Origin of the sequence: Pedobacter miscanthi (genome assembly GCF_032678605.1) — a bacterium.
In the GTDB taxonomy this organism is placed as follows: domain Bacteria; phylum Bacteroidota; class Bacteroidia; order Sphingobacteriales; family Sphingobacteriaceae; genus Pedobacter; species Pedobacter miscanthi_A.
Window position 1 is genome coordinate 1 of record NZ_JAVTSU010000002.1, and the last position, 57,671, is coordinate 57,671.

Sequence of the window (57,671 nt, forward strand, 5' to 3'; positions counted from 1 at the left end):
AAACTTTACCCTGAGTTTTTGCTTTTTTGGCTGCTTCCGGATACTTAATTTCATGGCTTATATATTGATAAAATTTAGAAATACCTCCAGGGTATTCTGGTGCCTTTTCTAAAGAGGTAAAATCATAAACCTTGTCGGTGTTGTTTTGTGCCTGTGCCGAATTAACGAACATGGCAATGCCCATTAGGGCTAAAAACATTAGCTTTCTCATTGTTTTTTTATTAAGTGAAATTGATTATTTAGTTTTTCTTTGGCGAGGCCTTTGCTTTTTTAGTGGTGATGATAATTACACCGTTTTTACCTTTTTCGCCATATTTGGATACTCCGGCAGCATCTTTTATAACATCGATGCTTTGGATGCGTTTTTTATCAAGTTTTTCAGTCCCGGTAGCTTCTTCTCCATCAATAATATACAAGGGGGCTTTTCCACCGTCTTTTAGCTTGATGCCGTTTTTGGTAATAGTGAAGTTAGAATTACCATCTTTTATTGCCGGGCTTAAGGGGCGGGCACTAATGCCAATTACTTTCTCTTTTAAGGGTGATTTGTCAATCTTTTTCGGAGCAGTTATAAAACTTTTTGCTCCCAGCGGGTTTCTTTTAGTTGTAATCTCTATTACGCCGGCTAAACCTTCCGTGCCATATTTTGCCATGGCCAGGCTATCTTTTAAAACAGTCATAGACTCAATATTTTCCTGACCGATCAAATCTAAAGAGGAGATGCCCCTTGTGTATTGTTTATTCCCGTCTATCACTACCAAAGGTTCATTGCCTGAAGCTGGTACACCTCTAAGCGTAATTTTGCTGGCTTTAATGCTGTCCGCCTTTTGGGCAAAACCAGCTAAACTAATACTCATGATGAGCGTAAACGTGAATAATGTTTTCATATCGGTTAGAATTTTCTTTTAAAATCTAAAAAATTAGTGTTTTTGTCAACAGACAGCTCTTTGGTATCAAGGTTTCTGAAAAGACTGTGTTTTGGTTTACTCGTAATAATAATTGCACCGGCTTTAGCTCTTGGGCCGTAAAGGTTTACCGCTGTCTGATCTTTTATAACTGAAATAGATTCTATGTTATTCGCGTTTATGGTGCTGAGCTGGCGGTTATCTGGCAATTTAACTCCATCTAAAATAATAAGTGCATCCAGGTTCGCACCTTCTTTAAATATCACCCGGTTTGCGGGTATACTTGTGGTTTTAGTTTCTTTAGCAGGTTCATTATTTAGTGTAAAATTAACATTGATGTTGTATTTTACCCTTACAGGAGTGCCATTTGCGCTTCCGGGATTCCATTTTGGTGATTCTTTTATCACCCTAACAGCTTCTTCGTCTGTTCCGCTGCCTAAACCCCTCGTAATTTGCACATCGGTTAACGAACCATCTTTCTCGACAATAAAACTTAAAAATACTTTGCCTTGTACATTGTTTTCCTGGGCCAGTTTTGGGTATTTGATACTACCGCTGAGGTATTTGTAAAATCTAATAATTCCTCCGGGGTACTCCGGCTGTTTATCGATAGATACAAAATCGTAAACTTTTTTATCAACATTTTCAGTTGGCTTTACATTACTATCCGATTCACTTGTTTTAGGAAGATAAGATGTAATATTAATCTTATTTAAGTTTAAATAGCCTGGTGTTTTTGGTAAGAGCCTGTTTTTAAATTCTTCCGACGATTCAGGAATATTGAAGCCAACTGTTAAAGCGTATTTGCCATCTGCTATGGTTTTAAATCCTTTATAAGCTAACAGCGCTTTCATTACTTCTTCATCGCAACCTTCCCCAAGTTCTACGTTTGAGATAATATTGGTAATCCTGCCGCCCTTCAGATTAAACTTTATCTGTGTGTTGCCCTGCACCTCATTATTGTTTGCACTGGCAGGATATTTAATATTTTTTGATAAAAACTGGTAAAACCCTTTCCAGTCTGCCGCCGTTTTGCCATCAACGGATGCTTTGGGTGCTACCATCTCCGTAGGCTCTTCTGTAACGATAGCCTGTACCATTTCGATTGGTTTTTCTAAAGGGATTCGATCAGAAATGGATATTAATTTTTCGTTTTTGCGGACTGTTGCTGATGAAAATACTATCAGCAAAGCAAAAAGAGGGATAAAAATTCCATACTTCATAATAGCGGTCTTTTTAGACCGCTCTTTATGAAGCATGTAAATTCTTTTTTTGATCAGCGATTTTTCAAGGAAACCATTGGTTAAACTATTTGGTGAAATGCCAAACGATTTACTTAATAACAACATGGCGTATTCTGCCTTGTCTCCCTGAAATTCAGCCGCCAGCTCGTCGGCTAAAAATTCATGGATATTTTTAATTGTTTTTTTATAAAAGTAAATCACCGGATTTAACCAGGTTATAATGCCTATGATTTCGAAGAAAAGTACATCCACGGTGTGCCATTGTTTGATGTGGGCTTCTTCGTGAATGTCAATTACATCCATTTGTGGTAATTCGCGATCAATTATTTTCTTTCCAAAAAAGGCAAATGCTGAGCCTGCTTTGTTTGACGAAATGAGTTTTTTAACCATTAAAAGGTTAAACACCAACCTACCCAGGAAAAACAAAATACCCCCGCAATAAATGTATACAAATGCGCTGGTCCAGTTAAAACCGGTACTGCGTTCTGTTACTATTGTGGCTTGTGCCAATACGGCTTCCCAGTTAACCGATGTATACACTTGCTGTGCTGCCTTCTGTTCAGTTAGCCACTCCAGGCGGATAAATGGTATACATAACGACAAAACACCTGCAGATATAAGATAAATGCGGTTCAGTGTGAAATAGGTCTCCTTATCAAGCAGTAGCTTGTAGAAGCAGTAAAAAACAATTAAGTATATATGTACCTGTAATAAGTAGTGGGCAAAACTCATTTTGGCTGATGTTTAATTTTATTGATCATCTTTAAAATTTCGTCAACATCGCTTAAATCAAGCTTCTCTTCCTTAACAAAGAAAGAAAACATGCTCTCTACTGAATTTTCGAAATAATTACCTAAAAGCTTTTCAGTTGCATGGCGCTTATATTCTTCCCTGCTCACTAAGGGGTGATACTGATGTGCTTTGCCAAAGGCCTCGTGGCCTATAAAGCCTTTTGTTTCCAAAATTCTGATGATCGTTGATACCGTGTTGTAGGCTGGTTTGGGGAGCGGGAGCTCATCAATTACTTCTTTGACGAATGCTTTTTCCAATTGCCATAAAACCTGCATAATCTGCTCTTCAGCTTTGGTTAAATCTTTAATTTCCATAATAGTTAATAATAATAAGGATTATAGCAAATTTCTTTGCCTTAGTTAAAGTTAAAACTAATTTGTTAGTTATCCAAATTTTATTTGAAAATTATTTCACAACTTAATATTGCTGTTTTTTAGAAGGGCAGGTAAATGTTTTGGAGGGGATTTTTGTAGCTGTTTATTGTTGTTGCCTGCTGTAATTGAGGCTTTTGTGGTTTTATTGCGGTTAGTTGTTAGATCGTAATCAGGTTGTTTTTGATGCCGTATACCACTAAACCGGTGCGTGACTTAATATTTAATTTGGCAAAAAGAGATTCCCTATAGTTGTCAACCGTGCGCGGACTAACATTCATAAGGTCGGCAATTTCTTTATAAGTAAGTTCTGTGCTGCAGTATTGCAAAAAGGTGAGTTCCCTGCCAGAGAATACCGGTTTAGCATCTGTGTCTTTTAAAGCCACCAAAAGCCGGCCCGATACCAATTCGTTTACAAAAAATCCTTTATCTACAATTACTTTAATTGCAGTTAAGAGATCGGATGGGGTTGACTCTTTTAGCATATAGCCACCAGCACCTGCTTTAAGCATACCAATAATTGCCTTTTCATCTTCAAGCATACTCAATGCAAGGATATGGACGTTTGGATAATTGGTTTTAACCCATTTGGTAGCCGCATAACCATCCATAATGGGCATGTTGATATCCATTAAAACCAGCTGAACGTTGGGATTCCGGTTAATTTTTGCCTGGAGATCTACGCCATTAACCGCTTCGAATAAAATTTGAATTTCGTCAAACTCTTCTAACAAACTTGCTAATCCCGAACGGAAGAGTGTGTGGTCATCTACAATGGCTATGGCAATACTTTGGTTCTGCATAAATTAAGGGTAGGGGATTTCAATGGCAATTGATGTACCTTTGCCTGGGGCCGAATTTAACGCTAATTTTCCATTGATCATCTCGATTCTTTTATAAATAGAGTTAAGTCCCATGCCCGATTTTTTAGCTTTAATTTCATCCGGGTTAAAACCTACACCATTTTCCGTAACCTTTAAATGCAAGGCATTATTTTCAAGGTACGAATCAATCTGTATATGGGTAGCCTGTGCATGTTTAATTACATTATTGATGATCTCCTGTAATAAACGGAGAATAATCAGGTCTTTATCAGGCGATACCAATTCTAAATCAAGCAACATATTATTGCTTTGCAAATCGTAGGTGCCTGCTTTGTTAAGCCAGTTGATTTCCTGATCAATGGCATGCCCGATACCATTTTCTACCAGTTGCTCGCCGTGTAAAAGTTTGGCCAGTTCCCTCAGCTCTTTGATGGATTTATTAACCAGCGAAAGGGAATTTTCTATTTTTCTTTTTGCTTTTTCGGCATCGTTTAAATTTACTGAATTTAACGTAAGTGTGGTTAAACTGAGTAATTGTCCAACATTATCATGCAGTTCGGTAGCAATGCTTTGCATGGTTTGGTCTTGTACTTCTACACGTGTTTGCAGGATTTCGGATTCGAACCTTTGTTGCATATTCTGCTTTTCGAGAAAATGGTTCTTTTTATGCCTGTTGTAAGATCTGATATAAATTAACAGAAATATTGGCATCAGTAGAAAAACGAATGATGCCAATAGTATTAAGGACATGTTTTCCGTTGTCGAGCTCTGCATATAAATGAATAGGCCCAAAAGCCATATAAAAAAAGGTTTAATGTTGTATAGATGATAAGGCGCGTATTATATTTTCCTAAAAACTTTTGTTGAATAATATCGTCAAAGAAATTGGCTAATGTACTGCCAAAATAAAATATTAAAGTGCCTCCAACCCACCAAAATGCAGGATGAAATTTTAAATCAATAAAATTTTCATCTTTCAGGAGCAAAAGGAAATACAATAATCCGTAAATAACAAAAATTACCGACATCACACTCACCGTTAAAACATTATATACATTTATGCCAAACGTAATGGTGTATACAATATATATGAGCATAATTGCAGCATAAGTTGCCAGCAGCCAGTATTTTATATTGGCATATTGTTTTATAAAGGTGTAAAGGCCATATGTAATAAAGGAAAATTCGAATATAGTGTAGATGTTATAGATGAATAAGTTGGTATGATAGGTTATTGCAAAATACCGTCCAATCACTTCAGTTAGCATCACCAACACGATATACCACATGGTGATCCGCCAAAATATTGCTTTATCTCTGGCTAAAAAATACAAAGCAAAAAAAAGACACAGTAGCTCAATATATGAGCTACCGGTTGGTAAAATAAATTTTAAGGCTTTATTAAGTATATCAAAATGTATGGTGTTTTCGCCTGCCATTTAGCTATATTATAACATTAATCTACTGTCATCATCACATACCTGTGGACAAAGTTGTGCCCTGTTTTCTGGGTCGGTAGGTTCTGAGCCACCGTAACCATGCCCATTACCATGGCCATTACCATGATCGTGCCCATGCCCATGACTATAACCTTTATCTACAAAATAATCGGTTCGTGGTTTGCCATCTACTAATTTGGTAATAACAAGAAGTAACGTATCCATTTCTGCATAAGTTGATGGAATTTTATCGCCATAACCAAGTTTATTAATCTGGTTAATGATATCGTCCGTGTATCGTCCAAAATAAATCCTAATACCATCGCCGCCTAATGTCGTCATGTTTTTTGTTAAAGAGATAATCTGATCTGCAGGAAACCAGGCTGCTTCAGTATACGTGCCCTTTTCTGCATTTTGGCTTTTACGGAAAGCCGCTGTCATTTGGCTAGCAATGCTAACGGGAATGGAATTGTTGGTAGCTTCTTTAGCTAAATCTTGAGTCATAAATATGTTTGGGTTTAAATTAAATATTAATAATCATCGAACTGATCTTGTGGTAATTTGAATTGAGCTTCCTTTTTGAAAATTTATGTGGTTTGTTTTTGTTCAAAACAGGTGGGATTGAGAGTTTTAAGATGATCTTGTAATGGGTAATAAAATTATTAAAAAAAATTAAACTTTTATCCTCATTACTTTTATTATAGATAATACCGTAAAAATACCTTTTTATTTAAGGTGTTTTGCGGCATCGGCGAATTAAGGCATAGCACTACTTTTGGTATACAGTAACAGATCAAAAATTTATGTTGTGAAATATAAAGTCAATCTATCCTTTAAAGAACAACTATTTTAGACTTATTTGAAAATGAGTCTATTTAATGACGAAGCCGATTAATCTTATAAGTTAAAAAATTTAAATTCTTTCAAAAATGATAAACAATATCCTACTGCAGGAAAATCATAGTTCGATCAGCGAAAGGGAGGTTGAGATTGTACATCTGTTATCAATGGGTTACAACAGCAAAGAAATTGGCGAGATGCTTTTTATCAGCGAACATACGGTTAATACACACCGTAGAAATATGGTGAGGAAACTCGATTTGAAAAATTCTTACCAATTAATTGTGTGGGCCTTTAAAGAAAGAATATTATCCTTTTAAGGATTTAAAGATACATTATAACCTCTCATTCTAAACAACAAAGCCTGCTATTTGATTTCTAAAGTCAAATCAGCAGGCTTTTGTATTTCGTTATTTTTGATTTTGCTACTTCTATCTTATTTTATACTCTTTTTAGTTACAATAAAATAGCCGATAATGAAAAGAATGGCAGCATAAATTAAACTTGTCCATATTTCCTGTGTAAAAATAGGAAAATCCATCGGATCGCCCGTTTTTCTTACTTTGGTAATCCTTAAAGCTAAAGTTGGCAGGGAATAAGGAATTAAATAAGCATATTTCCATCCTACATTTGCAGTGATAATGCCCATAATGGTACCTACAAAACCAATGCCCATAGGTTTAAGAAAATCGCCCCAGAGCAAGCTTAAAATAAACTGGAGGGATAAGATGCCTAATGATGACAGGAATAATTTAGTATAAGAGTTGATTAGGATGGATGAGGGATTGTATTGGTTAAAATTATATTGAGGTACTAAAACCTGGAGTAAGTAACCAAAAGCATAAGTGAGGGTGGCAAATAATAATAAGCAGATCAGTATTAAAAACACTGCATACAAGTATTTTGCGGCATAAATAGAGAATTTATTCAAAGGCTGTGCAAACAGCATTTTCCAGGTATCGTTTTTATGCTCGATATTATTGACTGAAAAAGCCATAAATATGACGTAAAAAGGCATCACCAGTAAACCCATTACACCAAGCGCTGCACCGCTATAATGCCCCCACAATATCATTGGAGGATAATGGTTCGCAATGATTTTTTCAGAACCGGAATAAAATCCAAAGGTGATTAACCCGCATATAATAACGGGTAATAATATGGCCGCCCAAAATGCTAATGTTTTCCGCGATTTATAAAATTCTGATTTTAGAGAGATATATAGCGTATACATGTTAGTTGGTTTTGGTAATATCGAGGAATAAATTTTCGAGGTCCTTTTTTTGTTGGTAAAGGCTACTCACGGTAAAGCCATTTTGAATGAGAAGTGTATTTAATTCGCCGCTATTTTGAGTTGAAGTAAATGGAATAGTAATTTTTTTGCCGGTTTGGGTGATGATTTCATAACCAGCTTTTGCGATAAATGCACTTGCGTTTTCGATATGATTAACTTCAATTTCGAGCATGGGTTTACTTAAAAGGTGAAGTTCATCTATAGTACCCTGAAATAGCAACTCACCTTTATTAATGATACCTACGTGTGTAGCGGTTCTTTCTATTTCTGCCAGTAAATGGCTCGATACCAGTATGGTTTTTTGGTGTTTGGTGGCCAGTTCGATCATCAGGTTGCGTACCTCGATAATTCCGTTCGGGTCAAGCCCGTTGGTGGGCTCATCCAAAAGTAATAGCTCGGGATCTGAGATCAGTGCCTGTGCAATACCCAGGCGTTGTTTCATTCCCAGAGAATATTTGCTTGCTTTTTTGTTAGCTGCATCTGTTAGGCCTACCAAGGCCAGCATTTCATCAGCTTTATTTTTTTTTATGCCGAGCAGGATGCAACGGTTAATTAGGTTTTCTTTGCCTGTTAAATGGCCATAAATAGCAGGTTGTTCTACCAAGGCGCCTACACGCTTAAGAATGGCAATACGGTTGCTGTTTATTTCTTTGCCGAATATAAAAACCTGGTCTGATGGCGATTTCAGCAGGTTAAGCAAAATTTTTATAGTAGTTGTTTTTCCGGCACCATTTGGACCTAAAAAGCCATAAATACTTCCTTTTGGTACTTGTAGGGATAAATTTTTTACTATGGTTTGGTTCCCAAAATTAAAATTTAAACCTACAGTTTCGATAGCGTAATTGCTCATCGCTATTATTTAAAAATAGCTGTAGCCTGTTTTACGATAGCACCTGAGCTTTTAGCAGGTTTAACCACTATTTCTGCATCATTTTGATTGGTGCTTGCTGTAAGTGTTAAAATGATCATCATAAATACTGGTAATAATAAAAGTAAAAATGGAGATGTGTTTCCTAACTTTTTCATGATGGTTTGTTTTATTTGAGCGGCTGCGAAAATACCATCAGCCATTACTGCTTGATTTTTTAAGTTGATTGCTGATGTAGTTTTCATATTGTTTTCGTTTTGATGATTCAAAGAAACTGAAGAAAAACTTCCTGCTAAAATCTATTATACCAAGTGTTCAAGATTCTAGATCAACAGACAATTTTGGCGTTGGTCGATAAAAAATGCCCATTGGGCCGTTGGTAGAAAAAAAATGCCCGTTGGTAGATTGTGTAAGTAAATCGGTAAAACTTTATTTATTTTGTGGCTTATATGATATGCGTTAGTTAAACGTATATCAGCATCATTACTATTTAATACATTTCGAATGAAACAAAGCAAGGGGCCGTTAATATTACATGCTATTTTTTGGTCAATTATATTAATGATTATAGTTGGGGGGAGTATATTCGACACCACCAAGCATACGATGAAAGATTATTGTATCAGTTATTTGGTGTATGGCGTAATCAATATTTCTATTTTTTACATTAATTATATCTTCTTAATTCCTGAACTGATTAAGAAGAGAAAGAAATATTTTATCTATGTATTGGCCTTTTTATTATTAATTGCGGTATCTGTTGTTGCTAAAACGGCAATAGCGGTATTGTATCCTGATGATGTGTTAACTACGGTAAGCGCAAAAGGAAAGCGCATGGAAATACCTGTTCATAATTTTGTGATCATGGTTACTTTTCTGTCAGGTTTTTTCTTAATCTGCAGCTGTATCATTAAATTCACCATTGATTGGTTTGCAAGTGAAAGAATCCAGCGCAATCTGGAAAGCGAACGCCGCGAAATGGAACTTCAGTTTTTAAAATCGCAGTTAAACCCACATTTTCTTTTCAACTCGCTTAACAATATCTACTCGCTGGCTTATCAGAAATCGGATAAAACCGCCGATGCGATTATGAAGCTTTCGGAAATTATGCGGTATATGATTTATGAGAGCAATACGCCAACGGTAGCACTAAGCAAAGAAGTCGATTATTTAACCAGTTATATCGAATTGCAAAAAATAAGGTTTAAAGATGGAGCTTATATTGAGCTTACTTTAAACGGCGAAATCGATAATCAAAAAATTGTTCCATTAATGCTGATTTCGTTTGTAGAAAATGCATTTAAACATGGTGTGGTAACTGATCCGGCCGAACCGGTAAAAATCAATATCATTGCCAATCAGAAAATTCTGCATTTTAGTGTTATCAATAAAAAGAACCAGCAGAATAAAGATGCACAGGGCGGTGTAGGTTTAACCAATGTAGAACGAAGATTACAATTGGTTTATCCCGACAGATATAAATTAAATGTTGTAAATTCGGCTACCCATTATACCTGCGAACTGATGATTGATATATAATCCGGTAATTAAACCCAACCGGATATAAGAAAATCATATATTAAAATAGATTAACCAAAATGAACTTAAACTGTATTGTTGTTGATGATGAGCCTTTAGCGCTTGATATTTTACAGGATTATATATCAAAAGTACCTTTTTTAACCATGGTTAAAAGGTGCGAAAACCCGATTGAAGCTTTGCAGATTGTTCAAGGTGGAGGAATTGATCTTGTGTTTTTAGATATTCAGATGCCTGAACTTACCGGCATCCAGTTTTTGAAAATTGCCGGTAATAAATGCCATTATATTTTAACTACCGCTTATCCGCAATATGCTTTAGAAAGTTACGACCTGAATGTTTCTGATTATTTATTAAAGCCAATTGCTTTCGATCGTTTTTATAAAGCGGTAGAAAAAGTGCATAATCAGGTAAAACCAGCTGAAGCCCCGGCAAGTGTGGCGCAACCCATTATAACGCCTGCTCCATTTTCTGCTCCAGCAAACCCTGTACAGGACTATATTTTTGTAAAAACAGAGCACAAGATCCAAAAAATCTATTTACACGATATTTTATTCATTGAGGGGTTAAAAGATTATATCTCTATTTTTACCAAAGATGAGCGCGTAATTACGCTTCAAAGCATGAAAAAAATGGAAGAGGCACTGCCCCAAAGTCAGTTTATCAGGGTGCACAAATCTTATATTGTTGCAGTTGATAAAATTGAAAGTATCGAGCGTAGCCGGATTACGATTAACCAGAAAATTATCCCTGTAGGCGATACTTATCGCGATGAATTTTTCAGGGTGATCGGGAATAAGAACATCTAGGTGTGATGTAAGACGGAAAATGGATGATGGGCGGTTGGCGCCAGGCGTATAGCGTTTGGAATCGATTAACCGATTTAAACAATTAACCAGTTAACCTTATAAGGTAGCTGGTTGTTCCATCGGCTGACCTAAAACTTTCCTGATTTCATTTTCTACTTCTAGTGTGATATCGTTTGGTGTTTTTAATCCCGGTTCTATCGGTTTTAAAACCGTCCATTTTAGGGCATTGCCTGTAGTTAATGGAAACTTGCCGAAGCGCACAATTTTCCACGAATTTTCTATCGCCACGGGAACAACCAGGGCATTGGGTACCGCTTTTAAAATGGTGGCAATACCACCAAACTGAAATGTTTTCAACTGTCCGTCTTTTGCCCTTGTTCCCTCCGGAAAGATAACGGTACTCCAGTTATTGTCTTTCATCCTCCGGCCAAGTTTAATAATTTCGGAAATGGCCTGTTTGTTATCTTTTCGGTTGATATTGGCTCCTCCGCCTAAACGCAGGTTGATGGATATAGACGGAATGCCTTTGGTAAGCTCGATTTTGGAGATAAATTTTGCGCTGTGTTTTCTCAAAAACCAGATTAAAGAAGGAATATCGTACATGCTCTGGTGATTGGCCGCAAAAATTATCGGTCTGTCGGTTGGCAGATCATATTCGTTTTTAAAGCTGGTGGAATTAAATAGAAAAATCTGACAATAGGTGAGGAAAAAATTAAGGATATCGACCGAAACTTTATGTGCTTTATACCCGAAAAACTTATAACAGATCCATTGTATGGGATGGAATATGCAAAGGGATAATCCGAAGAAAATATAAAAAACAGGGGTTAAAATATATCCAAAAAGCTTGCTCATCTGGTTGATTTAAGAGATGGCAAAGATAATAATAAATTATTCTGGTTTGATTGCGTCCTATTACAATTCTCCATTCAACATCATTAGCTTGGTTTTGAGGATGGCTGCTACACTCATCGAATCGGTAATCTGCCCATTTAAAACCATTTGGTAAGCCTCATCAAATGGTAATTTTTTAATCACCAGTTCTTCTGTTTCTTCAGGCATGGCAATGCCTTCAATTAAACGGGTAGCTATATAAATGATGCTTAGCTCATCGCTTACCGAATTAGAAAGGTGCATCCTTTGGATTTCTTGCCAATTTCTGGCGCTCATTCCGGTTTCTTCCAATAATTCTCTGCGCGCACTTTCTAAAGGTGCTTCGTGAAACGGACCACCACCTTCTGGTATTTCCCAGCTATAAGCATTAAGCGGATAACGGAACTGACCGACCAGCCAGGTATTGTAATTTTCATCCAGAGGAAGGATGCCAATAGCCAGGTTTTTAAAATGTACGGTACCATAAATCCCTTTTCCACCCGATGGGTTAATCACCTGATGCTCGGTTAGGCGGATCCAGTTGTTGTCGTATTTTACGTCACTCTCCAGTGTTTTCCAGGGGTTCATCTCTTCCATGGTGCAAGATAAACAATAAGATTTTATATGAAAAAGAATAAGAAATTGTATAACAAACGCCAATAAAAAAGGTGCTTAGTTTTTGCTAAGCACCTTGATTTAAATTTTAGAATGATCCTTCATCAGGACGGCTCTCCTGCTGGTCGTCTTTTTTCTTTTTACTGGTTCCGGTGAAGGTGGTTTTTCCGAAGCGGTAAGAGAAGGTCAGGCTACCCATGGTTCCCTGCATCTGGCGTTGAAAATCAACTATAGTAAAGTTGTCTTCGGTTGTCATGCTCCATCTTCTGGTGTTAAACACATCCCTAACATTGAAGCTTAACGATGCCTTTTTGTTCGGGAAATCATATTTGGCTCCTCCATCAATACCGTACATGGCATTACGTTTGCCCTGCGCCATTACCTCTGGTGCCCTGTAATCGCCGCGTACCTGTAACGATACATTTTTAACTACCGTTAAATTTCCTGTTAAATTGGCATTCCAGCTAAAACCGCTGCTTGTTGGAATATTAAATCTATCATCGCCGGCAAATTTGGCCTGATATAAGTTTACGTTAGTGGTAAAGTTTAAAGCTTTGATCAGATCGAAACGACCAATTAGTTCCACACCACTGTTAATTTGGTTTGATAAGTTTTGAGGTGTTGAAGTAATGATTCCATTAACGGGCTTACTTCTTACCCTTTGGATTACATCGTTGGTTTGGCGGAAATACAAACTTGAAGTTAAGGTTACTTTTTTCCAGTATTTGCTATAACCCAATTCAAAAGAGTGCACATCTTCCGGTAATAAATTAGGGTTACCACCTCTATAGTTCAAAGGATCTGAAACATCTAAAAACGGGTTGGTATCCCATGGACGTGGACGGTTTACCCGGCGGGTATAACTCAATTGGAGTTGATTATCGCCTTTCAGTTTCTGTGTTAAGAAAACGCTTGGGTATAATCTTTTGTAATGGATATTTCCTTCGGCCGTAGTTAATACATTATTGGTATAACCTTCCAAATGCGTATCTAAACGGGCATCTTCGGCCCTTAAACCCAATTGGTAACCAAAATCCTTAATCTGGTTCTGGTAGTTGAAATAAAGCGCATGGACCTGATCTTTACTGTCGAAACCATTGATCAGTTTATTGTTGCTGATATAAATGTTTGTATTGGTAGGGATAGAATCCGCATATTGATCGTTGTTACCTAAACGGATCTGGCTGCGATAACCCACTTCAATTTTACCAGCTTTACCAACAGGAAGTGCATAATCGGTTTGGATGTTGTAGTTGGTATTGTTACCGGTATTAAATACACGTTGTAAACTTAAGGTTTCATCAATTGCTGTACCATTGCGGTTGGTGGTATTGGTGCTGTAATACTGATCGTTATTGTTTGTTCCGTACGAATAACCAAAGTTAAAAGTTAATTCTTCTTTTGGTTTCTTGAATTTTTGTACATAATCCAAATTTGCATCATAGCTATTGCCAAAACCATCAGTAGTATTGGTTCTGTTACTTAACAAAACAGGAGCATGGTTTATGTTTAGCTGTCTGATATCCAGCAGATCGTTACGCTCGTTTTCCCTGGAGTTGAAACCACCCGATAAGCTGATTACACTTTTTGGAGCGATATAATAATCGATACCCGCTTTGGCATTATGTCCCTTATCTAAAGATTTTGAAACCGTATTCTGATTGGCAAACCTTGTTACGAGTGTGTCAGGTTTATAAAAGATATCCTGAAAACCACCACCAATACGGTTACCATAACGGTAGCTGTAATTTCCATAAATATTAACCTTGCTGTTCTGGAAGCTTAAATTGGTATTGGCATTGTAGTTATCGCGGTTACCCGCAGTTACAGCAGCAGAGCCATTAAAGCCTAATTTGGTGTTTTTCTTTAATACAATATTGATAATCCCCGACTGACCTTCTGCATCGTATTTTGCAGATGGGTTGGTAATTACCTCAACACTTTCGATAGAACTGGCGGGGATAGACTGTAAAATCTGCGCCACGTTACCGCCTGCAATTAAAGAAGGTTTGCCATCTATTAATACTTTTACGCCGGTTGATCCGCGAAGGCTCACATTACCGTCCATATCGGTAGAAACTGATGGTACGTTTTGCAACAAATCTCCTGCAGAGCCACCCTCGCTGATTACACTCTGATCTACCGCAAAAATCTTTTTATCAATGCCCATTTGCATGCCTTGTTTTTGGCCCGTTACGGTAATTTCGCTCAATACGTTACCTTTTGCAGCGTTCATTTTTATGTCGCCAAAGTTTAGAGTGCCCGTAGAAGCTGTAATGGTAACGTTATCCCTTACCATGGTTTGATAACCTACAAAGCTGATTTTGAAGGTAAAAGTTCCGGTAGGGAGTTCTGTCATCACAAATGCACCATTTACATCTGTTTGAACGATCTTGGCATTTTTTGCTGTCGCCTTATTAATTAAAACAGCAGTGGCAAAAGGAATGGTTTCTTGTGTTTTGGCATCTTTTAGTACACCGGTAATTTTTGCTTTTCCTCCGGTTTGTGCAAGGAGGTTAAACGATAAAGTAAGCAGTAAGAGGGTAATCTGTATTGTTTTGTATTGAAAAAGTCTCATTAAAAAATAAAATTTGTGTGTTTTTATAAAGGGAGACAAAGTAACGGCAAGTAAGTTTAATAAAGTGGCCGTAACTATTTTATTACAGCCATTTTAGCGTAATATTTTTGTGGGTTAATCTGCAGTTCACAGTTAATAATTGGTCGTTTTCTGTTTTGCCAAAAACAAGGGTAGAATATTACAATTGAACAATCTGCAAAATGTTACTTTTGTTTATTATGAATAAGATATTAATTGTTGATGATTTGCACCCTGCATTTAAAGAGCAGGCCATAGCCATGGGTTACCAGGTTGATGATGAACCCCAAATTACCCGTCAGCAAACTTTAGATAAAATAAAAGAATATACCGGTATTGCCGTAAGGACTAAATTCAGGATTGATGCCGAAATTTTTGCTGCGGCACCAAATTTAAAGTTTGTAGCCAGGGCAGGAGCAGGTTTGGATAATATTGATGATAAAATTGCTTTTGAAAGAAATATCGAGCTGATGAATGCTCCCGAGGGCAATTGCGATGCGGTTGGCGAACATGCCACAGGTTTGCTTTTATCGTTGATGAACAACTTCCGCAGGGCCGATATCGAAATCAGGAATGGCATTTGGGATAGAGAAGGAAACCGTGGTTACGAACTGAAAGGCAAGAAAGTTGGTATTATTGGCTACGGTTTTATGGGGCAAAGTTTTGCGAAAAAACTTGCAGGTTTCGAAGTGGATGTAATGGCTTACGATAAATATAAAACCAGCTTTAGCGATGCCTTTGCCCGTGAGGTAAGTATGGAAGAGATTGTAAAATACAGCGATGTACTCAGTTTGCATATCCCTTTAACTGCCGAAACGAAACAAATGGTGGATGATGAATATTTCTTTCATTTTAAAAAGCCTATTTTCTTTATCAATACCGCCAGGGGAGAAATTGTAAATACACCTGCTGTGCTAAACGCCATAAAAAGCGGAAAAATTTTAGGTGCGGGACTTGATGTTTTGCAAACTGAAAAATTCCCGGCATTGGGAGAGCAACCTTGGTATAATGAATTAAAGCAGAATGATCAGGTAATTTTAACCCCTCATGTTGGCGGTTGGACCTTTGATTCGTACCGTAAAATTTCTGAAGTTTTGGCTGAGAAACTTCGTGGACTTAGTTTCTAGTTTAATAAAAACGCTTGCGCTCGTTTCCAAACGAGTGCATAAATGCTAAACGATTCTATCGTTTGTAAACGATAAATTATTCAACGCTCGTTAGAAACGAGCGTTAGCTTAAGTAATTTTATTTTCTTAAATTGGCAATACAATCTAACCAATTTTATCATGCCGAAAGATCATTTATATTCTACTACAGTTACCTGGACCGGTAATAAAGGTTCGGGTACGATGGATTACCGTTCGTACGACCGCGATTATGTTATTTCAGTAAAAGGCAAGGCCGATATTTCCGGCTCATCAGATTCTGCCTTTCTGGGCGATAAATCTAAATATAACCCCGAAGACCTTTTGCTGGCATCAATTTCCAGTTGCCACATGCTTTGGTATTTGCACTTATGCTCTAAAAATGAAATCGTAGTAATCGATTATAAAGATGAAGCGGTAGGTACAATGGAAGAATTGGCTGATGGAAGTGGTAGATTTAAAGAAGTTACCCTTCATCCACAGGTTTTAATTGCCGATAAGGCGCATTACGAACTTGCAGCATCGCTACATCACGAGGCCAATAAAATGTGTTTTATTGCCAATTCGTTAAACTTCCCGGTTAAACACGAGCCGGTTCTCAGTTATTAGTTTACAGTTCTTCATTAACAGTTTTCAGTTAACAGTTATATAAAACTGTCAACTGAAAATTGCAAAAGCCAATTATTTCGCTTCCCAGGTATTATCCTTTGGAGTAGCATCCATAAAAATGCCATTATCCAAATTGATCGATTTGAATTTTTTAGTGGAATTAACGGTTATGCTCACTTCTTTCTGGTTTGCTTTCCAAACTACCGGGGTTTGATGGATAGTTTCTGTTTTTCCATCAGTATAAGTAACCACCACATCAAATGGAATGGCAAAACCGCCAACATTTTTAACCATTACTGCCGATTTTCCTTTTGCAGGTGTAACTTTGGTAATGGCCAAATCAAGATAATTATTGGTGAAGAACCAGTTCTGGAAAAACCAGTTTAAGTTTTGTCCAGCGCCTGCGTTCATTGAGTTAAAATAATCCCATGGAATTGGATGTTTACCATTCCAGTTACTCATATAGGTATGTAAAGCTTTTTTGAACAACTCATCGCCAAGCATATCTTTTAAGGCCAGGTAAGATAATGACGCTTTTCCGTACGAGTTGTTTCCATAACCTGCTCCTGATACCTGATCAGACATCGAAATTACCGGCTGATCTTCTTCAGTAGATTTATCGTTAATGTACTGATTTACCCTAAAACTTTTGTAAAACTTATCGGCGGCTTCTTTACCATGCTCTGCAATACCAATTAAATATTCGAATGTAGTGGCCCAACCTTCATCCATGTAAGCATAGCGGGTTTCGTTAATGCCCATATAAAATGGGAAATAAGTGTGTGCTACTTCATGATCCTGAACCAACTGTGCAAAAATAGGATCGCCAAATTCCGAATCGTTCACCATCATTGGATATTCCATATCAGCAAAACCCTGAAAAGCAATGGTTTTTACATAAGGATATGGAATGCCGGGCCAGTTGTTCGAAAACCAGTCTAAAGCATTCAGGTTATATTTAACCGAGTTCACAAAATCTTTGCCGCTTGTTGGGTTGTAAGCAGCCTGAGCGCTCGATCGGCGATTGGTTTTTTTATCTACAATAACACTGGCACCATCCCAAACATAATGGTTGCTTAAAGCGAAAGTAACATCAGTGATGTGGTTTACTGCAAATTTCCAGGTATTCCAGTCTTTTTGCTGGGTTACTTTACCATCTTTCATTTCCTGTTCGGTAGCAATGTGGATTACCTCATCGCCATTGTATGATTTTTTTAAGCGGGTAGCAATTTCTGGCTGTAATACCTCATCAGGATTCAGGAAATCGCCTGTTGCATAAACCACATAATTTTTCGGTGCTTTGATCGAGAATTCGTAATCGTTAAAATCGTTGTAAAACTCGGCTCTATCGGTATGTGGAATGCGGTCCCAACCGTTATAATCATCATAAACGGAGATGCGCGGATAACTATAAGCCACAAAGAAAGCGTTTGGATCAATCTGCCCTTCACGGCCGCTTTCTTTTGATAAAGGATAATCCCATTCTATTTTAACGGTAATTTTTGATTTTGGGGCCAATGGTTTCTTCATTTTTACATTGCCAACCGTTCCCCAGTTTTTACTGTCTACCTTGTAAGTTTCACCATCAATAGAAAAAGAAGTGATGTTTAACCCGGTGCTTAAAAAATCTTCACTTACAGCGCCATTTCTTGGAGAAGTTGGTTTATGCAGGTTGTTTACAAAGCGGATAGCGAGGGTTTTTAAGGTATCAGCGCTATTGTTGCTGTATAAAATTTCTTCCTTACCGCTTACCACTTTGGTTTCTGCATCAACTTTAATATCCATGTTGTACTTGCCGTGGTTCTGCCAGTAATTAGGGCCGGGCTTTCCATTCATCGAACGTGTGCCCTTAGTGTATGCCGCTTTAATGTTCCGTGGCATATAAAGCTCCTGTGCCGAAGCCATATACCCACCCAAACCAATAAGCAGGGCAATAGAGAATAACTTTTTCATTTTTTTTACGAATAATTTAAGCTAAAATAGGACTAATGATTGAATTAGAAAATGATTGAATGGGAGAATGATAGATTTTTGAATGGGTATATGATTGAATGTTACGTTTTTGGTGCATGTTGCATATAAATATAAACTGATTGATGTAAAAAAGAGATCCGGAAATCTAAAAATCTATTAAATCTTAATCTTTTATTTGCTTTTGTAATTTCCACATTTTATCTTCGTTATAATTGAAGCAAGACTATGTAGCAAACCAACTATATAGTCTTGTTTGTTTTTTATAGTGTTTGAATAAAAATTAATAGAGCAATGACAGAGGTAACATACTACACCCAAGAGGGGTTAGATAAATTGAAAGAGGAAGTACATTATCTAACCACCACCGGTCGTCAGCTTATATCTAAAGCAATTGCAGAAGCAAGGGATAAAGGTGATTTATCGGAGAATGCAGAATACGATGCCGCAAAAGAGGCGCAGGGTTTGCATGAAGCAAAAATATCGAAATTAAAGAATACGCTGGCGAATGCACGTTTAATTGATGAGTCGAAAATGGATTTATCGAAAGTATTGGCATTATCCATCGTAAAAATAAAAAATGTTAAAAACGGCGCTACCATGACTTACCAGTTGGTGGCAGAAACGGAAGCAGATTTAAAAACCGGAAAAATTTCGGTTAAATCGCCAATTGCGCAAGGTTTATTGGGTAAATCGGTAGGCGAGTTTGCTGAAATTGAAGTACCTGCAGGTAAAATGCAGTTTGAAGTTTTAGAGATTTCGAGATAAGGTTAAAGGTGGAGGTGTAAGGCTTAGGCCTATCCTCCGCTATAAAAACCCTAAACAGCACACCCTAAACCATATACCTCAAATGACTATCTTTTCAAAAATCGTTGCGGGCGAAATTCCGGCACATGTTGTAGCCGAAACAGTAGAATATTTAGCTTTTTTAGATGTTCAGCCATTAACTGCGGGCCATGTTTTAGTGATTCCTAAAATTGAAACCGACTATATCTTTGATATGGATGAAGATTTATATGTTGGTTTGTGGATGTTTGCTAAAATTGTAGCTAAAGGATTAAAAGTGGCTTTCCCTTGTAAAAAAGTAGGGGTTTCGGTAATTGGATTAGAGGTTCCACATGCACATATTCATTTAATACCGATGAATAATGTAAGTGATATGAACTTTAGCAAAGAGAAATTAAAGCCAACAACTGAAGAATTGGCTGAGGCTGCCGAGAAAATTAAAGAGGCTTTATTAGCTGTATAAAAAAGGCCGGCTGATAAACACCAGCCGACCATTCTACCCGCCTAACCCTAATGTTTTATTGCGCCGGAGCAACAGTTGCGTTCAGCTGTAATACAGGCCAAACTGATCCCGGCGTTTTTCCAACTAAGAAACCTTGATTATCACCTCTATTCACATCAGGAACATAATAGTATAAAGGCCATCCTTTATAGGTTAATTGTTTTTTACTAATGGTGGCTACCGTAATAACGCCGATATCGGTTTTGGTTACAGCAGAAGGTAAATTAAGCACTTCTGATTCGTAAACAGGCCAGATTCCTTCCTGCGCAGTACCTTTTGTATAAGTATTTACGCCATTTTTATCTGGTGCAAAAGCATATAAAGTACGGCCTTTATTATCGGTTAGGTAAACGGTTTTACCATCACCTACGGTATAAGTACCGGTGAAATTTGTGCTTACTCCAGCTACTTTTCCCGTCAGTTGTGCATTGGCTAACATTAACGAATAATCAGGCTTGGCTACAAACCAGATTCCTCCCACACCATCACCTTTAGTATCACCTTTGTTAACATCGCCGGCAAAATAATAAAGTGGGTAACCGCGGTAAGTGTTTTGTTTACGTCCATCGGCTCTGGTAACCTCGCCAACTTCGGCTTTGTTCAATTTTAAATCTGTACTGGCATCTGCAGAGTAATAAAGCGGCCAGGTAGTTTCGCAACCATTTATGCAGGTTGGGGTACCAGCAGCATCAGATGAAAAGAAGTATAACGTTTTGCCATCTTTATCCGTTAGTACCGATCCAAATTTTGCATCAGTTGCCAGTTGGATTCCCTTGTTATTATTTACAACAGGTGGCGTGCTAGGATCATCTGAACTATTTTTCTTGCAGGCAGTAAATACTATAGCTATACAGGCAATAGCCAATAGATTCTTTTTTAAGTAGATTAGCATAAGATTTTTGTTTTTAGTTTTAACTTTAATAAAAATTGATATGCCGCTATTACGCCGCCAAGTTGTAAATGGTTGCTTGTGGAATGGAGATTTTTTTGACCAAAACGAACAAAATAAAATATTTTTAAAAAATAATTTTTTCAGGCAACCTTTTGTTATCCCTTGCCGTAATGTGTGTTGAAAGGAGAATTTGTGACCGCTAACCGCGATAGTGAAGAAACTATACAAAAGTATATTCAGGGCTGCATTAGAAATGAAAGGGATAGTCAGAAAGCCCTATATAAACATTTCTATAGCTTTGCTATGGGTATTTGTTTGCGCTATGCAAACGATCGGTTAGATGCTGCAGGGATACTGAACGATGGCTTTTTTAAAGCCTTTAAAAATATAACCAAATATGAAACTACCAAGGCTTTTATGCCCTGGCTGGGCCGGATTATAACCAATACCGCTATTGATTATTACCGGGCCAATTTAAAATTTACCGACCATGTAGATATCCAGGAGCAGGAAAATATTGCTCAGATAGGTTCGGTGTATGATAAACTGGCCTACAATGATCTTTTGGCATTGGTGCAAACGTTAAGCCCCGCCTACCGAACAGTTTTCAACCTTTTTGCTATTGATGGCTATAGTCATGAAGAAATTGCCGAAATGCTGGGAATATCCATCGGAACTTCAAAGTCGAACCTATTTAAGGCGCGGCAAAAACTACAGGAAATGCTAAAAGCTACTGATGCGAAAACTTACCAGGTAAGGACTTCTGGCGTAGATAAAAACCTTTTACAGATAAGGTTAAACACAAACATGCAATGAAAGAGGGAAAAGATATAGATAAATTATTTAAGGATGGATTGGAGAACCCCGATCTGCCTTTTAATGATTTAGATTGGGATAATCTGGAGGAAAGATTGCATCCGGCACCAAAAAGAAGGGTGATACCTTTATTTTGGTATGCTGCTGCAGCCGGAATTGCTGCAATGCTGGTGATCGTGTTTTTATGGGTGAAACCGAACAACAATATCGAAGCTATAGTGATTAAAACTGATAAAGGAAATCAAAACCCTAATAATACGCCACCAAATAATACAGAAAAATCAACCGGGATAACTACGGAGAAAATTGCGCCTAAAATAAATATTGATTCAAATTCGTTAGCTGTAACTCAAAAAAGTAATGATGCAGCAGGAAAAGCCCCTCAAAAAAATGCTGTTGGGGTTAATGTAGAAGTTGGTGAAAATGCCATTGAAACCGCTGGCAATAATACCAATATGCTGGCCAATGTAGCATTTAAACCAGCATTGGGTTCTGAAATTAATCCGGTTCAGTTTAAAGATGAAAACTTAACAGCCAGTGTTGCAACGGGTAAAACCGAACGCTTTAAGCCACCGGTTGTAAAACAAAAATCGAGATTGGTGCTGAGTATTTTAGCCGCACCGGATTTAACAAGTGTTCAAAAATCGGGTACGAGTAATTTAAGCGGTGGCTTTGGGGTAGAAGCGACTTATATTTTAACCAAAAGGCTAAGTATAACCACCGGAGCATCGTACGCCAAGAAAATTTATGATTCGGATTTTAGTTTGTACAGGCCGAATAGCAGTTATGTTTTTAAAGTAGCGCCATCAAATATCCATGCCAATTGTGATGTAATCGATATTCCTTTAAATGTAAACTTTAAGGTTTTTGGAAATAACAGAAACGCAATTTCGGTGAGTACCGGGCTTTCGAGTTATATTATGTTAAAGGAAAAATACAGCTATAGTTACGATGGTGCTTACCAAGGTCCGCAGGGTTGGGAAGTTAAAGGCCAAAACCAACATTATTTAGGTATAGCTAATGTTGGGGTAGAATTTCAGCATAAAATAAATAACAATTTAAGCATTAGCGCCAAACCTTTTATGAAAATCCCATTAACCGATATTGGTTACGGCAATTCAAAATTATCATCAACAGGTGTGGCAGTTTCGGTAAATATGAATTTGTTTAAGAGAAACTAAAATTATGCGTTAAGCATTTCATTTATTCTTCTTTCTGCTTCCGCTTTGGTTATCCCTGAATAATAATCTTTAACAAAAGGATGGTCGAAATCTTCATGCGGAATAATTTCCGGTCTGTAACCTCCTGTTCTGGTATTCACATTTGTAGGGATGCTTTTTTCAAAATTGTAGTCTGGAAGCCAATTCGATAGCCAGCCAAAATACCCTGCTTCATGGTTTTTATTATCGTAGTTTTTTGAATAGTCGTCGAAATTTTTTTCACTTAACGATACCCAAAGGCCGTATTCTAAATCTTCGCAATGATCGTTAACTTTTTGGGTTAGTGTACAACGGATAAATCTCTCTTTTCCATCAGGGTAATCGATAGTACAGAAATCAGCACTAAGATAGCCGATTGTAGATTTTTCATCTTCCGACAAATTATTATAATAAGAAGGCGAATTATAGGTTAATGCGGGCCATTCTTCATGAATTTCGCCGCAAGAGCTACATTTATATCCCAAAATTTAGATTTTAACTGTTTTAAAAGAATTAATGTTTAATATTTTTGATCGGATCTGGCAGTGGCACAAAATCGGTTTCGCCAGGTACAGGTTTAAAGCTTTGTTCAATCCACTTTTGTTTTGCTTTCTCAATCAGTTCTTTCTCAGATGCCACGAAATTCCAATAAATAAACCGCTCTTCAGGAAAAGGTTCGCCGCCGAAAATATAAACGCTTGTATTTTCGTGCATGGTAAACTCGCAGAGTTTAGCATCATTGGCAATTAAAATTTGCCGTGGCTCGAAAATATGTCCGTCGCTTTCAATCGCTCCTTCTAAAATGTAAAGGGCACTCTCTCCGAAAAGGTCATCGCCGATATTTATTTTTTGACGTTTGGTACTTTTTAACTCTAAGAAATACAGCGGACTATACACGGGAACGGGTGATTTACGACCAAATGCTTCACCAGCAATTAATTTAATGGCAATACCATCTTGTTCCCATGCAGGAATGTCGGTACCTTCTACATGAAAAAATTCAGGCTCCATTTGTTCCAATGCTTTAGGCAAAGCCACCCAAATCTGTAAACCATGCAACATTTTATCGCTGTGGCGCAGGTATTCGGGGGTTCTTTCTGAGTGTACAATGCCGCTCCCGGATGTCATCCAGTTTACTTGCCCGGGTTTAATTACCACATCCGATCCCAAACTATCTTTATGTGTAACTTCTCCTTCAAATAAAAAAGTTAAAGTAGAAAGCCCGATGTGTGGATGGGGTGGAACATCGAGATTTTCATGATCACTCATGGCAGCCGGCCCCATGTGGTCGATAAAAGAAAAAGGACCAACCATACGTTTCTCTCTGAAAGGCAAAAGCCTGCCAACCATAAAATTGCCAATATTTGCGGGCCTTTCTTCGATAATCAATTTAATGTTCGACATGCGATGTTCAATTTTTGTGAGGTGAATTTAAGGAAAAAGGGTGGAATTTAGATTGAAATTTTATTCATCACGTCATCTCTCCACTCCGCGATGCACTCCGCTCGAAATGACGCCATGGGAAGGGACGGTAAAGGCTTAAGGTTGGTCGGGATTTAAATCCCGACCTTTGAACTGTGGATTTATAATCCACTCATAAGGATTACAAATCCTAAGCCCCTTAAGACGGGGTTGCAAATCCCGACTAGCGCAACGGGAAGGATTGCTTCGTCGGCTGAAAAAGCCTTCTCGCAATGACGGATTAGGTTGATGAGCAATTAATTCTGTAATTTCTGTGTTTTCGTGGCAAAAAAAGCCGTCAGTTGTAACACCTAAAAGCAAAAAAGCACCCCTTTCGAGATGCTTTTAAACTTAAAAAGAAAAAGAGGGTAAAATTATACCAGTTGCATTAAAGCTTCTTTACTAAAGCCTTTTAATTCTTCTGTACGGTTATGTTTAATTTTTTCTACCCAGTTCGGGTCTGCTAAAAGCGGACGGCCAACAGCTACTAAATCGAAATCGCCACGGTCCATTCTGCGTACCAGTTCATCTAACGAGCTAGGTTGTGAGCTTTGACCGGCAAAAGCACCAAAGAAATCGCCATCTAAACCAACTGAACCTACTGAAATAGTTGCTTTTCCGGTGATTTTTTTAGCCCAACCCGCAAAGTTCAGATCAGAACCTTCAAATTCAGGTTCCCAGAAACGGCGTTGCGAGCAGTGGAAAATATCAATTCCGGCATCGGCTAATGGTGTTAACCACTGTTCCATTTCCTGCTCATTTTTTGCGAGTTTAAAATCGTAAGCAGCAGGTTTAAACTGTGATAAACGGATAATCACAGCGAAATCTTCACCTACCCTTTTACGTACTTCCTTAATTACTTCAACACCGAAACGAGTACGTTCGGCCAAAGTTTTACCGCCATAAATATCGGTACGGTTGTTCGTTCCGTCCCAGAAAAACTGATCGATTAAATATTGGTGCGCACCGTGTATTTCAACCGTATCAAAACCCAGCGCTTTGGCATCTGCAGCAGCTTGTCCAAACGCAGCGATAGTATCGGCAATGGCAGCATCCGTCATGGCTACGCCGTTTTCGAAACCTGGTTTCTGTAAGCTAGATGGACCTTCGAAAGGTGTGCCAGGCAACCAGCCTGATGCGTGGTTCTCCATTACACCCTGGTGCCAGATCTGTGGGCCCATTTGTCCGCCGGCCTGATGAACGCTTTTAATTACATTTTCCCAGCCCGCTAACGCTTCAGTACCATAAAAATGTGGAATATTGGGATCTGCTGATGAAGATGGACGGTTAATTACGGTGCCTTCTGATAGGATTAATCCTACTTCACCTGCGGCTCTTTTGCTATAGTAGCTGGCTACATCGGCAGTTGGCACACCATTGGGCGAGAAAGACCTCGTCATCGGAGCCATAACAATCCTATTTTTTGTATGTAATGTTTTAAGGCTAAAAGGCCTGAATAAACTATCTGTGTTCATATTATTTTGAAATTTATAATGCTGTATTGATGATCTCGCTTAATTTTTCCACACCTTCTTTATTGCGTTTGTAATAAGTCCATTGCCCGATACGGGTAGAACTGATTAAATCGGCACGTTGAAGGATAGAAAGGTATTCTGAAATGGTACTTTGTGATAAGCCACTTTTAATCTGAATTTGCCCTACGCAAACGCCAACAGTTTCAAAATCAGCACCTGCAGGTTGCTCGGGGAAGTGAGCCGCAGGCTCTTTTAGCCAGCCTAAAATCTGTAAACGCGTTTTATTAGAAAGTGCCTTAAATATTTCTACCTGATCCATGACACAAAGGTATATCGGAATTTCCCGATATACCAATTAAAGCATTAAACTTTACAATTGTATGTAGAATCTGTTTTTATGCGTTGCTAAAACGTTTAAAGCTCAGGGCTATATTAAAATAATGTTAGGATTTACGATAAACAATTTCTTACATTCGTATTAATCATTCTAACCAGGTGTCTGCATATAAATCATTAACCGATCTCGAACTTTTCGTCCTGATGCAGGAAGGGAATAAGTATGCGTTTGAAGAAATATACGAACGCTTTAATGGGTTGTTGTATATCTACGCCTGTAAAATGGTGCCTGATAAGGAAGATGCGAGAGATATTGTACAGGAAATTTTCGTTTACCTGTGGAGTAATCCTGACATTAAAATCAAATCGCAGCTGTCAGCTTATTTGTACACCGCAGTGAGGTATAAAATCTTCGATTGGCTGGATAAAAACAAATCACGGACTAACTATCTGCAATCTTTAGAAAATTTTGCCGACCAGGGCGATTATGTGACGGATAACTATATCCGTGAACGCGAATTTGCTTCATTGATTGAAAAAGAAGTAGCGCTATTACCGCCAAAAATGCGTGTGATTTTCGAAATGAGCCGTAGGCAACACCTTACCCAAAAGGAAATTGCAGATATTTTGCATTTATCAGATAAAACGGTAAAAAAACAAATGAGCAATGCGCTAAAGGTTTTAAGGCTAAAACTCACTTCATTTCTGCTACTGGCCATAATTTTAATGATCCGTTGATTTTTATTCTAACCCAAAAATTATAAATTGATTGATTTGGGCGTTACCCAATCCCGATGAAAAATCGGGAAAGAGGTCGGGCTTTTCAGGGCTGCGCTTCGCTCCGGTACCGATGAAAGATTGGTACTGAACCCTTACAATCCCTAACGCAAAACCCACCGTTTCAAATTAAATCATAAACCTTCTAGGTTTGAAAGCTACCCTCTGTTGAATAAACCTGATAGAACGGAAAGCCCGGAGCGAAGTATGAGTGAGGACTTGGAGGGATAGCAGGACAGGTGTCAGCCATTAACACTAAACCATTCATTTACAAAATAATATTGACCACCTTAGCGCACCTAAGTGGTAATAATTTTATCGTTTTTAAAAAAAAATAAAAATATTTTCCTTTCATCTACTACCTGGGCTTTGGTTAACCTACATATATTTAATTAACCAAATATCTTGAAGCAATGAATAAAGCCGAAGTTGAAAAACTTTTAGAACGATACAGAAATGGATTGTGTACTGAAGATGAAAAAACTTTAGTAGAATCGTGGCATTTATCTGCACTGCGCACTAAGACATCGGATTTAGATCACGCCGAGTTAACTGATGCTAAAAATCAGATCTGGAGTGCAATTGAAGAAGAAACCGAACTTAAATCGACCCGAAAACAATTGCTTTGGCCGAAACTGGCTGCCGCGGCAGTGGTACTTTTCTTTATTGGTTTTGTGATCAGTAACCAGCTTAAAAAACAGCTGCCCGATCAGCAACAAACCAGCAAAACGACAGAAAAAATTATTAAACCCGGGGGGAACAAAGCAACTTTAACCCTCGCTGATGGTTCTAAAATATCGCTTACAGATGCTACCAATGGCATAATTGCTAAACAGGCAGGGATCAACATCACTAAAACGAGTAAAGGCGAACTGATTTATACTGTAGCTACTCAATCGGCATCGAACCATAGAAAAGATGTTTTTAACACAATCGAAACGCCACGCGGCGGGCAGTACCAGATCAACCTTCCTGATGGGACCAAAGTTTGGCTAAACGCCGAATCTGCTTTAAAATATCCGGCGGCTTTTAATGAGGAAGAAAGAAAAGTAGAGCTGAAAGGCGAAGCTTATTTCGAAGTAGCCAAATTAACCGACAAAAACGGCATGAGGGTTCCGTTTAAAGTGAAAAGCGACATTGGTGCGGGCAGGAGCCAGGAGGTTGAAGTATTGGGTACGCATTTTAATATTAATGCCTATAACAACGAACCCAGCAATAAAACAACCTTGCTTGAAGGTAGCGTAAGGATTAAAAACCTGCAATCGAATATTTCGCAATTGTTAAAACCAGGCCAGCAGTCGATCATCAATTCTTCATCGCCGTTGGTAAAGGTAGAAACGATAGATGCAGAGGAAGCCGTAACCTGGAAAGATGGCTATTTCAGCTTTAATGAAGAAAATTTAGAAACCATTATGAATAAAATTGCCCGTTGGTATAATGTAGAAATAGATTACCGCGGCAACAAAATCAATAAAACTTTTGGTGGGCGCATTTCGCGTTTCAATAGTGTAAATGAGGTGCTGGATATGCTGCAAACCACCGGGGCAGTACACTTTAAAATAGAAGAGAGGAGGATCTTAGTGATGCCATAACCTATACTTTTTCATCAGAAGATGATGATTTATTAGCATAGGCCTGAAAAAACCGGAAGCGCGGCAACGCTCCCGGCCATATTTAAGGCTTTATTCTAATCGTAAAATTGTGAGATACAACTATTCTAAACCTAATAACCAAATATATGAATTTTTATACTGAATGGTTGCCCAAACCAAAGGGGCGCCTGTTTAAAATTTTGTTGATTATGAAATTGACTTTTGTCTTACTAATCACTACATTTTTACAGCTCAGTTACGGAGCTGCAAATGCACAAAACGTAACATTATCAGAAAAAAACACCACGCTCCTCAAGGTTTTTCGCAAGCTGAACAAAAGTGTGGGTTACAGTTTTTTATATGATTTGGATCTTTTAAAAGAAGCCAAACCGGTAACCATTGATATTCGCAATACCGATATTAAAGAAGCACTGAAACGCATTTTCAGCGATCAGCCTTTAGGTTATACCATCAAAAACAACACCATCATTATTCACCGTAAATCGGCAGAGGGTACCCCGTTAATGATCCGCTCTTTTGTTGATATCAGCGGCAAAATAGTTGACGAGAAAGGCACACCAATGGCTGGTGCAAGTGTAAAAGTGAAAGGAACCAACCAGGGAGCGGTAACCGACGAAACAGGCGCTTTTGTTTTAAAAGATGTAACAGAGGGTGCCACACTGGTAATTTCTTACATCGGTTACGAAAATAAAGAGGTAACAGCCGCCAATGGTTTAACGATAAAATTAGAACCGCAGGCAGGTTTATTGGCTGATGCAGTGGTGATTGGTTATGGTACACAAAAGAAAAGTGTGGTAACCGGTGCAATTGCTTCGGTTAAAGCCAGTGATTTAAAAGATATGCCTGTCATCAGGATTGAACAATCGTTACAGGGAAGGGCCTCGGGCGTAATGGTAATGACCAGCTCTGGTCAACCCGGTGATGGTGGTACCATCAGGATCAGGGGTACAGCAAATATTAATAACGCCAATCCTTTGTTTGTGGTTGATGGTGTGGTGATTGAAGGCGGCATCGAATATTTAAACCAATCGGATATCGAATCTATCGAGGTATTAAAAGATGCGGCTTCTGCAGCCATTTACGGTACGCGTGCAGCCAATGGGGTTATTCTTGTCTCAACCAAAAAAGGGGCAAATACAGGCCGCGTAAGGTTAGAGTATAATAATTATATCGGTACGCAGGCACCTTCTACCAAACTTAAACTTTTAAATGCCACACAATACGCAACCATTTATAACGAATCGCAATTGGCAGATGGTGTATCGGCTGTACGTTTCCCAAACCCTGCGCAATATGGCGAAGGGACTGACTGGCAGGCTGCTGTGTTCAATAACAGCGCAATGATCCAGAACCACGATTTAAACATGAGTGGCGGTAACGATAAATCTATTTATTATGGTTCGTTCAGTTACCTCGATCAGGATGGTATAGTGGCCACTTCTAACTCGAAATTTAAAAGATTTACAGCCAGGTTTAATTTCGAGCATAAAATAACCAAGAATATTAAATTTGGTAACTCCATTGGTTATACACGTATAAATTCGATAGGGGTAAGTACCAATACCGAATATGGTTCGCCTTTAAGCAGGGCCATTAACATGGATCCGATAACACCGGTTGTAGAAACCGATCCGGCTAAATACGGTTTGCCTAAATACCTCGGTAATCCGGTGGTAAGAAATGAAGCAGGCTTTCCTTATGGTATTTCCGACTATGCTCAATCTGAAGTTTTAAATCCGGTTGCAGCTTTACAGGTTGCCCAGGGAAATAACTGGAGCGATAAAGTGGTTGGAAATGTATTTGCAGAAGTAGAATTTATAAAAGGACTAAAAGCAAGGACTACGGGAGGCGTAGACCTGGCTTTTTGGGGTGGACAAACCTTTCGTCCGATTTATTACTTAAACTCCATCAATCTATCAACCTTAACCGCTTATACCAGAGATAGCAACCGGGGTTTACTTTGGTCGTTAGAAAATACGTTAAGTTACGACAGAACATTTGGTAAACATGCCATTACTGCTTTGTTAGGTTACTCTTCGCAAAAAAATAAGGGCGAAACTTTAGGTGGAATTAAAGAAGGTATCCCTGTTGATAACCTAAAAGATGCTTCGATGCAGTTTCCTGTAGCAAGAACTAGTTCTGATGTGTATGGTTCAGAATATTTAAATACCCTTACCTCAATTTTCGGGCGGATTATTTACAATTATGATGAAAAATACCTGTTTACGGGTATTATCCGCAGAGATGGTTCATCCCGCTTCGGACCAAACAACAAATATGGTTATTTTCCATCAGCATCTATTGGATGGGTAGCTTCCAGAGAAAATTTCTGGCCTAAAAATGATATTGTTACCTTTTTAAAATTCAGGGGATCGTATGGCGTAAATGGTAACGACCGTATTCCTGATTTTAGCTATCTGGCTACAGTAAGTGGTGGCCGAAACTATTCCTTAGGTACCAGTGCCGGTCAGGCTTTAGTAAATGGTGTTAGCCCGAATGCACTTTCTAATCCTGATTTGAAATGGGAAGAAACCTCATCATTTGATCTAGGTTTTGATGCCACCTTATTTGAAGGCATTACTTTGGGAACCAGCTATTTTAATAAAAAAACTTATGGAATGTTGTTGCCTCAGGTGGTACCATCGTATGTTGGTAATACCGGGCCTTACGCCAATACTGCAGATTTATACAACAGGGGTTTCGAAATTGAATTGGGATGGAACAAAAAAGTTGGCGAAGTAAGTTTCCATGTTGCCGGTAATGCCTCATTTATCAAAAATCAGGTAACCTTATTAGGTGCCGATAAAGATTATATCCCGAACAGGCAAACCATTACCCCACAGGCGTTAGAAGTAACCCGTGTGGCTATAGGCCAATCAGTTGATTCGTTTTTTGGTTACCAGACGGCAGGTCTTTTTCAAAATCAGGCAGAAATTAACAATTATAAAAACGGTGCCGGAACGTTGATCCAGCCTAATGCAAAACCGGGTGATATTAAATTTTTAGACCTTAATGGCGATGGGGTGATCAGCGATGCCGATCGTACTTTTTTAGGCCGGTCCAACCCTAATTTTACCTATGGTATTACCGTTTCTGCAAAGTATAAAGGTTTTGATATCTCCCTTTTCGGACAAGGTGTTTCAGGTAACATGATTTTTAACGGATTAAGAAGGTTCGATTTAACGCCATCTAACTACACCACCAACATTTTAAACCGTTGGACAGGTGAGGGAACCAGCAACACCATTCCGCGTGCAACCTTACAGGATGACAATAAAAATTATAGCCGCGTATCGAGTTTATTCCTGGAAAGTGGTGCCTATTTCCGTTTAAAAAACATTCAATTGGGTTATACCTTGCCAAAAAACCTGATCAGCAAGATCGGATTGGATAACCTGAAGTTTTATGTAATGAGCAATAACCTGTTTACACTAACCAAATACACGGGTTACGATCCGGAAATTGGCGGGAGCAGCTTAGGTGTTGATCGTGGCTTTTATCCACAGGCCAGGTCATTTTTTGTAGGTGTAAATGTTGGATTTTAATAATAACGCTATGAAAATTAGACATATAAAATATTCGATTGCCATTTTGGTAATGATGCAATTAAGCATTTCTTGTAAAAAAGATTTTTTAGAGTTAACCCCGAGGGGAACTGCAACTGAAGAAAATTTCTACCGTAACGAAACCGAAGTTTATCAAGGCTTAATTGCCGTATATGATGTAATGCAATGGGGTACAACTGGCGGTTATACCATGAAACAGCCACTTTTAAGTGCGGCATCTGATGATTGTTTTGCAGGTGGAAGTAATGCTTCCGATCAGCCAGGATGGGTGGCTTACGATAATTTTAACATGGATTCGAGATTGGGCCCACAGGTGGGCTTATGGAGTAAAAACTTCACCGGGATTAACCGTGCCAATATTATTTTAGAGAAAATTGGAAAAGCAACAACCTTAAGTGCAGGTTTTAAAGCAAGGGTTACTGCCGAAGCTAAGTTTTTAAGGGCTTACTTCTATTTCGACCTGGTGAGGTTTTTTGGCAACGTTCCATTAATTACTGCTATTATTCCAACTGCTGAATTATATACGCAAACACAATCTGCACCAGCAGCAATATATGCCCAGGTAGAAAGAGATCTGCGCGATGCCTACCCTTCGTTGCCCACAACTGTTGCTACAAGTGAAAAAGGCCGTATTTCGATGGGTGCTGCAAAAGCATTGCTGGCAAAGGTTCTGCTATATCAAAACGATAATACCAAGCTTCAGGAAGCCGCAACTTTATTTAACGATATTAACAAGGTTGGTAATGCCTATGGTTATTCTTTATTGCCAAATTACGCCGATATTTTCAGGCCGGATAATAAATTCAATGCCGAGGTAATTCTTGAAATTCCACACTCTAATTTAGCTGCCTGGGGCGATTGGGGCTGGGTAAACGGTGGTGAGGGTAATGTAGCTACGCAGTTTGTTGGCATGGATGGCTACAATGGCGATACTTACTCCGCTGGCTGGGGCTTCTGTCCGGTAACGCTTAGCCTGGTAAATGTAATGAAAACCGACCCACGTTTTGCCACCTCGGTTATAGATGGCGCTGCACTACAAGTTACCGGCGCAACCTATAACAAAAGATACCAGAACACCGATTATTTCATCAAAAAATACGCGCCTTTAAAAGCTTACCGCTCTAATAGTGGTGTCGCCGAATTAAACTGGCCGATTGACGAAATTGAAATGCGTTTAGCCGATACCTATTTAATGGAAGCCGAGGCTTTGGTAAGGTTAAACAGCGACCCAACCCGTGCCCTGGAATTGCTTACAGCCGTTAGGGCAAGAGTAGGTTTAACACCTGTTCCGGCAACTCTTGATAATATCTTCAACGAGCGCAGGTTAGAACTGGCTTTCGAAGGCCATCGTTTCTTCGATCTGGTGCGTAGCGGCAGGGCAGTTACTGTTTTAGGGCCGGTGGGCTATAAAGCTGGTAAAAGTGAATTTATACCCATCCCGCAACAGGAAATCGACCTTACAAAAGGGGTAATTAAACAAAATCCAGGCTATAATTAATTAAGATATCATGAAATTAAATTATATCATTAAACAAACAGCCGGGTTTATGACCTTGCTGCTTTTGCTGAGCTTTAGTGCCTGCAAAAAAGGAAATACAGATAAAGACCTGGGTGTTGCACCTACGGCAGATCAGGTTAAATTTACCGTAACACCTGGTGCAACCAATGCCAATATCGTTACTCTGGTAAACCAATCGCCGGGTTTTAAAGCCCTTTGGGATTTCGGTAATGGTGCAACCGGAGATGGTAATACCGTAACAGCTGCTTATCCACTTGCAGGAACCTATACCGTAAAATTGACCATTGTTACCGATGGTGGCTCGGTTTCGAGTACCAAATCAGTCGTTATCGCCACTACAAACCCCGCTATGTTAACCGATCCTGCTTTTACCACTTTATCTGGCGGCTTATCAAATGCCACAGGTTTTACCTGGGTAATCGATCAGAAAACACCCGGGCATTTAGGTGTTGGTCCTATTACCTCTCAAACACCAGATTGGTACCAGGCCGGGCCGGATGAGAAAAGTGGTTTGGGTTTTTACGATGATGAGATGACTTTTAATATGAATGCCCTGAAATATACCTACGATAATAAAGGGACTACTTTTGCCAACGCAGCGAATGCGCCTGGAATCGGTGGACCGGCGGGCTCAAACGATCCGATGGTAAATTATACCCCGCCAACCAATTTAACCTGGCTGGTTACCGAAATAAATGGTGCTAAATACATCACCATTTCTGGTGGAGGTTTTATTGGTTATTATCTCGGCGTTTCTCAGTATCAGATCTTATCTTTAAATGATAATGAAATGTGGTTACGCTGTTTAGATAAAGCCAATAGTGGTAATGCCTGGTACTTAAGATTAATTAAAAAAGGGTATGTACGTCCGGTAGTACAAAAGCCTATACAGGCAGCAAACCTAACTGATGATTTTCAAGGGACTTCTAATTTCACCTGGGCTACCGAAAATATTACTTTTACAAGCCCTTATGATAACCCAGCAAAATTTCCGGTAAATACTTCTACCAAAGTAGGTTATTATGAGAAAATAACCGGCGAAGGTGGTCAGTATGGAAACCTGAATGTAACCTTACCATATCGTTTTGATCTTGCTGCGAAAAATAAAATCCGCATAAAGGTTTTTATCCCAGGTGGAAATGATTTTACAACCTTGCAGCCAAAAGTTTCAGTTAAGCTGCAAAATTCTCTGTTGGGTGGCAATGCTTATACTACGCAGATTGAGGTTTTTAAAACCATTGCGGCTACCGATTACAATAAGTGGATACAGTTGGAATTCGATTATTCGGGCTCATCTGCCCAAACGTTATATGATAAAATTGTGGTTCAGTTGGGTGGCGAAGGTCATCCGGCACCGGGCATATTTTACATTGATGATTTTGAGTTTAAGTAAAGCTTGATTTTAACAGGGCAGTTTGCAAAGCGCAAACTGCCTTATTTTAAAAAATTTATATGATGAGACATTCAGTAAAGCATTTTAAAAGTGTGGTTTTTGCATTTGCCATTAGCGCACTTGCATTGAGTTCCTGTTCAAAGGGAGGTGGTGATGGATTAGTTTATGTGCCGCCAGTAGTGGGGCCAGCTGTTGATAAAGGCTGGGCCTTTGAAACCACGCCAACCTGGGCTGATGAATTTACCAATACCGGTGCACCACTTTCCGGCAATTGGGATTACGATACCGGAGGCAGTGGCTGGGGGAACAAAGAGCTGGAATATTACACCAACACCACCAATAATGCCAGTGTTGCCGGCGGAATATTAACCATTACAGCAAAAAAAGAGAATATGGGCGGTATGGCTTATACCTCATCCCGTATGGTAACCCGCAATAAACTCGATGCTTTATACGGCCGTTTCGAAATTAAGGCAAAATTACCAACAGGTAAAGGCACCTGGCCCGCCATCTGGATGTTGCCAACTGATCGTTTTTATGGCGACTGGCCTAAATCAGGTGAAATTGATATTATGGAGCATGTGGGCTACGATCAGGATATGGTGCATTTTACTACCCATAGTGAGGCGTATTATTTCAAAATTAATACCCAAAAAACCATTACCAAAAAAATTGATGGAGCAAGTACAGCCTTTCACTTGTACCGCGTAGATTGGACCCCTTATGCCATCCGTGGTTATTACGACGATGTAAAGGTGTTTGAATTTGCTAATGAAGGAACAGGTTATAAAGTATGGCCTTTTGATAAACGTTTTCACCTGTTGTTAAATGTTGCAGTAGGTGGCGATTGGGGCGGTGCACAGGGCATTGATCCCAATATCTGGCCGCAAAAAATGGAAGTAGATTATGTTCGTTATTATAAAATGATCGATAAATAAGATATGTTAGTTTGATTGTGATTTGCTGAGGATTCAGCGGATTTTCAGTGGTCTGTGTTTTCACAGGCCACTTTTTTTTTGTGGTATCTCCGCGGTTTGTGTCCCCAGGAACCACCAAAAGATTCTTCAATGCATTCAGAATGACAAGTTAATTCATGGCAGGGTATCTCTCTGCACTTCCCGTAGCCTGTGTCCTCACAGGCCACTTTTTTGTAGGCTTTGAAGATTTTTTTAGCCACGGATGCACTGAAAAACACGGAAAATCCCTGTCAATATTAAGTTAATCTTGCGTTCTTCAATCTGTAATAACTTCTCCCGTGGTTTGTGTCCTCATGAACCACCTGAAATTGTCTTTAATAATTTGTATTTAGGGAAGTGACACTGAAAATCCCTGACGATTTTGAGATAATTTCGTTCCTTAAAAGATTCTTCACTGCATTCAGAGTGGGCCATAAAAAAAACGGGGATCGATCATACCGACCTATCCCCGTCATCTAAATTAACGCTCTCATATATATAAACAACCAAAAAGGCGATTTATTATATTCGGTGTAAAATATTTTTTATTTTTTTTCTGTAGCCTTTTTTGCCACAGTTTTTGTTTTCTTTTCAACCGCTGGAGTTTCTTCTGTAACCGCTGCTTTTTTCTTGGCTGGTGCTTTTGTCTTCTTTACTTCAGCAACTGGCTCTTCAGCTACTTCCGCTTTCTTTTTTGCAGGTGCTTTGGCTTTTTTAACCTCCGCAGGAGCTTCTTCGGTTACAGTTTCTTTTTTCTTGGCCGGTGCCTTTGCTTTTTTAATTTCAACCGCAGGTGCTTCAACTACAACTTCTTCCTTAACCTCTACTGCTTTAGGAGCATGTTCTTGTTGCAGGTAATTGGCTAAAACCTGTTTTAAATATACCTCTGGTTTCGGCATATTAATGATTGTTCCAGGTTCTTTATCCTGAGATTGTTTAATATAAGCCGATTTTATCTTGCCCCAATCTTTAGAATAAAGTCTGATGAACATCTCTACAAATTGTTCGTCTGTATATTTTTTAGGCAACCTACCCAGCACTGCCTGAATTTTTTCTTCTTTTCTATGTAATACCGCCATCGATTTTATTTTGCACAAAGATAACCGAATTTTATCATTATCAGTTTATTGCTTTTTTTAGCAATACCCAAGCCTGATTAAGCACTCATCGCCTCTGCAATCGGCTCAGTCCTTCTATTTTTTACTAATCTTTCCCGATGTTTTAATCCCCACTCCCTTAACTCCTTGATTACTTTATCCAACGATTCGCTGTAAGGCGTTAATTCGTAGGTTACCGTAACAGGAGTAGTAGAAAATACCTTACGAACAACAAATTCGTTCAACTCCAGATCCTTCAGCTCTTTTGATAAAATTTTTGGTGTAATTTCTCCAAGTGATTTCTGAATTTCGTTAAAACGCTGCGGCCCTTCCTGTAAGGAAATAATTAAAGGAAGTTTCCATTTACCATTTAATACATAAAGTGCATCTTTTACCGCATTTAAGCTTGATGTACAAGCTTCTTTGTTACGGTGTTCTTTTGCTGGTCCCATAATACAAAGTTATATGCTTTCGTAAAGGATATCGCTATCCTTTGGGATACTAGTATCTTTTTGATAGTAAGATTACATATTTATTGAATATTCTGCAATGTAGCTTCAGATTCTTCACTATGTTTAGGGCCATAAGGCATATAAATCGATTTAGCTGTGTTTGCAACAAATTAATTGATGAAATTGTCACATTGGTATTTTTATCTTAATTTGGATGATGATGCGCACATTTACCAAATATTCAAGCCTTCTTTTAATCGGATCGATTAGTGTTTTAACCGCTTTTACTGATAACCCTAAGCCTAAAAAAGCAGTAGATAAACGGCCAAATATTATTGTCATCCTGGCTGACGATCTTGGTTTTTCTGATATCGGTTGTTATGGTGGAGAAATTAAAACACCCAATATCGATTACCTGGCCAGCCAGGGCGTACGTTTTAAAAACTTTTATAATACTTCCCGCTGTTGCCCCAGCCGGGCAGCATTATTAACGGGGCTTTACAATCATAATGCCGGTATTGGCGAAATGACCACTGATAGAGGAGTGGAAGGTTATCGTGGTGCCATCTCCAAAAATGCAGTAACACTGGCCGAAGTTTTAAAAAACGCAGGCTACAGTACCGCAATGTCGGGTAAATGGCATGTTTCCAATACTATCGAACAGCCTGCACCACAGGCGCAACTTGATTGGCTGAACCATAAAACATCTTTCCCTTTATTTTCTCCAATCGATCAATATCCAACCAACAGGGGTTTCGACAAATTCTTCGGTACGCTCTGGGGAGTAGTCGATTTTTTTGACCCTTTTAGTCTGGTAAGTGGTACCACACCCATTAAAGATGTGCCCAAAGATTATTACCATACCGACGCCATTAACGATACTGCTACTACTTACATCCGCGAATTTAGCAAAGGCGATAAACCTTTCTTTCTGTATGTAGCCGAAAATGCACCACATTGGCCATTGCAGGCAAAACCGGAAGATATTGCAAAATATAAGGATACTTATAAAGTTGGTTGGGATGCCATCCGCGAGGCAAGATATAAAAGGATGGTGGCCATGGGATTGATTGACCCTAAGACAGCTCCGTTATCTCCAAGAAAATCGACTGAAAAATGGGAAAATAATCCAACCAAAGCCTTTGATGAAATGGCAATGGCAGTGCATGCCGCCATGATTGATCGGATGGACCAGGGAATTGGCCGCATGATCAAAACGTTAAAAGAAACCAATCAATTGGATAATACACTGATCATTTTTTTAAGTGATAACGGGGCCAGTCCGGAAGATGCCATGCGTTACGGACCGGGTTTCGACCGGCCAAGTGAAACAAGATCGGGTGAAAAAATTGCTTATCCAATCTATAAAAGGGTAATGCCAGGACCGCAAACGAGCTATACTTCTATCGGTCCGATTTGGGCAAATGTAGCAAATACGCCATATCAACTGGCAAAAGCAGAATCTTACGAAGGTGGTGTGCATACCCCGATGATTGCCTTCTGGCCAAAAGGAATAACCGCTAAAAAAGGAAGTTATACCGATCAGGTGGGGCATGTAATGGATTTTATGACCACTTTTGTTGAACTTGCCAATGCGAAATACCCTGGCAATTATAAAGGACATACCATTAAGCCGATGCAAGGCTTGAGCCTGGTGCCCGCATTAAAAGGAAAAGTTGCTATTGGTCACCAAACATTATTTAATGAACACTTTAACGCACGTTATGTGCGTAGCGGTGATTGGAAAATGGTCAATCTTGCTAACGATTCTACCTGGCACCTTTACAATATTAAAAAGGATAAAACAGAGTTGAACGATATCGCAGTTCAACATCCTGACAAGGTGAAAGAGCTGGCTGCAAAATGGCAGGAATGGGCAAAGGAAAACCATGTGCTGCCTAAACGATAAAATTTCGGTCGGTGAGATACCGACCGATAGAGTTAATGGTATTTATTTAGAATTGTCGTCATTCTCGCGCATGCGGGAATCTTAATGCTATTTGCAACTCCTGCCACGGTATTAAGATCGCTGCTGAAACTACCTGGCTGACAAAGCGTCAATAATCTTATCTACCTCATCAACCTCCCCCAATCTCGGGAAAATACGTTTTATACTATGTTCATGTGCATCAGCATTGGTATCTGCTATGGCATCCTCAGCAAAAGTGATGTTATAGCCATATTCACTTGCGGCCCTGGCCGTACCCTCTACACCAACACTGGTAGAAATACCTGCCAGTACAATCCCCGTAATACCTCTTTTTTTCAGTTCGATATCAAGGTTAGGGTTTGTAAAAGCATTCCATGTGTGTTTGGTGATGAAAATATCGCTTTCGATGGTTTTAATTTCTGGTGCGATTTCGAACCATTCATCAGGAAAGCTGGTAAATTTTGCATTCGCATCAGTGCGTAAAGTGTTAAGCAGGGATTTGGTCGGATCAACATTTACCACCACAACTGGCAGGTTTGCTTTGTGGAAAGCTGACACCAATGCCGCTGCCTTTTCCAAAATTTCGTTAACAGGTTTTGCGATTGGAAATTGCATAATTCCTTTTTGAAGATCGATTAAAACTAAAGCTGTTTTTTTATCTAATGAAGTAACCATTTTATATTGATTTAAATTATACTTTTTCTAATTCGAGCTGGTTAATTTCTGGTTTGATGCTGGTATTTTTAATTTCATCTTTCCGGAGTTTGCGGTATAAAAATGCGCCGATAATCAGGGCAATAGCACCTTCCAGTAAAACAGTGTCTGGTGTGCCAATCCATTGCGAAATTCCACCAACAAGTAATCCGCCCAATGGCTGCATCCCGAAAAATGCCATGGCATAAAAACTGATTACCCGGCCACGCATGGATGGATCAACAGTGGTTTGGATCAGGGTGTTGCTAATGGTAATCTGCGACATCATGCCGAAGCCTGATATGGTAGCGAAAACCAATGCGATTGGATAATAAGTGCTGTGTGAAAATAAAATCAGGCCTAATCCGAAAATCAAAGTATTAATGGCGAGGATTTTTCTGAGATTTCTTCCAGGTTTTAACGAAGCCAGAAAAATGGCGCCAGAAAAAGCCCCTAAGCCAATCACACTATCAATTACCCCAAAAGTTGATGCAGTACCTTTAAAAATATCTTTGGCATAAACCGGAATCAATGTGCTAAAAGGTAAAACCGTCAGGCTAATTAAAGCCAGCATCATTAAAATAATGCTGATAGAAGGCGTTTTCCTGATGTAAGCAAAACCTTCCTTTAATTCTTCTATTACATTTTTGGTGCTGGGTTTTGCAATATATTTTGGCAGTTTCATCATCAGTAAAGAGCCGATAACGGCGATAAAACTCACCGCGTTTAGTCCAAAACAGATATCATCTCCAAATTTTTCTAAAGCCAGTCCCGCTAAACCAGGTCCGATTAACCTCGATAAATTTACCATCGATGAATTTAGTGCCAGTGCATTCGGTAAATCAGCCTTATCATCAACCATTTCGTACACCAGCGATTGCCTGGCCGGCACATCAAAGGCATTAATCAATCCGAGCAAGGCACTTAACGCAATAATTTCCCACACCGAATAATGCCTGAAAAAAATCAATAATGTCAATAACACGGCCTGTATCATTGAGGCGATTTGGGTAAGCAATAATAATTTGTACCTGTTATACCGGTCGGAAGCCACTCCGCCCAAAAAAGAAAAAATAAATGAAGGGAACAGGCTGGCAAAAAGGGTTAAACCCAGCATAAATTTCGAATGGGTTTCCGAATAAATTACCCAGCTTACCGCGGTTTTTTGCATCCAGGTGCCAATCAGGGAAATGGATTGTCCGCCGAAATATAACCGGTAATTACGGCTTTTAAAGGCATTAAATGTGCTGATTTTCATTTTTATAGCTTTAAAATTCAACCAGTTTAGCTAAAGGACCAATGGCTGCCTTTAAAATTTCCTGTTCCTGCGCATTACAAGCCTCGCCAATAGCTTTGCTTAACCATTCATCACGCTCGTTTCGCACCTGTTGGATCATCTCTTTACCTAAGGCAGAAATAGAAAGATATACTTTACGTTTATCCGTATCTGACGGGGTTTTATCAATCAAACCGAGTGTATTTAAGTGGGTAATTACCTGACCCATGGATTGCGGTGTTATTTTTTCAATCACAGCAAGTTCTGCCGCGAGCAGACTTTGGCTTTCAAGAGAAATCAAAACTGCTCGTTCTGTTTGCGATAATGGGGTGTCGAGTGGTGAAAGTTTTCGCATTTTCCTCACTAACCGGGTTAAAATCGGGCGGAGCTGTATCGCGATATCGTGACTGTTTTGTGAATTCATTTTGTAAGTAAAACTTATAAGTTTACCTTACAAATGTAGTGCTAATTTTATAGATTCACTTTTTTTTTTTAGATAATCGACCCCACCTTTACAAATCAATTACTTTTTCCAGCCCTTCTGCATCTTCTTATAGGCTTTTTTGCTGATTTTTGATTTCTTTTTTGATCGGGATTTCCCTTTTTTCTTACGTGCATTGATGTTGTTTACCAATGAGTTTTTAACTCCTAGTTTATTTTTCTTCCCTTTCTTTTTATCCTTTTTCTTTTTGCCTTTTTTCTGAGTCTTTGCCATAATGTTACTTAATTGATTACCATGATTTAACATCAAATCAACTAAAAAGGTTCCCGCAAAAATATTTGAGCTTTTTAACAAAGTAAATTGAGCTTTTTAGCAAAGCTTCTCCTTGAGAATCAATTTACCTTTGATTTATTAAATGATAGAAAAAATGAAAAAAGTTTGGTTTATAACAGGCAGCTCCCGGGGTTTGGGACGTAGCCTAACAGCACAGGTGTTGGCAAAAGGCGATTTAGTTGCGGCAACCGCAAGAAATATCGAAGCCTTAAAAGATTTTGTAGAAAAATATCCTGACCAGGTTTTACCTATTATGCTGGATGTTACCGATTACGATCAGGTGAACTTAGCGGTTGAGGCCGCAATTGAACATTTTGGTAAAATAGATGTGCTGGTAAATAACGCTGGTTTTGGAATTATTGGTGCTGCCGAAGCTTTTACAGAAAAGCAGGTACGCAGCCAGCTGGAAACCAATTTATATGCACCAATAGAAATTACGCGTGCCATATTGCCATTTATGCGTAAACAGCGTTCAGGTAGGATTTTGCAGATCAGTTCGGTTGGTGGCCGTGTGGGTAATGCTGGCTTAAGCATGTATCAGGCCGCTAAATTTGGTTTGGGCGGTTTTACCGAAGCACTGGCCAAAGAAGTAGTAGATTTAGGTATTTATGTTACCAGCGTTGAGCCGGGTGGTTTCCGTACCGATTGGGCTGGCGATTCAATGAGTTTCGCAACCACAGTAGAAGGTTATGAAAACTCAGTGGAAAAACGTGCTGAATTTTTCAAAAGTGGCAACTTTGTGCCAATGGGCGATCCGGAAAAAGCTGCAAAAGCCATGATCGATCTGGTAGAAAGTCCTGAACCACCGGTACACCTCGTTTTGGGAAGTGAAGCCATTGGTCTCCTTAAACAGGCCGATGCGGCGAGAACGGCCGAAATGGAAAAATGGATGGAGGTAAGTTTATCCACCGATCATGATGAGGCAGAGAATTTCTTAGCCACTGATCTGGGAAAATCTTTTATCAAGAAATAAGTTTTAGCCCAGATTGACACTGAGTATTTATTAGAACATTTCTTTCGCTCGTTTTGTCATCCTTGAGGGATAATTTATGGTATAAAAATCAATATTAGCGATGGATTTACGTAGAAATGGTGCTAAGACCTAGCTGGATGGAAACGCATATCTTTCATAATGTACTCATTTTTAGATTATTATAAAATAACGTCAATAGTAGAGGTTAGCATTTTTCAAATACATCGGAGGTTTAATGACAATACGTATAATCGTCATTGCCAGCTCGACTGGCAATCGTAATGCCTTAGTCGGGATTGCAGGTTGCATTAAGATTCCCGCCTGCGCGGGAATGACGGACGATTTTTTAAATCTGTCATTGATAGCGGAGTGCAATGCAGTCAGGAAATCTACAAAGATCTATCCATATTTGGCGGTACGTCATTCCCAACTCGATTGGGGATCTTAATGCCATCACTAGCGCTTATTTGCATTAGGATCCCCGTCTGCACGGGGATGACGATGTCTCACTATAAAACCTTAAATTTGATCAACATGCCAAATCAAGTTAAACGTCCAAATATTATGTTTTCCTGTTACGCCCAGAAAAGCAGTGAGGGCGAACAGTTTATTCCCAGCCATTCATTAGGACTGGTAATTACGGGGACATCAGAGATTTTTATCAGTGGAGAAAAATTTACATTTTCGGATGGCGATTTCAGGTTTTTTAGGCGTAACCAACTGGCGCGTTATACCAAATATCCGCCACCTGGAGGAGAGTTTAAATCCATCAGCATCAATATTGATCAGGAGATTTTGCATAGCATCAGCAGTGAATACAATTTGCAAATGGAAAAGCCTAACCACGATCTTAAAGGTTTGGCCCTTGAAGCCAATGGCTTGTTAAAAAACTATATCGATTCGCTATGGCCATACCTTGATGGAAATCATGAATCTAACCAGGCTTTGATTGATTTAAAAGTTAAAGAAGCTGTAATCATTTTATTGCAAACCAACCCAATATTAAAAGATGTGCTTTTTGATTTCTCCGAACCCGGAAAAATCGATTTGGAAGCCTATATGAATGCCAATTACAAATTTAACGTAGATATTAACCGCTTTGCTTATTTAACCGGAAGAAGTTTAGCTACGTTTAAAAGAGATTTTGAAAAGATTTTTAACCTGTCTCCTAATCGTTGGTTACAGAAAAAACGGTTAAACGACGCCTATTACCTCATTACCGAAAAAGGCTGGAAATCATCAGATGTGTACCTCGAAGTTGGCTTTAAAGACCTTTCGCATTTTTCATTTGCTTTTAAAAAGGCTTTCGGTATGGCGCCATCGAGGGTAAGTATTTAATAAAGAGTCCCGCTTAGGCGGAACTCTTTAAAATCTAAAATCCGGTGTAAGTTTTAATATAATCCTAATTCAGCTAGTGCGGCAAATTGAAGTCCATCGTAGGCCGAATTGGCGATTATTTTAAAATATCTTAGCGATTTAGGCGAACCAAAGCTAAAATATTGTGCGCCGTTTGTATTTGCAGCCACATAATTATTTACAGAAGTAAAATTGATACCGTCTGTACTGGTTAACACTTCAAAATTTTTCACTGATCTTGATAGGCCACTTCGTTGTGTTAAGCTTAATCCGTTTGCAGTTTTAAGCGATCCGAGATCGATCACCACATTATGGGGATAGCTGGTTGCAGGACTGCTCCATCTCGAGTGCCAGTAGGTTGATGCGTTGCCATCAATTAATTTACTGGCCCTGCCATTTACTGTACCTTCGCCGCTGGTTTCTTCCGAGCTGAAAGATGCGATGGTCCAGCCGGTTTTGCTTAATTCGTTTTGGGAGCTAAAAGTTAAAACAGGTACTCCGCCTGCAAAAGTATAGGTATATATGGTTTCCGTTACATTTCCATTTTCGTGTACCAGTTTTACCTTTAACTCATAAGCCATGCCATCTGATTTATACTGCAAATCTGAAATGGGCATTACAACATAAAAACTATCCAGACCGATCGATTTAGACTCCCAGGTAATGGCATTATAATCGTGGTTTACACCAGTACCTTCGTTATTTACATTCGGATCATTATAATAAACAATACTATTTACCTTAACGCTTGTAGTGTATTTACCAGATACGGTTATAGAGCTGTTTGTAGGCGAATAACTGGCGTGTATTTTATTAATACCGGCAGTAACCGAGCCATAATAGGTTTTATTGTCGTTGTTAAAAATCTGGTTTACATTTAAAATTGCCGCATCGGTAGCCGTTAAAAATGTAGGCGATTTACTAAGTGTATAATTTCCTGCATTCATTAAGGCCATGCCCAATGTAGCATTTTCTGAAACTTTTTGAGAATTATGAGGTAGGTTTAAGCCATGTCCCAGCTCATGTATCATGCCGCCAAACCAGGTGGTAAAGAGGTTACCTGCAGCATCTGTTTTGCCCATGTTTTGAATATCCATGCCCTCATAATCAAGCGCATAACACCATTTCCCGGATCCGTAAAATGGCCCTCCGCTTGGTGTTCCATTGGTCTGAAAACTATAACGGGGAATAATGATCAGGCTATGCTCGCTGGTTTTTTCGGTAGGGTGAGCAGCGAAATAAGCATTAATTTCACTGGCTACGGCACCACTTCCGCCAGAGTAAGGATAGCTGCTTTTTGGCAAAGCCCCCCTGATCAGAATAATTTTTACGCCTCCTGTAGCGGTATCGGGCAGTAAGCCAAAGGTTTTAGGTCCATAACCGTTACGTTGCATCTCGTCTTTGTACCAGTTCTGGCCCCAAAGCATTAAATCACTTAATCTTTTTCTATAACCAGCTAATGTATCCAGATCATTAGGTACAAAATAGATGAGGTTAAGGTTATGCATTTGTGTAACCAGATTCGGGTTTACCAGTGATGATTTGTTTTTTAATGAAGGTAAATTTTCCTGATTTTCAACGATCTGATTTTTCCGGCAGGCGGAACTCAATCCTGCAAGTAATATGCAGGCATAAAGGATGATTTTTTTCATAGTTTTTAGAGGTTTAGGTTGTTTAATATGGGTTAGATATTAAAAGGTTAGGTATGAAATAGGATTTTAGATTTCAGGAGGGAAACAAATGAATGTTTGTGGGCAGGATGAATGCAAAATGAGAACATTAATGCTTTTTTGTAAAAGTGAAACCATAAATGCTTGGTTTTGATTTGTTTAATTGTAAAATGAATATAAACAGAATCAATAGGCGGTCGTGGAAGAAACTCCACGCAAACGTTTGATGAGTTTTTTTAAAACAGCTTATAAAAGAAGTGTAAAGTGCACTGTTTCAGCTTATAAATATATGCTGGTTTCGAAATGCCGATTTTTTTTAGGTAAAACCAGGCCATTTTGGTTTTGAAGCAGGAGTAAAATAGAAAAAAAGTACTTGTATAATTAAAAAGACAAACGTTTGTGCGAACTTTTATTGATTTGTAAGATGAATAAATTGAATTTAGTGGAGGAGAATCTATTTGCACTTTGAAGTGGCATATTGCAGGTATCCGGCATAAAGTGGCTTGGTAACCATTCTTTTTAATGCCCTAACGTGTGCATCCTCCAGGTTAGTGCCTTCGCTCCTCAGTTTCATAAATTTCAAACCGGATTGAAGCGGAAGGCAGTCGCCTTTTTCAGCGATTTCTTTGGTTTTAAGCAATGAATATTCAAATGCTGCTTTTTCGCTGTTTTCAGGGTTCCAATCGGTTTGTTTGGTGGTAACGTAGTAATGCAGGTGACCAACTTCATGATAAAGTACCACAATCAGGCGATTATCGTCGAAATTTGGTTTTGGCGTTTGTATAAATTCGACGTTGATGGTGATTTCTCCTTTTGGCGATGCAAATGCTGGTCCAGTGCCTTGCTGCTGAATAAACCTGATTTTTTTTATCAGCTGATCATTTGCCTTGATGGATTGAAATTCCCGGTAAAACTTTGGGAAACGTTGTTTAGCCTGTTCGATAATATGATAGCCGGCGCTATCTGCAATGGCTTCGCGCTGTGCAAATACAGAAAAGGAAATCATTATTGTGGAAATGAGAAGAAAAATCTGTTTCATCTCTTAATGACTTGTTTATGTATAAATGGTTTAAGCCCTGAGGGAAAAGGAGTAAAACGCGTTTTTTTTGGAAAGCAGAAACCCTGCTTATCAGTTAATGCAGTCCTGCTTTCCTTACAGCTTTAATGGTACTGCCAAATCGGTAAGAGAACTGCATCAGCTTTCATGCAATCAGGTTTATTTGGCAGAGGCAGAGCAAAACAACCGCTTAAACCTAAGCCCGATTGTACGGATGCCGTTTTTATCGGAATATTTTCTTCTTCTTGAATTTTAAAAACGGCAGGAGGGAAGGCGGGGCTACAGGCCGCCATGTGCTCTTAGCTTTCACTTCCTAAAAAATAATCGTGTTTTTTTGGAAAGCAGAAACACTGCTTATCGGTTAATGCAGTCCTGCTTTGCTTACAGCTTTAATGGTACTGCCAAATCGGTAAGAGAACTGCTCAGCTTTCATACGATCAGTTTTTTTGATAGAGACCGTGCAAAACAACCCGCTGAAACCTAAGCCTGATTGTACGGATGCCGTTTTTATAGGAATATTTTCTTTTTCTTGAATTTTAAAAACAGCAGGAGGGAAAGCGGGGCTACAGGCCGCCATGTGCACTTAACCTTCACTTCCTAAAAAATAATCGTGTTTTTTTGGAAAGCAGAAACCCTGCTTATCGGTTAATGCAGTCCTGCTTCCCTTATAGCTTTAATGGTACTGCCAAATCGGTAAGAAAACTGCATCAGCTTTCATGCAATCAGGTTTATTTGGCAGAGGCAGTGCAAAACAACCCGCTGAAACCTAGCGTGATGTTCATTAAGTTAAGGGTTTTTAACCACAGATAAAAGGGTCTCACACAAATAAAATCCGTGCTTACCTGTGTACATCTGTGGTTAAATTATATTTACTTTTTGAAAAACGGAACTAAAGTGAAATATTGTATTGATTAAACTTTTTTAGGAGGAAGATCGAATGCAATCGCCTCATGCTCAAAATGGCCATTGTGTGCGCCATCGCAAAAAGGTTTGTTTTTTGATAAACCACAACGGCAGATCGAAAGCACTTCTCTGCCCTGTAAGCCATAAATATTTCCGTTTCTATCTACAATTTCGAAATCGCCCTCAATTTTAACAGAGCCGTTATTGTTAATGGTAAGTTTTGTTTTAGACATGTTTTGTTTGTTATGCCGCAAAAATAAGGCTTAAAACCCGCAATTTTTTTACTGATTTCTATTTAGAAACATTCTCCTTTGAGCTTATACAGCCTCTTTTTTAATTACATAGGCTATCATATCAGTCCTGATTTCGAAACCCAGTTTATGATAAAGTTTAATGGCACCTTCATTATCATTTCTTACATGCAGAAAAGGGATTTCGTTGCGGAGCAATATCCGCTTAATCTGTTCCTGCAAAATCTTAAAGGAATAGCCTTTTCCTAAATGATTGGGGTGGGTACAAACAGCACTTACTTCGCGATAGGGGCTTGGGAAAAAGCGGTGTCCGGCCATAGAGGCCAGTTTTCCATCAACAAATATACCTGTGTAATTCGTGAGTTCGATGGTTTTAGGTAAAAATGGCCCCGGTTTGGTTAATTCCACAAGATCGATCATTTCGGCAACGTGCTCCAGATCGAGGTTTGTGAGTTCGGCTCCACCGGTATCAGGTATTGTTGTACTCCGAAAAACAAACTGGAACATATTGATGTGGGTTAATAATTTCCATTGTTCAGGAATCTCAACAGGAGTTTTAGCAAAAAATACGAACAAACTCTCTGGTGGACTGATCTGGTAAAGGGTATCTAAATTTTCCTTCGAATTATCTTTTAAGCCGGCAAAGGCAGTAATGTCTTCAAAATAATATTTTGCTTCATCAGCCCCTTTTGCTATGTGGTTATGACCAGATGTTAGGGCATAATAAATCGGATTATCCAGTACGTGTTCCATGCAGCAAAGATATTAAAAGCTAAATCAGGCGGGGGTAATTTTTGTACAAATCAAGCTAACCAAATATTGATTGCCGATTCAAAAAAACCTCCACCAAATGCACAGTAATCCCAATCGTTTTGTCGCTTACATCCGGATTAAGGTTTTCGCCGATCATGGCACCATGTAAACCAGGCAAAATCACCAGCTGCGAATCTGCAATCAATCTCGACATTTTTACCACATGTTCCGGCCTGATCACATCACGGTCGGCAACCATTAGAAGTGCTGCAGATTTAATTCCGCGGAGATCATCATCGCTTAAATCGACAAAATCAAGCATACGCTGTTTGTCTTTTTCGAACATGGTTTGCATTGCGTTTTGATCAGGGTTTACCTCGAGGAAGGAAGTTTTAAGTGCTGCAGGCATATGATCGATGGTAGCATCGCCAAAACCATTATAAAAGCCTTCTATTAAACCTTCCCGCTGATAATTGGCCGAAATGACAATGATTTTATTTACTACCTCAGGGTAATGGGCTGCGATATTTAAAGTGGTGGTGCCGCCATTGCTGAAACCTAAAAAATTAGCCTTTGTTATTTTGAGTTGATTTAAAAGACTGGTTACATCTTGTGCATCCTGTGCAAAAGATTCGGGCTGATTTCGGTCGCTGGTACGCCCATGCGCCTGAAGTTCAACTGCAATCACCTTACCGGTTAGCTGAGGAATGAACCTGCCAAAGGTAGATTGTATGGTAGAACCGCCGCCGTGGATTAATACCAGCGGAATTTCTCCTTCACCATAAACTTCATAATACATATTAATGCCATTTACCTGCTCGTAGCCAGCTTTTTTATCAATTTCCATTGGTTTTGATTTTATTGTTGTTAAACAAAGCTAAACAAGTTGACTGAAAATAATGGACTCATAACAGACAATATTATGGGTGATTTGAGCCAGTTTAAATCATCATTTTCTTAATCTTTTCGCTTCCCTGATGTAAGCATCCAGAAATTGATCAATCCCTGATGCGGTATAACCCAATAACCTCGAGTTTTCGCCAAGCTCAGAAGATGCGATGGTTGTTTTCTCCCTAATCTGCGTCATGCAATACATATTAATCGCCTGTTGCATAGGCAGGGTGATGTATTGTTTTGCTTCGGCAATTTTGCCACTTAAAACAATCAGTTCCGGGTTAAATAATTGGATCAGCATCGATATTCCTTTCCCCATATAAGTGCCTACATTTGATAATAACTGGATGGCATACTGATCGCCTTTATTGGCTGCTTTAATAATTACAGCCGGTTCAATCCTTTCCAGTTCCTCCTTGCTGAGTTGATTAAGCATCGAGTTTTTGCCTGATAAGATCCCTTCTTTAGCCATTTCTGAAAGCGCATTACCAGAGGCAACGGTTTCTAAACAGCCATGTTTACCACAATAACAAAGCGCGCCATTTTCAACAAACGGGATGTGGCCCAGTTCGCCCGAAAAACCACAATTGCCCTGCCTCAGCTTGCCATCCATAATAATGCCCAGGCCAACGCCCCAATCCATCAACAGTACCAGTACATTTTTCTTGCCTTTGGCCATTCCATGTGTAAATTCAGCCATTGATGATCCGTTTACATCGTTTTGGATCACCACCGGTAAATTTAATATTTTTTCAAACGCAGCAGTTAAAGAAATATTTTTTCCATCACTTAAAAAATAGCTGTAGTTTTCGCCCTGCTCCGCATCAATTAAACCCGGCATACCTACACTGCAGCCAATTAACTGCTTGTTATTAAGTCCTGAAGATTTTAAGAACTCCTGTAAATGCGTATTTAAAATATGGAAAAAATCTGTCCGGCTTTTAGAGATGGGGAGCAGAATAGTTTTAACATCCGAGTGCAAGTTATAGTTATTGTCAATAATGGCAATTTTGGTGTGGAATAATTCAATATCAATACAGAGAATGAGGATTTTTTTATCCTTTAAACGGTAAAGGTCGGGTTTTCTTCCCCCGATTGATAAGCCATGACCCTTTTTTTCAACCCAGTCTTCATCCATCAAAGCCGCAATCAGTTTTAATATACTGGGTGTGCTTATATCCATGATTTCACATAAGGTAGAAACCGGGGCCGCACCCTGATTAAAAAGATGTTTAATCAGCTTATGTTTAGCGATTGATTGTTTATCGTTGCAGTTTGAGATTAAGTGATTTAATAGGTTAAGATTCATGACATTAATGATGCTATTTTGATAAATATAGCCAACTTCTATTAAAAATTTACTGAAGTTTTTTTAATACGTAAAGAAATCATTGATGTTTTGCCAATACAACAATTTCTTATTAATATTAAACTACGAATACGTTTAAAACCACACGGAATAACCACCCGTATAACCGTATTTTCTATAAACACCCTAACCAAAATGAAAACTAAAGAAGAACTGCCAAAACAGCCTAATTCCAGGCGCGATTTTATCAAAAAGTCTGCAATCGGCCTCGCCACTTTTACCATTGTACCACGCTATGTAATGGGCGGACAAGGTTATCTTGCCCCAAGCGATAAACTGACCAAAGCTGTAATTGGCGTTGGCGGCATGGGAAGAGGCCATTTCGAATACGAAGGCACACAAGTAGTAGCCATTTGCGATGTTGACCAGAACCACCTTAAACAGGCTGCGGGCATGTTGGATAAAGGAGTAAAAACATTTAGTGATTATAGAGAACTGATTCAGTTACCCGAAGTAGATATTGTGCATATTGCTACCCCGCCACACTGGCATGGTATAATGGCCGTTGATGCTGCAAATGCAGGTAAAGATATCTGGTGCGAAAAACCAATGACACATACCATAGGCGAAGGCAAAAGGGTAGTGGAAGCCGTAAAACAAAACGGTAGGATGTTCAGGTTAAATACCTGGTTTAGGTTTAAGGATACTTTTTACGGCATGGGTACCACGGTTAAGCCGATTAAAAAACTGGTAGATAGTGGCATGCTGGGCTGGCCGTTAAAGGTAACCGTGAGCAAACATACCGGCTACGACTGGAAATTTTATTGGGTGGGTAAAGATCATTTAGAACCTCAGCCTGTACCACCCGAATTGGATTATAACGCATGGTTAGGTCCTGCACCTTACAAACCTTATAACGCGCACCGTGTACATCAAACTTTTAGGGGTTATTGGGATTATGATGGTGGCGGATTGAGTGATATGGGGCAGCATTACATCGATCCAATCCAATATTTTTTAGGAAAAGATGATACCAACCCGATTTCAGTTGAAGTGGATGCACCGCAACAACATACCGATGCCGTGGGCATTTGGCGCAGAATTACTTATACCTATGCCGATGGCTGTCAGATTATTTTGGATGGGGAAGGTAAAGATGTTAATGTACCTTATATAGAGGGGCCGAAAGGCAAATTATACCCGGGCTTTAAATCGGATATTCCTGATCTCGAACGCAAACTGGCCCAATTCCCTGATCCTGATCCGGAGATTGTAGAATTTTCTGAATCGGTAAGAACAAGGAAAAAATTCGCGCTGAATGAAGAGAATGGACATCGTTCATGCAACATTGTAAATATTGGTCTGGCTGCCTTACGATTGGGCAGATCGTTAAAATTCGATCCGGTTAAGCAAACGTTTATTGATGATGAAGCCGCAAACAGGTTAATTAATCCCGTAATGCGCGCTCCATTTTCCATTTAAAACATCCCTTTATACAAATCATCATGAATAAAAAAATATTATTGGCGCTGCTGGCCATTGTAATGCTTTCGGATGCATTATTTACCATCACAGCACTCGCCCAGGATAAAAAAGACGAAAGAACCACCACTACACGTATTGCCGATTTATTGGCACAATTACCAGCCAGGGATGCCACTCAGTTAACGCGTAACATGAAAGAAGTTGCTGATTTGGGTGAAGATGGATATGTCACCTTAATTAGCGGATTAACGGCCTCAGATAAGGCAAACAATGCTTTAATAGAATATGCCGTTGGGGGTTTCACGGATTTTGTTACTAAAAAAGATCAACAGGCCGCAAGAGATATGGCCATTAAAGCTTATTGTAAAGCTTTGCCTATATTATCAGATCAGCAAAACAAAGCTTTTATCATCAGTCAGTTTGATTTGGTGGGGAATGATGCTGCAGTAAGCTGTTTAGAAAGTTACCTTACCGACGAGCAATTAGCAGATGAAGCTTCAAGATCACTGGCTAAAATAGGGACACCATTGGCTATAAAAGCATTAATCGGTGGATTAAGTAAAGCAAACGGAAAGGCTAAAATGGCCATTGTTGAAGCCTTGGCATGTAGCAACACAAAAGCAGCGGCTATAGCCATTACACCTTTGGCTACGGGCGCCGACAAAGCATTAACGAAAGTGAGTTTATATGCCCTGGCCAATATTGGAGATGTATCATCAAAAGAAATATTGATAAAAGCAGCAGAACAGGCGGGTTATAAATACGATCAAACCAACGCCGTTGCAGCTTTATTTGTGTATGCACAGAAAAGCATTGGAACAGATAAAGCAGGCGTACAAAGCATTGCCAAAAATATCCTGGAAAAAGCAACAGCCGATGATCAGGTAAACGAACGAATTGCTGCTTTAAAATTGCTTGCCGCTACACAAACCGATCAGCAAGCTTTATTGGCCGCCATGAGTGATAAACAATTTGAATACCGCGCAGCTGCGGTTAAATTTGCTGCCGCTGGTGTAAATGATACGAATAGCGCAGCCTGGGTAAATCAACTTAAAAAAGTTGATGAATCTACACAAGTTTCTATTCTGGACATGCTCGCCAACAGCAAAGCAAAATCTGTATTGCCCGATGTATTAAAATTGATTAAAAGTGATGATCAGCAGGTAAAACTGGCCGCCATTAATACCGCTGTAAAACTTGGTCAGGAAGAGGTTTTGGATGACCTGTTAAAATTAATGGCTAAAGGAAGTACAACCGATATCGCAGGTATTTCGAATGGCATTTTAAGAATAAAAGGTGACGGAGTAGCTACAAAAGTTGCAGCATTTATCCCCAAAGCCAAACCAGAAGTACAGGTTGCTTTGATCAATGTTTTAGCTGCCCGTGCAGCCACTAACCAAATAACGGTTATTTATACTTTACTAAGCAGTAAAAATACGGAAGTAAGAAAGGCGGCTTTTCTTTCATTACAGCATGTTGCCACAGCAGAAAACAAAGCGCAATTATTCGATCTTTTGAATAAAACCACCGATGCCAGCGAACTTACTGCTGTACAGGATGCCATTATTGCCTCGGTAAAAGGAAGTGCGGATAAAGACGCTCAAACTGATGCGATTCTTCAACAGATGAACAGTACAACTGCCGATAAGAAATTATTGTTTTACAAAGTTTTGGGCAGTCTGGGCGGTCAGAAATCGTTAAAAGCGGTTTCAGAAGCTTATGCCACAGGCGATGATGCAACCAAAAAAGCTACCGTCGGAGCACTTTCTTCCTGGTCGGATGCCGGTTCAGCCGATGCGTTAATCAATATTGCACGTACAACCTCTAATACCGCTTTTTTAAACCAGGCAATTACGGGCTATCTAAGTTTAATCAGAAAAACAAACTATCCTGCCGAGCAGCGTTTGTTATTGTTACGCAACGCGATGGCGGTAGCCAAAACCCCGTCACAGCAACAACAGATACTTAAAGATACCGAACAGGCCAAATGTTTTAATGCGATAGTATTTGCTGGTCAGTATTTAGATAACACGGCTTTACAACAAGCTGCGGCAAATGCAGTAATGAACATTACCATGGCCGGAACTTATAATGGCGAAATTGTGAAAAACTTATTGAACAAAACCATTGCGGTAATCAACGGTGGCGATGCCGGTTATCAGAAAGAAGGCATGCGTAAATACATTTCAGAAATGAAGGCCGGTGAAGGTTTTGTAAAGGTATTTAACGATCAGGATTTATCGGGCTGGAAAGGCCTGGTTGCCGATCCGATCAAAAGATCAAAAATGGATGCCAAAAGCTTAGCCGATGCACAGGCAAAGGCAGATGCCGAAGCACAGGAAAGCTGGAAGGTGGTAAATGGCGAACTGCAGTTCCAAAGCCACGGAAATAACCTGGCAACGGTTAAAAAATATGGCGATTTTGAAATGCTGGTGGATTGGAAAATCATCGACGATAAAAAAGGAGAGGGCGATGCGGGTATTTACCTGCGCGGTACACCACAGGTGCAGATCTGGGATTTGGCCCGGACCAAAGTGGGTGCGCAGGTAGGTTCTGGTGGCTTATATAATAACCAATCCAACCAAAGCAAGCCGCTTAAAGTAGCCGATAATAAATTAGATGAATGGAATACCTTCAGGATTTTGATGAAAGGTGATCGCGTTACGGTTTACCTGAACGGACAATTGGTGACTGATAATGTGATCCTGGAAAATTATTGGGACAGAAGCCTGCCGATTTTTACAGCGGAACAAATCGAACTGCAGGCGCATGGATCGCCGGTGGCTTACCGCGATATTTACATCAAAGAAATTCCCCGTCCAAAACCTTTTGAACTGAGTGCACAGGAGAAAAAAGAAGGTTATAAAGTATTGTTTGATGGAACCAATATGCACAGCTGGACAGGTAATACCACTGATTATGTGATCGAAGACGGAAACATCGCTATCCGTCCTAAGCCAGGCAAGGGATCGGGCGGTAACTTATTCAGCAAAGAAGAATTCAGCGATTTTATTTACCGTTTCGAATTTCAGTTGACACCAGGAGCAAATAACGGCTTGGGCATAAGGGCTCCACTAGAAGGTGATGCAGCTTACGCAGGCATGGAATTGCAAATTCTGGATAATGATGCCCCGATTTATAAGGATCTGAAAGTGTACCAATACCATGGCTCAATTTATGGAACCCTTCCTGCCAAAAGAGGCTTTTTGAAACCTACCGGAGAGTGGAATTACGAAGAAGTGATTGCCAAAGGATCTAAAATTAAAGTGACCTTAAATGGGACGGTAATTTTAGATGGCGATATCGAACCATTCAAAAAAGGTGGAACTCCTGATCATCAGGAACATCCGGGTTTATCGCGTGAAAGCGGTCATATCGGTTTCCTTGGCCATGGCTCGCCGGTTCAGTTCCGTAACATCAGGATCAAAGACCTTAGCAAAAAAGAAAAAGATACAACTACTAAAAAGAAATAATTTAAATTTAGCATTACAAGATCCCAAATAATGACAGAAGATAAGGCAAATTCGAAAAACGGAAATTCGAGAAGAAACTTTATTAAAACAACAGCACTTGCGGCAGCCGGATTTATGATTGTGCCACGCCATGTATTAGGTGGGCCAGGTTTTCTGGCGCCAAGCGATCGCTTGCAATTGGCTGGTATCGGTGCAGGTGGAAAAGGAGAAGGCGATATTGCCAGCATGGTAAGGGGCGGCAAAACCGATGTTGCTTTTTTATGCGATGTAGACGACAGAAGGGCTGCAAACTCCCTGAAAAACTTCCCGAAAGCTAAATATTATAAAGATTATCGTGAGTTACTGGATAAAGAAGGCAAAAATATTGATGCCGTAACCGTATCCACGCCCGACCATACTCATGCGCAGATTGCCATGGCCGCTATGCAATTGGGCAAACATGTATATGTGCAAAAACCTTTAACACATGATATTTATGAGGCCCGGATGTTGACTGAAGCGGCGAATCGTTATAAAGTGGTTACGCAGATGGGAAATCAGGGGGCATCAGGTGATGGGGTAAGAAGGTTACAGGAATGGTATGATGCAGGCCGGATCGGTAAAGTACATACGGTTTACTGCTGGACCAACCGCCCCGTTTGGCCACAGGGAATCTCCTGGCCAACAGCAACAGAGGCTGTGCCAAAAGAACTCGATTGGGATCTTTGGTTAGGTAGCGCGCCTTATAAGGATTATATCAATAAACTGGTTCCTTTCAACTGGAGGGGATGGTGGGATTACGGTACCGGAGCCATTGGCGATATGGGCTGCCACCTGGTTGAGCCACCTTTCAGGGTATTAGGTTTGGATACGCCAATCAGTGTAGAGTGCAGTGTGGGCAGCGTATATGTAGATGAATTTAAACGGGCGTACCTGCCAGAAAGTTGTCCGCCATCAAGCCACGTCATCATGACTTTCGCTAAAACACCAAAAAACAAACATGAGGTTCAGGTACATTGGATGGATGGTGGAATTAAACCCGAAAGACCTGAAGAACTAGGCGCAAACGAAAGTTTTGGCGATAATGGCGTACTTTTTATCGGTACAAAAGGAAAGATGATTTGCGAAACTTATGGCAAAAATCCGAGGTTATTACCTTTATCGCGCAACGAATCAGATAAGACGAAAATCACCATTCCACGTATTGTTAACCAGGAAGAAGGTCATTATACCCAGTTTGCAGAGGCCGCAATTGCCGGATATGGCAAAATGCAGCTCAGTTCGCCATTTGAAATAGCCGGCCCGCTTACCGAAACCTTACTT

The 57,671-nt window shown here is 39.4% G+C and carries 54 protein-coding genes and 1 pseudogene (1 of these 55 running past the window's edge); 23 read left to right on the forward strand and 32 right to left on the reverse strand.

Annotated elements, in window-relative coordinates:
• From R2R28_RS02725 to R2R28_RS02760, 8 genes and pseudogenes are all read right to left on the reverse strand, one after another.
• A pseudogene (locus R2R28_RS02725) lies at positions 1 to 211 on the reverse strand (hypothetical protein); the annotation flags it as partial.
• Positions 212 to 239: 28 nt separating this feature from the next.
• Positions 240 to 884 (reverse strand): TonB-dependent receptor, encoded by a 645-nt coding sequence (locus R2R28_RS02730; protein WP_316824180.1) that lies wholly within the window; start codon positions 882 to 884, stop codon positions 240 to 242.
• Between the two features lie 5 nt (positions 885 to 889).
• The gene (locus tag R2R28_RS02735) at positions 890 to 2,878 is read right to left on the reverse strand and encodes a TonB family protein (protein WP_316824181.1); all 1,989 of its coding nucleotides are present in this window, start codon (positions 2,876 to 2,878) and stop codon (positions 890 to 892) included.
• Complete coding sequence (locus R2R28_RS02740) at positions 2,875 to 3,252, reverse strand: BlaI/MecI/CopY family transcriptional regulator (protein ID WP_316824182.1); 378 nt, start codon at positions 3,250 to 3,252, stop codon at positions 2,875 to 2,877. The genes R2R28_RS02735 and R2R28_RS02740 overlap by 4 nt, the downstream gene beginning before the upstream one ends.
• A 218-nt stretch (positions 3,253 to 3,470) precedes the next feature.
• Complete coding sequence (locus tag R2R28_RS02745; RefSeq protein ID WP_316824183.1) at positions 3,471 to 4,112, reverse strand: response regulator transcription factor; 642 nt, start codon at positions 4,110 to 4,112, stop codon at positions 3,471 to 3,473.
• 3 nt (positions 4,113 to 4,115) lie between these two features.
• Positions 4,116 to 4,883, reverse strand: coding sequence for a sensor histidine kinase (locus tag R2R28_RS02750; RefSeq protein ID WP_316824184.1), 768 nt, complete (start codon positions 4,881 to 4,883; stop codon positions 4,116 to 4,118).
• Positions 4,874 to 5,572, reverse strand: a complete 699-nt coding sequence (locus tag R2R28_RS02755) for a hypothetical protein (protein ID WP_316824185.1) — start codon at positions 5,570 to 5,572, stop codon at positions 4,874 to 4,876. Before R2R28_RS02755 ends, R2R28_RS02750 begins: the two co-directional genes overlap by 10 nt.
• A 9-nt stretch (positions 5,573 to 5,581) precedes the next feature.
• On the reverse strand, positions 5,582 to 6,076 hold the full coding sequence (locus R2R28_RS02760) for a hypothetical protein (protein WP_316824186.1): 495 nt from the start codon (positions 6,074 to 6,076) through the stop codon (positions 5,582 to 5,584).
• 425 nt (positions 6,077 to 6,501) lie between these two features.
• On the opposite strand from R2R28_RS02760, the gene R2R28_RS02765 reads away from it, so the two are divergent.
• A complete protein-coding gene (locus R2R28_RS02765) occupies positions 6,502 to 6,732 on the forward strand; it encodes a response regulator transcription factor (RefSeq protein ID WP_316824187.1) in 231 nt (76 codons plus the stop codon).
• 116 nt (positions 6,733 to 6,848) lie between these two features.
• Here the strand turns inward: R2R28_RS02765 and R2R28_RS02770 are convergent, their stop codons facing one another.
• Genes R2R28_RS02770 through R2R28_RS02780 form a run of 3 tightly spaced genes read right to left on the reverse strand, consistent with a single transcriptional unit; the run spans position 6,849 to position 8,819 of the window.
• Entirely contained in the window at positions 6,849 to 7,646 is a 798-nt protein-coding gene (locus R2R28_RS02770) for an ABC transporter permease (protein ID WP_316824188.1), read from the reverse strand.
• 1 nt (position 7,647) lies between these two features.
• A complete protein-coding gene (locus R2R28_RS02775) occupies positions 7,648 to 8,556 on the reverse strand; it encodes an ABC transporter ATP-binding protein (RefSeq protein WP_316824189.1) in 909 nt (302 codons plus the stop codon).
• A gap of 5 nt (positions 8,557 to 8,561) precedes the next feature.
• Entirely contained in the window at positions 8,562 to 8,819 is a 258-nt protein-coding gene (locus R2R28_RS02780) for a hypothetical protein (protein WP_316824190.1), read from the reverse strand.
• 259 nt (positions 8,820 to 9,078) lie between these two features.
• On the opposite strand from R2R28_RS02780, the gene R2R28_RS02785 reads away from it, so the two are divergent.
• A complete protein-coding gene (locus R2R28_RS02785) occupies positions 9,079 to 10,113 on the forward strand; it encodes a sensor histidine kinase (RefSeq protein ID WP_316824191.1) in 1,035 nt (344 codons plus the stop codon).
• Between the two features lie 59 nt (positions 10,114 to 10,172).
• Entirely contained in the window at positions 10,173 to 10,922 is a 750-nt protein-coding gene (locus R2R28_RS02790) for a LytTR family DNA-binding domain-containing protein (RefSeq protein WP_316824192.1), read from the forward strand.
• A 96-nt stretch (positions 10,923 to 11,018) separates the two neighbouring features.
• On the opposite strand, the gene R2R28_RS02795 is transcribed toward R2R28_RS02790, so the two are convergent.
• The 3 genes from R2R28_RS02795 to R2R28_RS02805 all read right to left on the reverse strand — a co-directional run bounded on the left by R2R28_RS02795 (position 11,019) and on the right by R2R28_RS02805 (position 14,988).
• A complete protein-coding gene (locus R2R28_RS02795; RefSeq protein ID WP_316824193.1) occupies positions 11,019 to 11,777 on the reverse strand; it encodes a lysophospholipid acyltransferase family protein in 759 nt (252 codons plus the stop codon).
• Between the two features lie 60 nt (positions 11,778 to 11,837).
• Entirely contained in the window at positions 11,838 to 12,392 is a 555-nt protein-coding gene (locus tag R2R28_RS02800) for an NUDIX hydrolase (protein ID WP_316824194.1), read from the reverse strand.
• Between the two features lie 106 nt (positions 12,393 to 12,498).
• Positions 12,499 to 14,988 carry a TonB-dependent receptor domain-containing protein gene (locus R2R28_RS02805; protein WP_316824195.1) on the reverse strand — a complete coding sequence of 830 codons (2,490 nt, stop codon included), beginning with the start codon at positions 14,986 to 14,988 and terminating at the stop codon, positions 12,499 to 12,501.
• A 218-nt stretch (positions 14,989 to 15,206) separates the two neighbouring features.
• On the opposite strand from R2R28_RS02805, the gene R2R28_RS02810 reads away from it, so the two are divergent.
• A complete protein-coding gene (locus tag R2R28_RS02810; RefSeq protein ID WP_316824196.1) occupies positions 15,207 to 16,133 on the forward strand; it encodes an NAD(P)-dependent oxidoreductase in 927 nt (308 codons plus the stop codon).
• A gap of 159 nt (positions 16,134 to 16,292) precedes the next feature.
• Positions 16,293 to 16,760 (forward strand): OsmC family protein, encoded by a 468-nt coding sequence (locus tag R2R28_RS02815; protein ID WP_219076161.1) that lies wholly within the window; start codon positions 16,293 to 16,295, stop codon positions 16,758 to 16,760.
• A 72-nt stretch (positions 16,761 to 16,832) separates the two neighbouring features.
• Here R2R28_RS02815 and R2R28_RS02820 read toward each other — a convergent pair whose 3' ends face one another.
• On the reverse strand, positions 16,833 to 18,713 hold the full coding sequence (locus R2R28_RS02820; protein ID WP_316824197.1) for a M1 family metallopeptidase: 1,881 nt from the start codon (positions 18,711 to 18,713) through the stop codon (positions 16,833 to 16,835).
• 312 nt (positions 18,714 to 19,025) lie between these two features.
• On the opposite strand from R2R28_RS02820, the gene greA reads away from it, so the two are divergent.
• Both greA and R2R28_RS02830 read left to right on the forward strand, forming a co-directional pair.
• Positions 19,026 to 19,499 (forward strand): transcription elongation factor GreA, encoded by a 474-nt coding sequence (gene greA, locus R2R28_RS02825; protein ID WP_025146397.1) that lies wholly within the window; start codon positions 19,026 to 19,028, stop codon positions 19,497 to 19,499.
• Positions 19,500 to 19,581: 82 nt separating this feature from the next.
• Positions 19,582 to 19,980 (forward strand): HIT family protein, encoded by a 399-nt coding sequence (locus R2R28_RS02830; RefSeq protein ID WP_316824198.1) that lies wholly within the window; start codon positions 19,582 to 19,584, stop codon positions 19,978 to 19,980.
• Positions 19,981 to 20,035: 55 nt separating this feature from the next.
• Here R2R28_RS02830 and R2R28_RS02835 read toward each other — a convergent pair whose 3' ends face one another.
• Positions 20,036 to 20,911, reverse strand: a complete 876-nt coding sequence (locus R2R28_RS02835) for a hypothetical protein (protein ID WP_316824199.1) — start codon at positions 20,909 to 20,911, stop codon at positions 20,036 to 20,038.
• A 177-nt stretch (positions 20,912 to 21,088) separates the two neighbouring features.
• Here R2R28_RS02835 and R2R28_RS02840 point away from each other — a divergent pair, with 177 nt between their 5' ends.
• Positions 21,089 to 21,727, forward strand: coding sequence for a sigma-70 family RNA polymerase sigma factor (locus tag R2R28_RS02840; RefSeq protein ID WP_316824200.1), 639 nt, complete (start codon positions 21,089 to 21,091; stop codon positions 21,725 to 21,727).
• Entirely contained in the window at positions 21,724 to 22,908 is a 1,185-nt protein-coding gene (locus R2R28_RS02845) for a hypothetical protein (RefSeq protein WP_316824201.1), read from the forward strand. The genes R2R28_RS02840 and R2R28_RS02845 overlap by 4 nt, the downstream gene beginning before the upstream one ends.
• A gap of 2 nt (positions 22,909 to 22,910) precedes the next feature.
• On the opposite strand, the gene R2R28_RS02850 is transcribed toward R2R28_RS02845, so the two are convergent.
• From R2R28_RS02850 to R2R28_RS02865, 4 genes are all read right to left on the reverse strand, one after another.
• Entirely contained in the window at positions 22,911 to 23,411 is a 501-nt protein-coding gene (locus R2R28_RS02850; RefSeq protein WP_316824202.1) for a DUF2199 domain-containing protein, read from the reverse strand.
• Positions 23,412 to 23,439: 28 nt separating this feature from the next.
• Positions 23,440 to 24,330, reverse strand: coding sequence for a pirin family protein (locus R2R28_RS02855; protein WP_316824203.1), 891 nt, complete (start codon positions 24,328 to 24,330; stop codon positions 23,440 to 23,442).
• Between the two features lie 431 nt (positions 24,331 to 24,761).
• Positions 24,762 to 25,862, reverse strand: coding sequence for an NADH:flavin oxidoreductase (locus tag R2R28_RS02860; protein ID WP_316824204.1), 1,101 nt, complete (start codon positions 25,860 to 25,862; stop codon positions 24,762 to 24,764).
• A gap of 13 nt (positions 25,863 to 25,875) precedes the next feature.
• Positions 25,876 to 26,181 (reverse strand): metalloregulator ArsR/SmtB family transcription factor, encoded by a 306-nt coding sequence (locus tag R2R28_RS02865; RefSeq protein ID WP_316824205.1) that lies wholly within the window; start codon positions 26,179 to 26,181, stop codon positions 25,876 to 25,878.
• 176 nt (positions 26,182 to 26,357) lie between these two features.
• Here R2R28_RS02865 and R2R28_RS02870 point away from each other — a divergent pair, with 176 nt between their 5' ends.
• The 6 genes from R2R28_RS02870 to R2R28_RS02895 all read left to right on the forward strand — a co-directional run bounded on the left by R2R28_RS02870 (position 26,358) and on the right by R2R28_RS02895 (position 36,004).
• Positions 26,358 to 26,936 carry an RNA polymerase sigma-70 factor gene (locus tag R2R28_RS02870; protein ID WP_316824206.1) on the forward strand — a complete coding sequence of 193 codons (579 nt, stop codon included), beginning with the start codon at positions 26,358 to 26,360 and terminating at the stop codon, positions 26,934 to 26,936.
• Positions 26,937 to 27,388: 452 nt separating this feature from the next.
• Positions 27,389 to 28,567, forward strand: a complete 1,179-nt coding sequence (locus R2R28_RS02875) for a FecR family protein (protein WP_316824207.1) — start codon at positions 27,389 to 27,391, stop codon at positions 28,565 to 28,567.
• A gap of 209 nt (positions 28,568 to 28,776) precedes the next feature.
• Entirely contained in the window at positions 28,777 to 32,133 is a 3,357-nt protein-coding gene (locus tag R2R28_RS02880) for a TonB-dependent receptor (protein ID WP_316824208.1), read from the forward strand.
• A gap of 10 nt (positions 32,134 to 32,143) precedes the next feature.
• Positions 32,144 to 33,652 (forward strand): RagB/SusD family nutrient uptake outer membrane protein, encoded by a 1,509-nt coding sequence (locus tag R2R28_RS02885; RefSeq protein WP_316824209.1) that lies wholly within the window; start codon positions 32,144 to 32,146, stop codon positions 33,650 to 33,652.
• Between the two features lie 10 nt (positions 33,653 to 33,662).
• Positions 33,663 to 35,066: a PKD domain-containing protein gene (locus R2R28_RS02890; protein ID WP_316824210.1), complete on the forward strand. Its 1,404-nt coding sequence runs from the start codon at positions 33,663 to 33,665 to the stop codon at positions 35,064 to 35,066.
• A gap of 59 nt (positions 35,067 to 35,125) precedes the next feature.
• Positions 35,126 to 36,004: a glycoside hydrolase family 16 protein gene (locus R2R28_RS02895; protein ID WP_316824211.1), complete on the forward strand. Its 879-nt coding sequence runs from the start codon at positions 35,126 to 35,128 to the stop codon at positions 36,002 to 36,004.
• Between the two features lie 563 nt (positions 36,005 to 36,567).
• On the opposite strand, the gene R2R28_RS02900 is transcribed toward R2R28_RS02895, so the two are convergent.
• Together R2R28_RS02900 and R2R28_RS02905 are read right to left on the reverse strand one after the other, a co-directional pair.
• Complete coding sequence (locus R2R28_RS02900; RefSeq protein ID WP_316824212.1) at positions 36,568 to 37,101, reverse strand: hypothetical protein; 534 nt, start codon at positions 37,099 to 37,101, stop codon at positions 36,568 to 36,570.
• A 77-nt stretch (positions 37,102 to 37,178) separates the two neighbouring features.
• On the reverse strand, positions 37,179 to 37,571 hold the full coding sequence (locus R2R28_RS02905) for a helix-turn-helix domain-containing protein (protein ID WP_316824213.1): 393 nt from the start codon (positions 37,569 to 37,571) through the stop codon (positions 37,179 to 37,181).
• A 220-nt stretch (positions 37,572 to 37,791) separates the two neighbouring features.
• Here R2R28_RS02905 and R2R28_RS02910 point away from each other — a divergent pair, with 220 nt between their 5' ends.
• Positions 37,792 to 39,480, forward strand: coding sequence for an arylsulfatase (locus R2R28_RS02910; RefSeq protein WP_316824214.1), 1,689 nt, complete (start codon positions 37,792 to 37,794; stop codon positions 39,478 to 39,480).
• A 129-nt stretch (positions 39,481 to 39,609) separates the two neighbouring features.
• On the opposite strand, the gene R2R28_RS02915 is transcribed toward R2R28_RS02910, so the two are convergent.
• The 4 genes from R2R28_RS02915 to R2R28_RS02930 all read right to left on the reverse strand — a co-directional run bounded on the left by R2R28_RS02915 (position 39,610) and on the right by R2R28_RS02930 (position 42,185).
• A complete protein-coding gene (locus tag R2R28_RS02915; RefSeq protein ID WP_316824215.1) occupies positions 39,610 to 40,176 on the reverse strand; it encodes an isochorismatase family protein in 567 nt (188 codons plus the stop codon).
• 16 nt (positions 40,177 to 40,192) lie between these two features.
• Positions 40,193 to 41,452: an MFS transporter gene (locus tag R2R28_RS02920; RefSeq protein ID WP_316824216.1), complete on the reverse strand. Its 1,260-nt coding sequence runs from the start codon at positions 41,450 to 41,452 to the stop codon at positions 40,193 to 40,195.
• 10 nt (positions 41,453 to 41,462) lie between these two features.
• Entirely contained in the window at positions 41,463 to 41,894 is a 432-nt protein-coding gene (locus R2R28_RS02925; protein WP_316824217.1) for a MarR family transcriptional regulator, read from the reverse strand.
• A 99-nt stretch (positions 41,895 to 41,993) separates the two neighbouring features.
• A complete protein-coding gene (locus tag R2R28_RS02930; RefSeq protein WP_316824218.1) occupies positions 41,994 to 42,185 on the reverse strand; it encodes a hypothetical protein in 192 nt (63 codons plus the stop codon).
• 154 nt (positions 42,186 to 42,339) lie between these two features.
• On the opposite strand from R2R28_RS02930, the gene R2R28_RS02935 reads away from it, so the two are divergent.
• The gene (locus R2R28_RS02935; RefSeq protein ID WP_316824219.1) at positions 42,340 to 43,218 is read left to right on the forward strand and encodes an oxidoreductase; all 879 of its coding nucleotides are present in this window, start codon (positions 42,340 to 42,342) and stop codon (positions 43,216 to 43,218) included.
• Positions 43,219 to 43,752: 534 nt separating this feature from the next.
• Positions 43,753 to 44,556, forward strand: coding sequence for an AraC family transcriptional regulator (locus R2R28_RS02940; RefSeq protein WP_316824220.1), 804 nt, complete (start codon positions 43,753 to 43,755; stop codon positions 44,554 to 44,556).
• Positions 44,557 to 44,609: 53 nt separating this feature from the next.
• On the opposite strand, the gene R2R28_RS02945 is transcribed toward R2R28_RS02940, so the two are convergent.
• The gene (locus R2R28_RS02945; RefSeq protein ID WP_316824221.1) at positions 44,610 to 46,226 is read right to left on the reverse strand and encodes a discoidin domain-containing protein; all 1,617 of its coding nucleotides are present in this window, start codon (positions 46,224 to 46,226) and stop codon (positions 44,610 to 44,612) included.
• Between the two features lie 472 nt (positions 46,227 to 46,698).
• Positions 46,699 to 47,283 carry a hypothetical protein gene (locus R2R28_RS02950; protein WP_316824222.1) on the reverse strand — a complete coding sequence of 195 codons (585 nt, stop codon included), beginning with the start codon at positions 47,281 to 47,283 and terminating at the stop codon, positions 46,699 to 46,701.
• Positions 47,284 to 47,350: 67 nt separating this feature from the next.
• On the opposite strand from R2R28_RS02950, the gene R2R28_RS02955 reads away from it, so the two are divergent.
• Positions 47,351 to 47,557 carry a hypothetical protein gene (locus R2R28_RS02955; protein WP_316824223.1) on the forward strand — a complete coding sequence of 69 codons (207 nt, stop codon included), beginning with the start codon at positions 47,351 to 47,353 and terminating at the stop codon, positions 47,555 to 47,557.
• Between the two features lie 78 nt (positions 47,558 to 47,635).
• Positions 47,636 to 47,785, forward strand: coding sequence for a hypothetical protein (locus tag R2R28_RS02960; protein ID WP_316824224.1), 150 nt, complete (start codon positions 47,636 to 47,638; stop codon positions 47,783 to 47,785).
• Between the two features lie 427 nt (positions 47,786 to 48,212).
• Here the strand turns inward: R2R28_RS02960 and R2R28_RS02965 are convergent, their stop codons facing one another.
• The 4 genes from R2R28_RS02965 to R2R28_RS02980 all read right to left on the reverse strand — a co-directional run bounded on the left by R2R28_RS02965 (position 48,213) and on the right by R2R28_RS02980 (position 51,411).
• Positions 48,213 to 48,437, reverse strand: a complete 225-nt coding sequence (locus R2R28_RS02965) for a CDGSH iron-sulfur domain-containing protein (RefSeq protein WP_057931468.1) — start codon at positions 48,435 to 48,437, stop codon at positions 48,213 to 48,215.
• A gap of 84 nt (positions 48,438 to 48,521) precedes the next feature.
• On the reverse strand, positions 48,522 to 49,208 hold the full coding sequence (locus R2R28_RS02970; RefSeq protein WP_316824225.1) for a GNAT family N-acetyltransferase: 687 nt from the start codon (positions 49,206 to 49,208) through the stop codon (positions 48,522 to 48,524).
• Between the two features lie 55 nt (positions 49,209 to 49,263).
• Positions 49,264 to 50,055 carry an alpha/beta hydrolase gene (locus R2R28_RS02975; RefSeq protein WP_316824226.1) on the reverse strand — a complete coding sequence of 264 codons (792 nt, stop codon included), beginning with the start codon at positions 50,053 to 50,055 and terminating at the stop codon, positions 49,264 to 49,266.
• Between the two features lie 102 nt (positions 50,056 to 50,157).
• A complete protein-coding gene (locus R2R28_RS02980) occupies positions 50,158 to 51,411 on the reverse strand; it encodes an ROK family protein (protein WP_316824227.1) in 1,254 nt (417 codons plus the stop codon).
• A 195-nt stretch (positions 51,412 to 51,606) separates the two neighbouring features.
• Between R2R28_RS02980 and R2R28_RS02985 the strand changes: the two genes are divergently transcribed.
• The 3 genes in view from R2R28_RS02985 to R2R28_RS02995 are tightly spaced (at most 30 nt apart) and all read left to right on the forward strand, a layout consistent with a single transcriptional unit that may run on beyond the window.
• On the forward strand, positions 51,607 to 52,893 hold the full coding sequence (locus R2R28_RS02985; RefSeq protein ID WP_316824228.1) for a Gfo/Idh/MocA family oxidoreductase: 1,287 nt from the start codon (positions 51,607 to 51,609) through the stop codon (positions 52,891 to 52,893).
• 23 nt (positions 52,894 to 52,916) lie between these two features.
• The gene (locus R2R28_RS02990; RefSeq protein ID WP_316824229.1) at positions 52,917 to 56,369 is read left to right on the forward strand and encodes a family 16 glycoside hydrolase; all 3,453 of its coding nucleotides are present in this window, start codon (positions 52,917 to 52,919) and stop codon (positions 56,367 to 56,369) included.
• Between the two features lie 30 nt (positions 56,370 to 56,399).
• Positions 56,400 to 57,671 carry the 5' portion of a Gfo/Idh/MocA family oxidoreductase gene (locus R2R28_RS02995; protein WP_316824230.1) on the forward strand. Its footprint extends 183 nt past the window's final position, so only the first 1,272 of its 1,455 coding nucleotides appear in the window; its start codon is at positions 56,400 to 56,402; its stop codon lies beyond the right edge, outside the window.

What these genes read in the sequence shown, in the direction of transcription:
- R2R28_RS02735 (WP_316824181.1), bottom strand. Translation starts at nt 2,878, where the DNA reads ATGAGTTTTGCCCACTACTTATTACAGGTACATATATACTTAATTGTT.
- R2R28_RS02760 (WP_316824186.1), bottom strand. Translation starts at nt 6,076, where the DNA reads ATGACTCAAGATTTAGCTAAAGAAGCTACCAACAATTCCATTCCCGTT.
- R2R28_RS02945 (WP_316824221.1), bottom strand. Translation starts at nt 46,226, where the DNA reads ATGAAAAAAATCATCCTTTATGCCTGCATATTACTTGCAGGATTGAGT.
- R2R28_RS02805 (WP_316824195.1), bottom strand. Translation starts at nt 14,988, where the DNA reads ATGAGACTTTTTCAATACAAAACAATACAGATTACCCTCTTACTGCTT.
- R2R28_RS02895 (WP_316824211.1), top strand. Translation starts at nt 35,126, where the DNA reads ATGATGAGACATTCAGTAAAGCATTTTAAAAGTGTGGTTTTTGCATTT.
- R2R28_RS02790 (WP_316824192.1), top strand. Translation starts at nt 10,173, where the DNA reads ATGAACTTAAACTGTATTGTTGTTGATGATGAGCCTTTAGCGCTTGAT.
- R2R28_RS02925 (WP_316824217.1), bottom strand. Translation starts at nt 41,894, where the DNA reads ATGAATTCACAAAACAGTCACGATATCGCGATACAGCTCCGCCCGATT.
- R2R28_RS02880 (WP_316824208.1), top strand. Translation starts at nt 28,777, where the DNA reads ATGAAATTGACTTTTGTCTTACTAATCACTACATTTTTACAGCTCAGT.
- greA (WP_025146397.1), top strand. Translation starts at nt 19,026, where the DNA reads ATGACAGAGGTAACATACTACACCCAAGAGGGGTTAGATAAATTGAAA.
- R2R28_RS02970 (WP_316824225.1), bottom strand. Translation starts at nt 49,208, where the DNA reads ATGGAACACGTACTGGATAATCCGATTTATTATGCCCTAACATCTGGT.
- R2R28_RS02875 (WP_316824207.1), top strand. Translation starts at nt 27,389, where the DNA reads ATGAATAAAGCCGAAGTTGAAAAACTTTTAGAACGATACAGAAATGGA.
- R2R28_RS02785 (WP_316824191.1), top strand. Translation starts at nt 9,079, where the DNA reads ATGAAACAAAGCAAGGGGCCGTTAATATTACATGCTATTTTTTGGTCA.
- R2R28_RS02780 (WP_316824190.1), bottom strand. Translation starts at nt 8,819, where the DNA reads ATGAAAACTACATCAGCAATCAACTTAAAAAATCAAGCAGTAATGGCT.
- R2R28_RS02860 (WP_316824204.1), bottom strand. Translation starts at nt 25,862, where the DNA reads ATGAACACAGATAGTTTATTCAGGCCTTTTAGCCTTAAAACATTACAT.
- R2R28_RS02745 (WP_316824183.1), bottom strand. Translation starts at nt 4,112, where the DNA reads ATGCAGAACCAAAGTATTGCCATAGCCATTGTAGATGACCACACACTC.
- R2R28_RS02770 (WP_316824188.1), bottom strand. Translation starts at nt 7,646, where the DNA reads ATGTATACGCTATATATCTCTCTAAAATCAGAATTTTATAAATCGCGG.
- R2R28_RS02865 (WP_316824205.1), bottom strand. Translation starts at nt 26,181, where the DNA reads ATGGATCAGGTAGAAATATTTAAGGCACTTTCTAATAAAACGCGTTTA.
- R2R28_RS02930 (WP_316824218.1), bottom strand. Translation starts at nt 42,185, where the DNA reads ATGGCAAAGACTCAGAAAAAAGGCAAAAAGAAAAAGGATAAAAAGAAA.
- R2R28_RS02795 (WP_316824193.1), bottom strand. Translation starts at nt 11,777, where the DNA reads ATGAGCAAGCTTTTTGGATATATTTTAACCCCTGTTTTTTATATTTTC.
- R2R28_RS02845 (WP_316824201.1), top strand. Translation starts at nt 21,724, where the DNA reads ATGAAAGAGGGAAAAGATATAGATAAATTATTTAAGGATGGATTGGAG.
- R2R28_RS02755 (WP_316824185.1), bottom strand. Translation starts at nt 5,572, where the DNA reads ATGGCAGGCGAAAACACCATACATTTTGATATACTTAATAAAGCCTTA.
- R2R28_RS02965 (WP_057931468.1), bottom strand. Translation starts at nt 48,437, where the DNA reads ATGTCTAAAACAAAACTTACCATTAACAATAACGGCTCTGTTAAAATT.
- R2R28_RS02765 (WP_316824187.1), top strand. Translation starts at nt 6,502, where the DNA reads ATGATAAACAATATCCTACTGCAGGAAAATCATAGTTCGATCAGCGAA.
- R2R28_RS02985 (WP_316824228.1), top strand. Translation starts at nt 51,607, where the DNA reads ATGAAAACTAAAGAAGAACTGCCAAAACAGCCTAATTCCAGGCGCGAT.
- R2R28_RS02935 (WP_316824219.1), top strand. Translation starts at nt 42,340, where the DNA reads ATGAAAAAAGTTTGGTTTATAACAGGCAGCTCCCGGGGTTTGGGACGT.
- R2R28_RS02975 (WP_316824226.1), bottom strand. Translation starts at nt 50,055, where the DNA reads ATGGAAATTGATAAAAAAGCTGGCTACGAGCAGGTAAATGGCATTAAT.
- R2R28_RS02830 (WP_316824198.1), top strand. Translation starts at nt 19,582, where the DNA reads ATGACTATCTTTTCAAAAATCGTTGCGGGCGAAATTCCGGCACATGTT.
- R2R28_RS02950 (WP_316824222.1), bottom strand. Translation starts at nt 47,283, where the DNA reads ATGAAACAGATTTTTCTTCTCATTTCCACAATAATGATTTCCTTTTCT.
- R2R28_RS02910 (WP_316824214.1), top strand. Translation starts at nt 37,792, where the DNA reads ATGCGCACATTTACCAAATATTCAAGCCTTCTTTTAATCGGATCGATT.
- R2R28_RS02885 (WP_316824209.1), top strand. Translation starts at nt 32,144, where the DNA reads ATGAAAATTAGACATATAAAATATTCGATTGCCATTTTGGTAATGATG.
- R2R28_RS02730 (WP_316824180.1), bottom strand. Translation starts at nt 884, where the DNA reads ATGAAAACATTATTCACGTTTACGCTCATCATGAGTATTAGTTTAGCT.
- R2R28_RS02905 (WP_316824213.1), bottom strand. Translation starts at nt 37,571, where the DNA reads ATGGGACCAGCAAAAGAACACCGTAACAAAGAAGCTTGTACATCAAGC.
- R2R28_RS02800 (WP_316824194.1), bottom strand. Translation starts at nt 12,392, where the DNA reads ATGGAAGAGATGAACCCCTGGAAAACACTGGAGAGTGACGTAAAATAC.
- R2R28_RS02740 (WP_316824182.1), bottom strand. Translation starts at nt 3,252, where the DNA reads ATGGAAATTAAAGATTTAACCAAAGCTGAAGAGCAGATTATGCAGGTT.
- R2R28_RS02750 (WP_316824184.1), bottom strand. Translation starts at nt 4,883, where the DNA reads ATGTCCTTAATACTATTGGCATCATTCGTTTTTCTACTGATGCCAATA.
- R2R28_RS02815 (WP_219076161.1), top strand. Translation starts at nt 16,293, where the DNA reads ATGCCGAAAGATCATTTATATTCTACTACAGTTACCTGGACCGGTAAT.
- R2R28_RS02855 (WP_316824203.1), bottom strand. Translation starts at nt 24,330, where the DNA reads ATGTCGAACATTAAATTGATTATCGAAGAAAGGCCCGCAAATATTGGC.
- R2R28_RS02835 (WP_316824199.1), bottom strand. Translation starts at nt 20,911, where the DNA reads ATGCTAATCTACTTAAAAAAGAATCTATTGGCTATTGCCTGTATAGCT.
- R2R28_RS02900 (WP_316824212.1), bottom strand. Translation starts at nt 37,101, where the DNA reads ATGGCGGTATTACATAGAAAAGAAGAAAAAATTCAGGCAGTGCTGGGT.
- R2R28_RS02920 (WP_316824216.1), bottom strand. Translation starts at nt 41,452, where the DNA reads ATGAAAATCAGCACATTTAATGCCTTTAAAAGCCGTAATTACCGGTTA.
- R2R28_RS02915 (WP_316824215.1), bottom strand. Translation starts at nt 40,176, where the DNA reads ATGGTTACTTCATTAGATAAAAAAACAGCTTTAGTTTTAATCGATCTT.
- R2R28_RS02775 (WP_316824189.1), bottom strand. Translation starts at nt 8,556, where the DNA reads ATGAGCAATTACGCTATCGAAACTGTAGGTTTAAATTTTAATTTTGGG.
- R2R28_RS02890 (WP_316824210.1), top strand. Translation starts at nt 33,663, where the DNA reads ATGAAATTAAATTATATCATTAAACAAACAGCCGGGTTTATGACCTTG.
- R2R28_RS02980 (WP_316824227.1), bottom strand. Translation starts at nt 51,411, where the DNA reads ATGAATCTTAACCTATTAAATCACTTAATCTCAAACTGCAACGATAAA.
- R2R28_RS02810 (WP_316824196.1), top strand. Translation starts at nt 15,207, where the DNA reads ATGAATAAGATATTAATTGTTGATGATTTGCACCCTGCATTTAAAGAG.
- R2R28_RS02990 (WP_316824229.1), top strand. Translation starts at nt 52,917, where the DNA reads ATGAATAAAAAAATATTATTGGCGCTGCTGGCCATTGTAATGCTTTCG.
- R2R28_RS02940 (WP_316824220.1), top strand. Translation starts at nt 43,753, where the DNA reads ATGCCAAATCAAGTTAAACGTCCAAATATTATGTTTTCCTGTTACGCC.
- R2R28_RS02820 (WP_316824197.1), bottom strand. Translation starts at nt 18,713, where the DNA reads ATGAAAAAGTTATTCTCTATTGCCCTGCTTATTGGTTTGGGTGGGTAT.